61 protein-coding genes and 1 tRNA gene (1 of these 62 running past the window's edge) are annotated in these 54404 nt (G+C 69.1%); 33 read left to right on the top strand and 29 right to left on the bottom strand.

What is annotated here, in order from left to right; translation table 11 throughout:
- Window positions 1-1187, bottom strand: partial view of an AAA domain-containing protein gene (locus U5918_RS00310; protein ID WP_335998597.1) — the 5' end (the start) only. The gene continues 1576 nt to the left of window position 1, outside the view; the window shows 1187 of its 2763 coding nt (coding positions 1-1187); it begins with the start codon at window positions 1185-1187; its stop codon lies off the left edge, out of view.
- Between the two features lie 197 nt (window positions 1188-1384).
- Here U5918_RS00310 and U5918_RS00305 point away from each other — a divergent pair, with 197 nt between their 5' ends.
- The 6 genes from U5918_RS00305 to U5918_RS00280 all read left to right on the top strand — a co-directional run bounded on the left by U5918_RS00305 (window position 1385) and on the right by U5918_RS00280 (window position 6448).
- Window positions 1385-2251, top strand: a complete 867-nt coding sequence (locus U5918_RS00305; RefSeq protein ID WP_335998595.1) for a DUF4129 domain-containing protein — start codon at window positions 1385-1387, stop codon at window positions 2249-2251.
- Entirely contained in the window at window positions 2248-2835 is a 588-nt protein-coding gene (locus U5918_RS00300) for a DUF7269 family protein (RefSeq protein WP_335998594.1), read from the top strand. Before U5918_RS00305 ends, U5918_RS00300 begins: the two co-directional genes overlap by 4 nt.
- On the top strand, window positions 2832-4121 hold the full coding sequence (locus tag U5918_RS00295; protein WP_335998593.1) for a DUF58 domain-containing protein: 1290 nt from the start codon (window positions 2832-2834) through the stop codon (window positions 4119-4121). Before U5918_RS00300 ends, U5918_RS00295 begins: the two co-directional genes overlap by 4 nt.
- A complete protein-coding gene (locus tag U5918_RS00290) occupies window positions 4118-4879 on the top strand; it encodes a DUF7519 family protein (protein ID WP_335998591.1) in 762 nt (253 codons plus the stop codon). Before U5918_RS00295 ends, U5918_RS00290 begins: the two co-directional genes overlap by 4 nt.
- A 43-nt stretch (window positions 4880-4922) precedes the next feature.
- The gene (locus tag U5918_RS00285) at window positions 4923-5834 is read left to right on the top strand and encodes a DUF8159 domain-containing protein (RefSeq protein WP_335998589.1); all 912 of its coding nucleotides are present in this window, start codon (window positions 4923-4925) and stop codon (window positions 5832-5834) included.
- A 71-nt stretch (window positions 5835-5905) separates the two neighbouring features.
- The gene (locus tag U5918_RS00280; protein WP_335998588.1) at window positions 5906-6448 is read left to right on the top strand and encodes a hypothetical protein; all 543 of its coding nucleotides are present in this window, start codon (window positions 5906-5908) and stop codon (window positions 6446-6448) included.
- Here U5918_RS00280 and U5918_RS00275 read toward each other — a convergent pair whose 3' ends face one another.
- The gene (locus U5918_RS00275; protein WP_335998587.1) at window positions 6449-8119 is read right to left on the bottom strand and encodes a carboxylesterase/lipase family protein; all 1671 of its coding nucleotides are present in this window, start codon (window positions 8117-8119) and stop codon (window positions 6449-6451) included. It abuts the gene before it with no gap.
- A gap of 126 nt (window positions 8120-8245) precedes the next feature.
- On the opposite strand from U5918_RS00275, the gene U5918_RS00270 reads away from it, so the two are divergent.
- Both U5918_RS00270 and U5918_RS00265 read left to right on the top strand, forming a co-directional pair.
- Window positions 8246-8662, top strand: coding sequence for a nuclear transport factor 2 family protein (locus U5918_RS00270; RefSeq protein WP_335998586.1), 417 nt, complete (start codon window positions 8246-8248; stop codon window positions 8660-8662).
- On the top strand, window positions 8662-8970 hold the full coding sequence (locus U5918_RS00265) for a hypothetical protein (protein WP_335998585.1): 309 nt from the start codon (window positions 8662-8664) through the stop codon (window positions 8968-8970). The genes U5918_RS00270 and U5918_RS00265 overlap by 1 nt, the downstream gene beginning before the upstream one ends.
- Before the next feature lie 39 nt (window positions 8971-9009).
- On the opposite strand, the gene U5918_RS00260 is transcribed toward U5918_RS00265, so the two are convergent.
- Both U5918_RS00260 and U5918_RS00255 read right to left on the bottom strand, forming a co-directional pair.
- Window positions 9010-9957 (bottom strand): zinc-dependent metalloprotease, encoded by a 948-nt coding sequence (locus U5918_RS00260; protein WP_335998583.1) that lies wholly within the window; start codon window positions 9955-9957, stop codon window positions 9010-9012.
- A gap of 41 nt (window positions 9958-9998) precedes the next feature.
- On the bottom strand, window positions 9999-10244 hold the full coding sequence (locus tag U5918_RS00255) for a hypothetical protein (RefSeq protein ID WP_335998582.1): 246 nt from the start codon (window positions 10242-10244) through the stop codon (window positions 9999-10001).
- A gap of 137 nt (window positions 10245-10381) precedes the next feature.
- Here U5918_RS00255 and U5918_RS00250 point away from each other — a divergent pair, with 137 nt between their 5' ends.
- From U5918_RS00250 to purF, 4 genes are all read left to right on the top strand, one after another.
- Window positions 10382-11446 (top strand): M20/M25/M40 family metallo-hydrolase, encoded by a 1065-nt coding sequence (locus U5918_RS00250; protein ID WP_335998580.1) that lies wholly within the window; start codon window positions 10382-10384, stop codon window positions 11444-11446.
- A 99-nt stretch (window positions 11447-11545) separates the two neighbouring features.
- Window positions 11546-11731 carry an LSM domain-containing protein gene (locus tag U5918_RS00245; RefSeq protein ID WP_335998578.1) on the top strand — a complete coding sequence of 62 codons (186 nt, stop codon included), beginning with the start codon at window positions 11546-11548 and terminating at the stop codon, window positions 11729-11731.
- On the top strand, window positions 11728-11901 hold the full coding sequence (locus U5918_RS00240) for a 50S ribosomal protein L37e (protein ID WP_335998576.1): 174 nt from the start codon (window positions 11728-11730) through the stop codon (window positions 11899-11901). The genes U5918_RS00245 and U5918_RS00240 overlap by 4 nt, the downstream gene beginning before the upstream one ends.
- Before the next feature lie 22 nt (window positions 11902-11923).
- A complete protein-coding gene (gene purF, locus U5918_RS00235) occupies window positions 11924-13369 on the top strand; it encodes an amidophosphoribosyltransferase (protein ID WP_335998574.1) in 1446 nt (481 codons plus the stop codon).
- Between the two features lie 162 nt (window positions 13370-13531).
- Here purF and U5918_RS00230 read toward each other — a convergent pair whose 3' ends face one another.
- The 4 genes from U5918_RS00230 to U5918_RS00215 all read right to left on the bottom strand — a co-directional run bounded on the left by U5918_RS00230 (window position 13532) and on the right by U5918_RS00215 (window position 16388).
- A complete protein-coding gene (locus tag U5918_RS00230; protein WP_335998572.1) occupies window positions 13532-13819 on the bottom strand; it encodes a DUF7344 domain-containing protein in 288 nt (95 codons plus the stop codon).
- Between the two features lie 224 nt (window positions 13820-14043).
- On the bottom strand, window positions 14044-14559 hold the full coding sequence (locus U5918_RS00225) for an Lrp/AsnC family transcriptional regulator (RefSeq protein WP_335998570.1): 516 nt from the start codon (window positions 14557-14559) through the stop codon (window positions 14044-14046).
- 120 nt (window positions 14560-14679) lie between these two features.
- Window positions 14680-15240 (bottom strand): DUF420 domain-containing protein, encoded by a 561-nt coding sequence (locus U5918_RS00220; protein WP_335998568.1) that lies wholly within the window; start codon window positions 15238-15240, stop codon window positions 14680-14682.
- Between the two features lie 53 nt (window positions 15241-15293).
- A complete protein-coding gene (locus U5918_RS00215; protein ID WP_335998567.1) occupies window positions 15294-16388 on the bottom strand; it encodes a S1C family serine protease in 1095 nt (364 codons plus the stop codon).
- A 472-nt stretch (window positions 16389-16860) separates the two neighbouring features.
- Between U5918_RS00215 and U5918_RS00210 the strand changes: the two genes are divergently transcribed.
- Window positions 16861-17490 carry a response regulator gene (locus U5918_RS00210; RefSeq protein ID WP_335998566.1) on the top strand — a complete coding sequence of 210 codons (630 nt, stop codon included), beginning with the start codon at window positions 16861-16863 and terminating at the stop codon, window positions 17488-17490.
- 428 nt (window positions 17491-17918) lie between these two features.
- Here U5918_RS00210 and U5918_RS00205 read toward each other — a convergent pair.
- Window positions 17919-18003: transfer RNA gene (locus tag U5918_RS00205), tRNA-Leu, on the bottom strand.
- Between the two features lie 163 nt (window positions 18004-18166).
- Between U5918_RS00205 and U5918_RS00200 the strand changes: the two genes are divergently transcribed.
- The 3 genes from U5918_RS00200 to U5918_RS00190 all read left to right on the top strand — a co-directional run bounded on the left by U5918_RS00200 (window position 18167) and on the right by U5918_RS00190 (window position 20466).
- Window positions 18167-18694 carry a multiprotein-bridging factor 1 family protein gene (locus U5918_RS00200; RefSeq protein ID WP_335998564.1) on the top strand — a complete coding sequence of 176 codons (528 nt, stop codon included), beginning with the start codon at window positions 18167-18169 and terminating at the stop codon, window positions 18692-18694.
- 63 nt (window positions 18695-18757) lie between these two features.
- Window positions 18758-19882: an acyl-CoA dehydrogenase family protein gene (locus tag U5918_RS00195; protein ID WP_335998562.1), complete on the top strand. Its 1125-nt coding sequence runs from the start codon at window positions 18758-18760 to the stop codon at window positions 19880-19882.
- Window positions 19883-19923: 41 nt separating this feature from the next.
- The gene (locus U5918_RS00190; RefSeq protein WP_335998560.1) at window positions 19924-20466 is read left to right on the top strand and encodes an HAD family hydrolase; all 543 of its coding nucleotides are present in this window, start codon (window positions 19924-19926) and stop codon (window positions 20464-20466) included.
- A gap of 35 nt (window positions 20467-20501) precedes the next feature.
- Here the strand turns inward: U5918_RS00190 and U5918_RS00185 are convergent, their stop codons facing one another.
- The gene (locus U5918_RS00185) at window positions 20502-20681 is read right to left on the bottom strand and encodes a DUF5822 domain-containing protein (protein ID WP_336003264.1); all 180 of its coding nucleotides are present in this window, start codon (window positions 20679-20681) and stop codon (window positions 20502-20504) included.
- Between the two features lie 165 nt (window positions 20682-20846).
- On the opposite strand from U5918_RS00185, the gene panB reads away from it, so the two are divergent.
- Window positions 20847-21653, top strand: coding sequence for a 3-methyl-2-oxobutanoate hydroxymethyltransferase (panB, locus tag U5918_RS00180; RefSeq protein ID WP_335998558.1), 807 nt, complete (start codon window positions 20847-20849; stop codon window positions 21651-21653).
- Between the two features lie 9 nt (window positions 21654-21662).
- Here panB and U5918_RS00175 read toward each other — a convergent pair whose 3' ends face one another.
- Entirely contained in the window at window positions 21663-23429 is a 1767-nt protein-coding gene (locus U5918_RS00175; protein ID WP_335998556.1) for a sensor histidine kinase, read from the bottom strand.
- A gap of 92 nt (window positions 23430-23521) precedes the next feature.
- Window positions 23522-24301: an alpha/beta fold hydrolase gene (locus tag U5918_RS00170; RefSeq protein ID WP_335998555.1), complete on the bottom strand. Its 780-nt coding sequence runs from the start codon at window positions 24299-24301 to the stop codon at window positions 23522-23524.
- A gap of 156 nt (window positions 24302-24457) precedes the next feature.
- On the opposite strand from U5918_RS00170, the gene U5918_RS00165 reads away from it, so the two are divergent.
- The 4 genes from U5918_RS00165 (at window position 24458) to U5918_RS00150 (ending at window position 29202) form a co-directional block, all read left to right on the top strand.
- A complete protein-coding gene (locus tag U5918_RS00165; protein WP_335998553.1) occupies window positions 24458-24697 on the top strand; it encodes a DUF7127 family protein in 240 nt (79 codons plus the stop codon).
- Window positions 24694-26967 (top strand): CDC48 family AAA ATPase, encoded by a 2274-nt coding sequence (locus U5918_RS00160; RefSeq protein WP_335998551.1) that lies wholly within the window; start codon window positions 24694-24696, stop codon window positions 26965-26967. The genes U5918_RS00165 and U5918_RS00160 overlap by 4 nt, the downstream gene beginning before the upstream one ends.
- A 304-nt stretch (window positions 26968-27271) precedes the next feature.
- Complete coding sequence (locus tag U5918_RS00155) at window positions 27272-28036, top strand: SRPBCC family protein (RefSeq protein WP_335998549.1); 765 nt, start codon at window positions 27272-27274, stop codon at window positions 28034-28036.
- Complete coding sequence (locus U5918_RS00150; RefSeq protein ID WP_335998547.1) at window positions 28033-29202, top strand: zinc-dependent alcohol dehydrogenase; 1170 nt, start codon at window positions 28033-28035, stop codon at window positions 29200-29202. The genes U5918_RS00155 and U5918_RS00150 overlap by 4 nt, the downstream gene beginning before the upstream one ends.
- 15 nt (window positions 29203-29217) lie before the next feature.
- On the opposite strand, the gene U5918_RS00145 is transcribed toward U5918_RS00150, so the two are convergent.
- The 6 genes from U5918_RS00145 to U5918_RS00120 all read right to left on the bottom strand — a co-directional run bounded on the left by U5918_RS00145 (window position 29218) and on the right by U5918_RS00120 (window position 35930).
- A complete protein-coding gene (locus U5918_RS00145; protein WP_335998546.1) occupies window positions 29218-30846 on the bottom strand; it encodes a DUF1129 domain-containing protein in 1629 nt (542 codons plus the stop codon).
- 1 nt (window position 30847) lies between these two features.
- Window positions 30848-31609, bottom strand: a complete 762-nt coding sequence (locus U5918_RS00140; protein WP_335998545.1) for an ABC transporter ATP-binding protein — start codon at window positions 31607-31609, stop codon at window positions 30848-30850.
- A gap of 89 nt (window positions 31610-31698) precedes the next feature.
- The gene (locus U5918_RS00135; RefSeq protein WP_335998544.1) at window positions 31699-33156 is read right to left on the bottom strand and encodes an alpha/beta fold hydrolase; all 1458 of its coding nucleotides are present in this window, start codon (window positions 33154-33156) and stop codon (window positions 31699-31701) included.
- 138 nt (window positions 33157-33294) lie between these two features.
- Window positions 33295-34272, bottom strand: a complete 978-nt coding sequence (locus tag U5918_RS00130; protein WP_335998543.1) for a DNA replication complex subunit Gins51 — start codon at window positions 34270-34272, stop codon at window positions 33295-33297.
- Between the two features lie 3 nt (window positions 34273-34275).
- Window positions 34276-35454 (bottom strand): DNA primase small subunit PriS, encoded by a 1179-nt coding sequence (gene priS, locus U5918_RS00125; protein ID WP_335998542.1) that lies wholly within the window; start codon window positions 35452-35454, stop codon window positions 34276-34278.
- 80 nt (window positions 35455-35534) lie between these two features.
- Window positions 35535-35930, bottom strand: coding sequence for an ArsR/SmtB family transcription factor (locus U5918_RS00120; RefSeq protein WP_335998540.1), 396 nt, complete (start codon window positions 35928-35930; stop codon window positions 35535-35537).
- A gap of 95 nt (window positions 35931-36025) precedes the next feature.
- Between U5918_RS00120 and U5918_RS00115 the strand changes: the two genes are divergently transcribed.
- Entirely contained in the window at window positions 36026-36667 is a 642-nt protein-coding gene (locus U5918_RS00115; protein ID WP_335998539.1) for a DUF7509 family protein, read from the top strand.
- A 64-nt stretch (window positions 36668-36731) separates the two neighbouring features.
- On the opposite strand, the gene U5918_RS00110 is transcribed toward U5918_RS00115, so the two are convergent.
- Window positions 36732-37220 (bottom strand): GNAT family N-acetyltransferase, encoded by a 489-nt coding sequence (locus tag U5918_RS00110; RefSeq protein WP_335998538.1) that lies wholly within the window; start codon window positions 37218-37220, stop codon window positions 36732-36734.
- A gap of 112 nt (window positions 37221-37332) precedes the next feature.
- Here U5918_RS00110 and U5918_RS00105 point away from each other — a divergent pair, with 112 nt between their 5' ends.
- The 4 genes from U5918_RS00105 (at window position 37333) to U5918_RS00090 (ending at window position 41190) form a co-directional block, all read left to right on the top strand.
- Window positions 37333-38049: a DUF502 domain-containing protein gene (locus U5918_RS00105; protein WP_335998537.1), complete on the top strand. Its 717-nt coding sequence runs from the start codon at window positions 37333-37335 to the stop codon at window positions 38047-38049.
- 3 nt (window positions 38050-38052) lie between these two features.
- Window positions 38053-38487 carry an archease gene (locus tag U5918_RS00100; protein WP_335998536.1) on the top strand — a complete coding sequence of 145 codons (435 nt, stop codon included), beginning with the start codon at window positions 38053-38055 and terminating at the stop codon, window positions 38485-38487.
- A gap of 78 nt (window positions 38488-38565) precedes the next feature.
- Complete coding sequence (locus tag U5918_RS00095; RefSeq protein WP_418771140.1) at window positions 38566-39678, top strand: DoxX family membrane protein; 1113 nt, start codon at window positions 38566-38568, stop codon at window positions 39676-39678.
- Window positions 39679-39726: 48 nt separating this feature from the next.
- Window positions 39727-41190, top strand: a complete 1464-nt coding sequence (locus U5918_RS00090; RefSeq protein WP_335998535.1) for an RtcB family protein — start codon at window positions 39727-39729, stop codon at window positions 41188-41190.
- Between the two features lie 31 nt (window positions 41191-41221).
- Here U5918_RS00090 and U5918_RS00085 read toward each other — a convergent pair whose 3' ends face one another.
- Window positions 41222-41758: a DUF1684 domain-containing protein gene (locus U5918_RS00085; RefSeq protein ID WP_335998533.1), complete on the bottom strand. Its 537-nt coding sequence runs from the start codon at window positions 41756-41758 to the stop codon at window positions 41222-41224.
- Window positions 41759-41831: 73 nt separating this feature from the next.
- Window positions 41832-41984: a DUF1328 family protein gene (locus tag U5918_RS00080; RefSeq protein ID WP_418771356.1), complete on the bottom strand. Its 153-nt coding sequence runs from the start codon at window positions 41982-41984 to the stop codon at window positions 41832-41834.
- A gap of 211 nt (window positions 41985-42195) precedes the next feature.
- Between U5918_RS00080 and U5918_RS00075 the strand changes: the two genes are divergently transcribed.
- Window positions 42196-42657, top strand: coding sequence for a hypothetical protein (locus U5918_RS00075; RefSeq protein WP_335998529.1), 462 nt, complete (start codon window positions 42196-42198; stop codon window positions 42655-42657).
- 17 nt (window positions 42658-42674) lie between these two features.
- On the opposite strand, the gene U5918_RS00070 is transcribed toward U5918_RS00075, so the two are convergent.
- Window positions 42675-43058: a DUF7969 family protein gene (locus U5918_RS00070; RefSeq protein ID WP_335998528.1), complete on the bottom strand. Its 384-nt coding sequence runs from the start codon at window positions 43056-43058 to the stop codon at window positions 42675-42677.
- 180 nt (window positions 43059-43238) lie between these two features.
- Between U5918_RS00070 and U5918_RS00065 the strand changes: the two genes are divergently transcribed.
- Complete coding sequence (locus tag U5918_RS00065; protein WP_335998526.1) at window positions 43239-43655, top strand: DUF7522 family protein; 417 nt, start codon at window positions 43239-43241, stop codon at window positions 43653-43655.
- Window positions 43656-43797: 142 nt separating this feature from the next.
- The gene (locus tag U5918_RS00060) at window positions 43798-44649 is read left to right on the top strand and encodes an eIF2B alpha/beta/delta subunit family protein (protein WP_335998525.1); all 852 of its coding nucleotides are present in this window, start codon (window positions 43798-43800) and stop codon (window positions 44647-44649) included.
- Here the strand turns inward: U5918_RS00060 and U5918_RS00055 are convergent.
- Window positions 44646-45005: a DUF8106 domain-containing protein gene (locus tag U5918_RS00055; RefSeq protein WP_335998524.1), complete on the bottom strand. Its 360-nt coding sequence runs from the start codon at window positions 45003-45005 to the stop codon at window positions 44646-44648. The genes U5918_RS00060 and U5918_RS00055 overlap by 4 nt on opposite strands.
- A gap of 192 nt (window positions 45006-45197) precedes the next feature.
- Between U5918_RS00055 and U5918_RS00050 the strand changes: the two genes are divergently transcribed.
- On the top strand, window positions 45198-46373 hold the full coding sequence (locus U5918_RS00050) for a mechanosensitive ion channel family protein (RefSeq protein ID WP_418771355.1): 1176 nt from the start codon (window positions 45198-45200) through the stop codon (window positions 46371-46373).
- A gap of 3 nt (window positions 46374-46376) precedes the next feature.
- On the opposite strand, the gene U5918_RS00045 is transcribed toward U5918_RS00050, so the two are convergent.
- Window positions 46377-46772, bottom strand: a complete 396-nt coding sequence (locus U5918_RS00045) for a universal stress protein (protein ID WP_335998523.1) — start codon at window positions 46770-46772, stop codon at window positions 46377-46379.
- Window positions 46773-46854: 82 nt separating this feature from the next.
- Window positions 46855-48204: a bifunctional metallophosphatase/5'-nucleotidase gene (locus tag U5918_RS00040; RefSeq protein WP_335998520.1), complete on the bottom strand. Its 1350-nt coding sequence runs from the start codon at window positions 48202-48204 to the stop codon at window positions 46855-46857.
- A 92-nt stretch (window positions 48205-48296) separates the two neighbouring features.
- On the opposite strand from U5918_RS00040, the gene U5918_RS00035 reads away from it, so the two are divergent.
- Both U5918_RS00035 and U5918_RS00030 read left to right on the top strand, forming a co-directional pair.
- Window positions 48297-48536: a DUF5816 domain-containing protein gene (locus tag U5918_RS00035; protein ID WP_335998518.1), complete on the top strand. Its 240-nt coding sequence runs from the start codon at window positions 48297-48299 to the stop codon at window positions 48534-48536.
- A 79-nt stretch (window positions 48537-48615) separates the two neighbouring features.
- On the top strand, window positions 48616-48933 hold the full coding sequence (locus tag U5918_RS00030; RefSeq protein WP_335998517.1) for a DUF7116 family protein: 318 nt from the start codon (window positions 48616-48618) through the stop codon (window positions 48931-48933).
- Here the strand turns inward: U5918_RS00030 and U5918_RS00025 are convergent.
- Window positions 48923-50107, bottom strand: coding sequence for a pyridoxal-phosphate-dependent aminotransferase family protein (locus tag U5918_RS00025; protein WP_335998515.1), 1185 nt, complete (start codon window positions 50105-50107; stop codon window positions 48923-48925). The genes U5918_RS00030 and U5918_RS00025 overlap by 11 nt on opposite strands.
- Before the next feature lie 139 nt (window positions 50108-50246).
- Between U5918_RS00025 and U5918_RS00020 the strand changes: the two genes are divergently transcribed.
- The gene (locus U5918_RS00020; RefSeq protein ID WP_335998513.1) at window positions 50247-51227 is read left to right on the top strand and encodes a metal-dependent hydrolase; all 981 of its coding nucleotides are present in this window, start codon (window positions 50247-50249) and stop codon (window positions 51225-51227) included.
- 10 nt (window positions 51228-51237) lie between these two features.
- Here U5918_RS00020 and U5918_RS00015 read toward each other — a convergent pair whose 3' ends face one another.
- From U5918_RS00015 to U5918_RS00005, 3 genes are read right to left on the bottom strand one after another with little or no spacing between them, the layout of a single operon-like run.
- Complete coding sequence (locus U5918_RS00015; RefSeq protein WP_335998512.1) at window positions 51238-52023, bottom strand: HAD-IIA family hydrolase; 786 nt, start codon at window positions 52021-52023, stop codon at window positions 51238-51240.
- A 54-nt stretch (window positions 52024-52077) separates the two neighbouring features.
- On the bottom strand, window positions 52078-53487 hold the full coding sequence (locus U5918_RS00010) for a hypothetical protein (RefSeq protein WP_335998511.1): 1410 nt from the start codon (window positions 53485-53487) through the stop codon (window positions 52078-52080).
- Window positions 53484-54233: an ABC transporter ATP-binding protein gene (locus U5918_RS00005; RefSeq protein ID WP_335998510.1), complete on the bottom strand. Its 750-nt coding sequence runs from the start codon at window positions 54231-54233 to the stop codon at window positions 53484-53486. Before U5918_RS00005 ends, U5918_RS00010 begins: the two co-directional genes overlap by 4 nt.
- Between the last annotated feature and the right edge of the window lie 171 nt (window positions 54234-54404).

Genomic DNA, 54404 nt, shown 5'->3' with positions numbered 1-54404 from the left:
ACCGCCCGCCGTTCGGCCTCGATCGCGCGGTAGAACCGGTCGAAGTACTCGCGTTCCGCCTCCGGAATCGGACTCCCGACCTGGCCGGCTTTGGACTCCTGGTCGAGCCGACCGGAGACGGCCATGCAGGTGTCTTGCTCGAAGCAGTACTCGCACTTGGCGTTGGCCTCGAACCCGGTCGGCACGCCCACGTCGTGTTCCATCGCCGCGATCTCGTTGCGCGTGCGGACGACGAACTTCAGGAGGCCCGGGCCCAGCGTGAACTCCTTGGCGGGGGAGAGGTCGCCCGTCTCCTCGGTCCGCTCGACGGCGGCGTTCTTGGTGTAGAGGAGGGTCCCCGTGTCGGGGGCGGCGCCGGCGTGGTCGTCTGGCGTTTCGGCGGCACCGTCACCGTCGTCGCGATCCGCCGAGCCACCGTCCGCCGCGGTCCCGTTTGCGACGGCCTGTTCTCCAAGGAGGAGGGCGTAGCAGGCCGCCTGGATCTTGTCCTGGAACCGGGGGTCGCGTTTCGTGTTCTTCCCGGTCTTGAGTTCCACCGGGCCGCCCCGTCGGACCGCGTCCGCACGGCCCTTCAGTCCGTACGTCTCGCTCACGAGCGTCTGTTCGCTGCGCCACTGATCGGTATCTGTCAGCGTTCCCTGCTGGAGCCAGCCCTCGATGGCGCTGGCGTGGTCCCGGACCTCGTCGGCGACGGCGTCGGCGTCTTCACCGAGCAGGCCGAGTTCGAGGCCGGAGGCGGCGACGTGTTCCTCGATGGCCTCGTCGAGGTCGCGACCGCGGAGGAGGTCGCCGAACACCTCGTGGACGATGGTCCCCTTGATCACCGGGTAGGCCAGTTCGACCCCGGCGAGTTTGTTGAGGTAGTACATCCGGGGACACTGCACCCACGAGCGCACGTCGGTCACGTCCACGAGGAACCCGGGGTCGACGACGACCATTGACTCCCGAGCGGTGGCGTACTGAATCTCCCCGCGGTACTCGTCCTCCTGGACGTTCGTCACGAGCAGTTCCATCCCGGGTTCGAGGACGTCGGCGGTCTCGGTCCACTTCCCCCAGAGGGTGACCGTGACGGGGTCGGCGCGGCCCTCGTCCGGTCGCATCCGTACCTCCGCCAGGTCGCTGGTGCCGCGACTGGTCTCGACCGTCCGCTCGGCACCGACCTCGACGACTGGCCCGCGGAGTTGCACGGTGGAATCGAACCGCCCGGACGGACAAAAGCCCTCCCCCTTCGGTCGCGGCGGTCCATATGCCCGGCCTACTCGGTGGTGAGACCGTCACCGGAACGGGTTGCCTTCCGCGGTACACTGCCTATAACAATGGGGGCCGGACGGGACTGGCCGATGACCACGCCCGCGACGCAGGGGCGCGGGCGACTGAATTCACGATGAACCGGACACAATTCACGTCACTGCTGATCGCGCTCGTCTGCTTCGGCGCGGTCGGCGTCTCGGCGTCGACGCTGTCGTCCTCCGTCGCGGCCGACCCCTCCGAGGCGCTCGACCCCGACTACGAACTGATCCCCGTCGCCGGTGACGGCCTCGAACGCCTCGACTCAGCGGTCGCCCAGAACGGCGACCAGCGGGCGGCCGGCGGCGGGGACGGGGACGACGGCTCCGGCGGCGACGACAGCGGGGACGACGACGAGAGAGCCGACCCGGGTGCCGAGGGCGAACAGGAGGCAGACGAGAGCGATCCCGACGGCTCGGAGGAGAGCGAGCAATCGAACGACGGCGCCGGCAGCGACGGCGGCGGTGGCGGCGGCGAACAGGAGGCGGAGGCCCAGAGCGGCGGGCCGTCGATGTCCGGCGGGCTCGGCCTCTTCGACCAGCGGTTCACGATCGCCGACCTGCTGACGCTGCTTGGACTGGCGCTCCTCCTCCTGGCGACCGCGTGGGTCGTCTACCGGTATCGCGACCGGATCCGGGCGTTGCTCGCGCAGCCCGACGAGGAGGCCGTCGAGGACGGGCCGACGGTGCTCACGGACGGCCCGCCGCCGGACGACAACGAGGTGTTCGAGTCCTGGGAGGCGCTCGTCTCGTCGCTGGACGTCGCGGAGCCCCACACCCTGACGACGCGCGAGTGCGCCGACGCGGCCTCCGACGAGGGGTTCGACCGCGAGGAGATCGAGCGCCTCCGGCTCGTCTTCGAGGACGTCCGCTACGGCGGCCGGCCGGTGACGGACGGGCGCCGCCGGCGCGCCAGGACCGCCCGCGAGCGACTCGACATCGGACGGAACGGTGAGTCGCCGTGAACCGGCGACGCGTCGGCCTGGGACTCGGCGGGAGCCTGCTCGCGCTCGGGCTCGCGTTCGTCCTGTTCGACGGCCTCGGGGACGCGGGGTCGACGGGCTGGCTCGCCGAACCCGGGAACGACTACCTGCTCGCGGCCGGCGTGGGAAGCCTGCTCGTGCTGGTCGGACTGGGCTTCGTCGTCGCGCGCTCGGTCGGCGGCTTCGACGGTGCGTCCCCGCCGCGGCGCGAGGAAGTCCCGGACGGGACGCCAGCGGGTGCCGAGATCGACCGCGCGATCGACGGTGACCTCTCCGTCCGCGACCACCTGGCTGGCGACGAGCGCGTCGACGTCCGCGAGCGCCTCCGCGCGGCGACCGTCGACACCGTCGCCAGGACAGAGCGAATCCGGCGCCCCGAGGCCCGCGAGCGCGTCGCGGCCGGCGAGTGGACCCAGGACCGCGTCGCGGCGAACTTCCTGGCCGAGACGGACCGCGCCCCGCTGCTCGCACGCGCGGTGGACGCACTGCCCGGTGGCTCCCGTTTCCAGCGCCGGGCGGATCGGACGGTCGAGGCGCTGCTCGCGCTCGGGGAGGGGAAACGGTGACGCGCGTCCGTCGGACACACCACTGGCGCGGCGTGGTGGCGGTCGCCCTCCTCGGGACCGCGCTGGGACTGCTGACGAAGCGGCCGCTGGTCGTCCTGGCGAGTTCCGTCGGCATCGGATTCGCGGTGTATCCGCGCCTGCTGACCCCACCGACGGTCTCGCTCGCCGTCGAGCGGGACCTCGGGACGCGCGATCCGTCCCCCGGCGAGTCGGTCCCGGTCACCGTGACGGTGACAAACGACGGGGAGTCGTGGCTCACCGACCTCCGGCTGATCGACGGCGTGCCCGCGATGCTGACAGTGATCGACGGGACCGCCCGACACGCGACGGCGCTTGGGCCCGGTGAGTCGACCACGTTCACCTACGCGATCGCGGCCGAGCCGGGCGCGCACCGGTTCCGGTCGCTGACCGCCATCGCGCGCGACCCCAGCGGCGCCCACGAGGTCGAGGCGGAGATCGAGACGACCGACGAGATCGCGTGTCTCGACGCGCCGGCCGAACCGCCGGTCGACCGCACGTCGAACCCGTTCCCGGGCCGGGTGCTGACCGACGAGAGCGGCGCCGGCATCGAGTTCTCGAACACCCGCGAGTACCACCCCGGCGACGACCGCTCGCGGATCGACTGGCGCCAGCTGGCCAAGACGGGCGAGCTCTCGACCCTCGAGTTCCGCCAGGAACGCAGCGTCTCGGTGCTGGTCTGCGTCGACGCGAGGCCGGTCGCCTACCGCGGCCCGACGGGCGAGCCCCACGCCGTCTCCCACGGCGTCGCGGCGGCCCGCGAGCTGCTCGAATCCGTCTGGGACCTCGGGGAACGCGCCGGGCTGACGACGCTGGGCGGCCCAGACTGCTGGGTTCCGCCGGGACGCGGCTCCGACCACGCCGACCGGACCCGGCGGACGCTGCTCACACACCCGTCGCTCTCGCCGCAGCCCCCGGAGGAGAACGCGGTCGGGACGGACGATGTTGACGATGGTGATGAGGAAGCAGCGGGCTTCGACGGCCTCCGGCGACGACTGGGGGCCGACGACCAGCTGTTCCTCGTCACGCCGTTGCCCGACGACGCGATGGTCTCGTTCGCGCTGGAACTGGCCGCGGGCGGGCGAACGGTCACCGTGATCAGCCCGGACGTGACCGGCGAGGACTCGCCGGGCGAGCGACTCGCGGCGCTCGAACGGCGCAACCGGATCGATCGTCTCCACCGCGGCGAGGTCCGGGTCGTCGACTGGGACCCGACCGAACGGCTCCGCAAGAGCGTCGCCACGGCCCAGGGACGGTGGTCGCGATGACGGAGTTCGAGCGGACCGACGGCGGAACCGCGGATCGTACCCGACCGGCGAACCACCGGCACGCCGCGACCGACCGGGCGCGCCAGACCGTCGACCACCGCCCGTCGAGTCTCGGGAGCGTGCTGGCGGTGACGCTCGCGGCCCTCAGCACCGCGCTGGTGGCGACTGACCCTCTGCAGAATCGGTCGCTCGCCGTCGTGCTCCTCGGCGTGTTGGTCCTCGGCGTGGGCTACCGCGGACGAGAGGGTGCGCTCCCGACGGTTCGGCTGGGCCTCGGGCTCGCCGTCGTCTTCGCCGGGATCTGGCTGTCGATCTCGGCGGATCTGGGCCGGATCGCGGACGCCGAACTGCTGCCGGGGCTGTACGGCCTGACCGTCCTGGGGCTCGGCCTGCTCCCGATCCGGGAGGGATGGGAGACCAAACTGGCGACGCTGGGCGTCGCGCTCGTGCTCGTGACGGTCCTGTTCAGCGGGATCACGCGCGACGCGGGGCTGGTCCCGATCCTCGCGGCGACGGTGGCCGCGGTCGCCGCCTGGGACGCCGCGCGCCACGCGATCACGCTCGGCGAGCAGGTCGGCCGGTCGGCCGTGGAGCCGATCGCCGAACTCGCACACCTCGGCGCGACGACCGGCGTCGGCGTCGCGACCGTCGCGCTGGCGGTGACCGTCTGGCGCCTGCAGATCACGGACGTCCCGCTGCTCGCGCTGGTCTGCCTGCTCGGGGCCGGCGCCGCACTGCTGTTCGTCGTCTACGAGTGAGGAGCCGACCCGTTTTTGTCCCTCCCCGCTCTACCGGTCAGCCATGCGAGGGGTCCGTTCGGGGACGAGGGCGTGTGCGCTGGCGCTCCTGCTGGTGCTCGCCGGGTGTAGCGGCGGCGGTGGGTTCGATAGCAGGGACCCGGAGCCGATACCGACCCCCGACACGGACGCGAGGTCGGGGACGCCCACGCCACCAGCCGTGACGCCCGCGCCGCCGGAGAGCGCCGACACCGAAGGCGGACGGGCGTTCCTGGCCGGACTCGAACGATCCGGGTTCCCCGTCAGATCGGTGTCGACGAACAACGGCGGATTCGGGGTGACCTACGTCTCGAACGACACGGGCGACAGACTGCTCAGGGACGCCTACGTCCTGGGGCTGGCCTACGGCGGCACCGTCAACCGGACCTGGACGAACGGGACGACCTGGAACGCCACCCGGCTGGACGGACTGGCAGTGAGCGACTCGGGGCGGGCCCTGGCGCGCTATCGCATGCCGGCGTCCTGGCCGCTGCAGTACTTCCAGGGACGCATCTCGGCCGAGACGCTGACCGATCGGATCCGGGCGAGCCTCGAACGCACCGACTCGTCGGGGCAGTTCCCCCAGCAGGACGGCGAGTTGAACGCCCTCTACGTCGCGGCCGACGATACGGCGGTCGACGTGGCCGGCGCGACGACGCGCAACCGGACCGCGTATCTGACGGTGCGGGCACCCACGAGCGATCGAGAACAGTTCAGGACTGCAGTGCAGGAAGTCGTGACGGCCTACGGCGCGGAGACGACCGACTGGGACACGGCGGCGCTCGAACTGTCGATCCGGGATCGCGAGGGCGAGTTCCACGGCTGGTATCGTGCGGACGCCGACTTCGCAGCGAACGTCTCGGCCGGCCGCGCGAACGTGACCCTCGAGGCGAGGCGCTACCTCCCGAACGAGGGCCGGCTTGTCCGGACGCGGTAGGCGGCCGTGCGGCCCGGCGAGCCGTGGTATCGACACGTTCTTCGGGATTCGAATCCAACCTGCGTGTAGCTATGCGCGTCAGAGACTGGCAGGACATCCTCGAGGACGTCGTCGAGAGCGACGCCGACGCGAGCGGGTGGCGAGCGGTCGGCGGCGACCGGGCCAGCGGCATCGGCGAGGACCTGTACGTGGGTCACCCTGACGCCGCCGTCTACCAGCTCAAGACCTACGCGAAGAACCCCTTCGAGGTCCAGGGCGTCGGGACCCGCGTCGCCCGGCGCATCGACGAGGACCTCGACGACCTCTTCCCGAGCGACGACGCCGGCCGATTCGTCGTCCAGCAACCCGTCGAGGCCGACGAGGCCGAGGACGTGGCGAACGAACTGGAGGAGGTCATCAGGGCCCACGCGGACGCGCCGACGACCCCCGACGCGCTGTTCGACGACGTGATGGAGACGCTCGACAGCCCGGCCTTCGGGCCCGCGGAGTTCGAGTTGACCGACCGACCCGACGGGATGGACGAACTGGCGGAGACCTTCGAGGAGGCCGAGGAGATGCTCGACGCGGAACTGGACGACCTGGTCGACGAGAACGTCAGTCGCGGGTTCGAGTAGTCAGCGACCGATCGAGCGCAGGTAGTCGTAGACGTCCCGGAAGACGGCACAGCCAGCCCGGGTTCCCGTCTCGACCGCGACCGTTTTCTCCCGCAGGCGGACTTTCGTGTGGTCCTCGTCGACGGCCGGCCAGGCGGGGAGATCGCTCCCGCTCGATCCGTTGGGATCGCCGGATTCGGCGAAGTTCGACCAGTAAGCCTGCATCCGGTCGCGGAGTTTCCAGTCGCCGGGCCCCATGATCCCCGTCGGAAGCCCCTGCTGGGTGACGGTCTGGCCGAACACGTAGGAGAGTTCGGCGGTGTGGTAGGCGCCGGGATCCTCCGAGAGCAGGGTGACCGGGATCGTCGGCGTGTCGTCGAACACGTAGCGGTAGGCGGTGCCGCCGTGGTCGCGGACGGCGTCGACGACGGCCGCGTCCGAACAGAGGAAGAACTCGTCGCTCAGCAGGTCGACGTAGGCCGTCTCCAGGGAGTCGTACGCGTCCGCCGGGTAGGCGTCGCGAACGCGATCCGCGAACCGGCCGTACGCCGCGTCGAGCCAGTCGTCGTAGGCCGTGGCGGACTCCGGCACGGTGTCGCCCGCGAACTCGAGGAAGAACTGGTACTCGTCGGCGTTGCCGCCGGCGATCACCGGCACGTCGTGGAAGTCGCCGTTCGCGATCCGGGTCGCCGGGTGTTCGGGCACGACCTCGCCGTCCACGCCGAAGACCAGGCCCGGCTGCGCGACACCCGGGAGGTCCGGGTCGGGATCGCCGCCGACAGCGAGCGCGCCGGACACGCCGTAGGCCTCGGCCAGCGATTCCGGGTCCTGCTCGCGGAGGCAGGCGAGCGCGTCGCCGTCGGCACAGCCGAGTTCCTCGGCCGCTTCGGCGCCCCGAGCTTCCAGTTCCGACAGCGAGTAGAGCGGGTCCGTGATCGGGCCGCTCTGGCTGATCGCGCGGTGGAACAGGCCCTCGGTCTCGGGGTCGGTCAACAGCGTGAGGACGGCGTGGCCGCCGGCCGATTCGCCGAAGATCGTCACGTTGTCCGGGTCGCCGCCGAAGGCTTCGACGTTGCGCTGGACCCACTCCAGGCCCGCGCGGACGTCGAGGTAGCCCGCGTTCGCTGGTGCCGAGGGGTTCTCGGCCGTGATCTCCGGATGGGCGAAAAAGCCCAGCGCGTTCAGCCGGTAGTTGACGGCGACGACGACCACGTCCCCGGTCGCGGCCAGGTTCCCGCCCGGGAACCGGTTGCTCCCGAAGTTGAACGCGCCGCCGTGGATCCAGAACATGACGGGCTTCTCGCCCGGATCGGCGTCCGCTGGCGCCCAGACGTTGCAGTTGAGACAGCCGTCCTCCTCGCCGACGAACTTCCCGACGTCGACGCCGAGGAAACTCGTCGCCAGCACCGGTTGCGGCGCGAGCGGGCCGAAGTCCGTCGCGTCGCGGGTCCCCTCCCACGACGGGGCGGGGGTCTCCGGCGGCCGGAACCGGCGCTCCCCGACCGGCTGGTGAGCGTACGGAACCCCGCGGAAGGCGTGGTAGTCGCCCTCGTCCTCGCCCTCGACCGTGCCGCTCTCGGTCTCCACCTCGGGGCCCGAGAACCACCAGCCCGTGTTCGCACTGCCGATACCGCTCCCCGCACCCAGCGCGGACGCTCCCCCGAGCGCCCGCAAGTACCGTCGTCGGTCCATCTGTGGTGTCCGCCACCCTATTTCGGAACCGCCGGGCTGTTCGTTTCCGTTCGTATGCGAGGGAATATATCAGGGGGCGGAAGCCGAATCCGACAACTGAAGTCGACCCGCGTCCACCATCTCGCCATGGACGCCGCCGACACGATCCGGGCGTACTACGACGCACTCCGGGCCGGCGAGCCGCTCGCCCCCTTCTTCGCGGCCGAGCGAGCCGGTGACCCACAAGCCGTCAAGTTCGGCATCTCCGAGCGGCTCGTGGGAGTCGAGTCGATCCGCGAGGGACTGCGCGACCAGACCGAGCGGACGGTCGACTGGGCGGTCGACAGCCGTGCGCTCAGGGTGACCGAACGGGAGCGCCACGCCTGGTTCGCAGACGACGTGACGATGGGCTGGACCGACACCGAGCGCGGGATCCGGTACGAGTTCGAGACCAGGTGGAGCGGGACGCTCGAACGCCGCGAGACCGCCGACACGTCGCCCGGAACGCCGGAGTCGGACTGGCGGTTCGTCGGAATGCACGTCAGCACGGCAGGGGAGATCTGATGGTCGGACCGGTCTCGAACGAGGACCGTGCGGCCTTCCTGCGACGGGCGAAGGTCGGGTTCGTCCTCCTCGTCGGCGGCTCAGCGGGCCTGATCACGTTCCAGGGGAGTCCGGGGCTGCCGGTGGTCGCCGGCGCCGTCGTCGCCGGCCTCGTCGTCGGCGCAGCGCTCACCTACTTCGCCTTCCCCGACACCCGCCGATTCCGCGATCAGACCGGCGCTCCCAAGTCGGGCTCGCAGGGACACCTCGAACGGCGCTTCGAGAGCGAGAACCGGACCGAAGACGGTCGAAAGCGGCGCAACCGCTGACGGAGCGGTGAAAGAAGGGAGAGAACCGTTTTGCGGCAGTTACCGAACCCGCGCGAGCCAGGACTGCGGATCGTCGAGTTCCGCGTCGGTCGGCAGGTTCGAGGGGCGCTCCCAGACTGCTGAGGCGCCGGCGACGCCGCGTTCGTCGGCGACGGCCTCGAAGAAGCGCTTGCCGCGCTCGTACTGCCGGCGCTTCATGCCGAGGCCGAGGAGGCGGCGCACGAGCATCGAGATCGGGCCACGACCCTGCCGGCGTTCGTCGAGTTTCTCCCTGAGGTCGGCGTACTCGCCGTCGAAGGCCCGGTCCATGACGAGTTCCGCGTAGCCCTCGACGGCCGTCATGGTGGTGTCGAGGTTCCGGAGCGCATCGCGGTCGAGGCTCCCCTCCGAGAGCGCGTCGACGGCGCCCTCGAGGTCAGCTTCGAGTTCGTCGGCGAGCCACGGGGCGGCCCCGAACTCGGCGGCGTGGGCGACCTCGTGGAATGCGATCCAGCGCCGGAAGCGCGGTTCGGACACGTCGAGCGTGTGCGCGACCGCCTCGATGTTCGGGTGGACGAAGTAGAGGGCGTGGGCGTCGCTCTCGCCCAGCAGGAGGGGGTCGTACTGGCCGAGGACGTTGTTCGCCAGGAAGCCGAGGGCGACGGACATGGTTCCGGTGTTGACGACGCGGGCGACGCCGGGGAGCACGCCGACCTGGTCGCCCAGCGGCGCCATCACTCGCTGGAACGTGTCGATGTTGGCGTCGACCCAGTGGTGGCGGTTCTGGATTTCGACCGTGTCGGGGACGTCGAAATCGATCTCGGCGACCTCGCGGATCCGGGTGCGCGCTTCGCGCACGTCGGCCGCGTAGCCGTCCTGCTGTTTCTCGGAGAGGGCGATAGAGCCGGGGTCGGTCGACGCTTTGGCCGCCTCGGCGACTGCCGTCCAGTCGACGGGACCGGTACCCGACGCGCCGGTCACCGCCTGGACGCTACGAAAGAGACCCATACGGTGTTCAAGGGGGGTCCGGTAGAAAGGCCTTCTCCCCGTCAGTTGGTCAGTTCGACCGCCTCGTCGATCTCGATCTCCTCGCCGACCTCGCTCCGGGAGATCAGCCACGCCACCGCGACGATGCCACCGAGCGCGAGGAAAGCGAACAGCTTCCCCTTCGCGCCGCCGCCCGATGTGTCGGTCGCGGCCGCGCCCTCCTCCGCTTCGCCACCGCCGAGGAACGGCGCGGCGTTGGAGAACGATGCCTCGTCGAGGTGCAACTCGAACAGTGTGATGTCCACCATACCGGTCCATCCACGTCCCCCGGCATACGGTTTGGGGTCGCGACGGTTTTCGGCGGGCCTCGGTGGGCAGACGGCGGGGGGCGTCGATGGTGGTCGGCGGTCGTCGGCTTCATATCCGGCCCGCGAGAGTGACGGGTATGGACGAACGAGGACGCGAGTTCCTGTTCGAGTTGCTGGAGACCGCGGCACCGACCGGGTTCGAGACCGCCGGGCAGCGCGTCTGGATCGACCACTGCTCGGAACTGGCCGACGAGGTCCGCACCGACGCCTACGGCAACGCCGTGGCGATCCACGAGGGCGACCCCGACGCGCCGACCATCGCCGTCACTGGTCACGGCGACGAGATCGGGTTCGTCGTCCGCCGCATCGACGACGACGGGTTCCTCCACCTCTCGCGCATCGGGGGGACGGACAAGACCGTCTCGCGCGGCCAGCACGTCACCGTCCGGACCGACGACGGCCCGGTCCGGGGCGTGATCGGCCAGACCGCCATCCACCTCCGGGACGGCGACGACGACGAGGTGGCCGACATTACCGAGCAGTACGTCGACGTGGGTGCGGCAGACGAGGACGAGGCCCGCGAACTGGTCGACGTGGGCGATCCCCTCACCGTGGCGTCGGGGGTCGAGGAACTCCAGGGCTCGCGGCTGTCGGGCCGCGCGATGGACAACCGCGTCGGGACCTGGACCGCCGCCGAGGTCCTCCGACACGCGGTCGAGAACGACGTGGACGCGACGGTGAAGGCCGTCAGCACGGTGCAGGAAGAGGTCGGCGGCAACGGGGCGCAGATGATCGGCTTCGACCTCGATCCGGACGCGGCGGTCGTGGTGGACGTGACCCACGCGACGGACACGCCGGGACTGGCACCCAAGCGCGACGTGGACGTGGCGCTGGGCGAGGGGCCGTCGATCCGTCGGGGGTTGCCCGACCACCCGGTGCTGGTCGACGCGCTCCGGACCGTCGCGGCGGACGAGGACCGGCCCGTCCAGCTGGAGGCGGCGAGCAACACCACCAAGACCGACGCCAACTCGCTGTTCGTCCAGCGTGGCGGCATCCCCTCGGTCAACGTGGGCATCCCGACGCGGTACATGCACACGCCGGTCGAAGTGATCGATACCGGGGACCTGACGGGGGCGGTCGAAGTCATCGCCGGGGCGGTCGATCGGGCGGATGCGTTCGCACCGTTCGCCGTCGAGCCGTAGCCGATCGAGGGGCGAAATCGCCGGACAGTCCCGGACTGCGGCGGCTGTGACCGGTGGGATAGCGGTACGTTTATACGTCCGTCGACACCCCGTTTCCCTATGAGTGGACGACCGCTGGACGTCCTCGAAGCGGCGCTCGGATCGAGCGTGACGGTGCAACTCAAAGGGGGCGAGGTGTACGAGGGAGAACTGACCGGCTACGATCAGCACATGAACCTGGTCGTCGAGGACGGTGACAACACAACGATTATACGCGGCGATAACGTCGTGTCGATCAACCCATGACTGGCGCAGGAACCCCGAGTCAGGGGAAGAAGAACACGACGACACACACGAAGTGCCGTCGGTGTGGCGAGAAGTCGTATCACACGAAAAAGAAAGTCTGTTCGTCCTGTGGTTTCGGCAAGTCCGCCAAGCGTCGTGATTACGCCTGGCAGGACAAGGCCGGCGAGTGACGGACGAATCCCACCCACCACCATGCACGAGAAGTGCGGCGTCGTCGGTGTATCGTTACAGGACCGAGACGCCGCCCGCCCGCTCTATTACTCACTGTACGCCCTCCAGCACCGCGGCCAGGAGTCGGCCGGTATCGTCACCCACGACGGCTTTCAGCAGCACTCCCACGTCGAGATGGGACTCGTCGGTGACGCCTTCTCGCAGGACGACCTCCAGCAGCTCAACGGCACGCAGGGTATCGGGCACGTCCGATACCCCACCGCCGGCAGCGTCACCGCCAGCTGCGCCCAGCCCTTCTCCGTCTCCTTCAAGAGCGGTTCGCTCGGGCTGAGCCACAACGGCAACCTCGTGAACGCCGACGAGGTGGGCGACCGCCTGGCCGAACTCGGCCACGCCTTCACCTCCGACGGCGACACGGAGGTCATCGCCCACGATCTGGCGCGGAACCTCCTCGAAGAGGACCTCGTGCGCGCCGTCAAGCGAACGATGAGCCGGATCCACGGCTCCTATTCGCTGACGATCATGCACGACGACACCGTGCTGGGCGTGCGCGACCCCGAGGGCAATCGCCCGCTCTGTATCGGCGAACTCGAGGACGGCTACGTCCTCGCCTCGGAGTCGGCGGCCATCGACACCCTCGACGGCGAGTTGATCCGGGACGTCCGACCGGGCGAACTCGTCGTCCTCCACGACGACGGGACGGGCTACGACACCTATCAACTCGTACAATCTGAGAACACGGCCCACTGCTTCTTCGAGCACGTCTACTTCGCGCGGCCGGACTCGGTGATCGACGACGAACTCGTCTACGAGGTGCGCCGCGAACTCGGTCGCGCCCTGTGGGAGGAGAGCGGCATCGAGAGCGACGTGGTGATGCCGGTCCCCGACTCCGGGCGCGCGTTCGCCTCCGGATACGCGGAAGCCGCCAACGAGGATCCCGACAGCGAGGGCGTCGAGTTCGCGGAGGGGCTGATGAAGAACCGGTACGTCGGCCGGACGTTCATCATGCCGACGCAGGACGAGCGCGAGCGCGCCGTTCGGATGAAACTCAACCCGATCAAGTCGACGGTCGAGGGCAAGACGGTCACGCTGATCGACGACTCGATCGTCCGCGGGACGACCTCGACGCAACTGGTCGAGTTGATGCGCGACGCCGGGGCCGAGGAGGTCCACGTCCGCATCGGCGCGCCGCCGATCGTCGCCCCGTGTTACATGGGGATCGACATGGCCTCGCGCGACGAGTTGATCGCGGCGGACCAGTCGGTCGCGGACATCCGCGACGAGATCGAGGCCGACTCGCTGTCGTACCTCTCGATCGACTCCATCGCGAGCGCCCTCTCGCGGTCGAAGGCGGACCTCTGTCTCGGCTGTGTCACCGGCGAGTATCCCTACGACATCGACGGCGAGGCGACCGATCGGGAGGTCGATCGGCCAGCAGTCGGGACGACTGCGCACGCGGACGATTAGGGGGCATAGCGAGGTTCGACCGAAGGGAGAACCTCGGTTACCGCGAACGGTGAGCGAAGCGAGTCGTGAGTAGCGCGGTTCGAGTGCAACGAGCCGTGAGCGACGAGCACTCGTTCTGTCGGAAAATCCTCGGAATCGGGGGACGGGAACCGGACCGAACGGTCAGGCGGCGCGATCGGCGACGAGTTCGAGCAGGGGCCGAACCTGCTCGAAGTTCGGGCCTCTGCTGATCTCGTCGCTGTCTTCGTGCCACTCGATGATCCCGTAGTGGGCGAGTTTCGGGAGGTGGACGTGGTACAGCCCCGCCCGTCGCTGGAGGGATTTACGGTCAGTGCCCCCGTCGCTGACGGCTGCCGTAGCGGTGCTCTCCCGTCGTGGTTCGTCCAGTAGGGGGAGCAGTAATTGTCGGCGGCGATCGTGAGCCAGGGCGTCGAAGGTGTCGTCGTTCATGGTTCGTGAGAGGTCCGCTACCCACCACCGGTTGTCGTGGTAATCGTAACCTGCGTGTGAAAGTCCGGTACAGACGCGGATAACGGTGTCGTGGGGCCGAACGAACAGATTGTGGATTTCACAGCATACCGGCACCGAGATTGCGTTTGGCTCGGGTCACCGCTGTGGATTCTCTACGCGATGGCGGGTGAAATTGTGAAATCGAGAGAAGATACCGGAATCGATCAGGTCGACTCCTCGCTGGCGTGTTCGTCGTCGCGTGCGTCCATATCCTCGTTCCCCTGCAGGAAGAAGTGGTTGAACGGCTGGACGTGTCGGCGGCGCATCATCTCTGAGCTCTCGATCTGGACGCCGAGGTCGTGGACGGTGTCGGTGATCCGCGTGATCTCCTTGGTACTGGTGCCGACGACGTCGACGTGGAGGTTGCGGCGGCCGGTGAGCATCTCGCGGACGTCGATGACGCCCTGTATCGACCGGATCTGATCCGAGTAGTGAGCCACCTCGGTCGGTGGGGCGGTGATAACGAAGGTCAGTTGCAGGGGGAGGTTGGCCGCCTCGTAGTCGATCTCGGGGTGGTAGCCCCGGACGATGCCGTCGGCCTCGAGGCGGTCGATGCGGTTGCGGACGGTGCTGGGGGAGACGCCGACGGAGTCCGCGATGTCCTGGGCGGTAGCGTTGCGGGCGTCCTCCTGGAGGAGGTACAGGATGCTCCGGTCCACGTCGTCCAGGTCACGGCCCATAGCCGTGAGATGGGTCCCGAGGCGAAAGTCAGCATTGTCGGGTTGGTCAGCGGGTAGTTGCGACTCCCTTGCGGGCGTGGGTTGCTGGCAGCAGGTGGTCCCGCGTCTGGCGGCAGGCAGTCAGAACAGCACGTACAGCAGGAGGTAGACGACGGTCCCGAGGGTGAAGGAGACGAGCCACAGGGTCGCGGCGACGCGGCCGACCCGCGGGTGGTTCGTCTCCGAGAGCTCGCTGACTGGACGGGTCAGCGCGAGCAGGAGGACGTAGAACAGGAGGGGGATGCAGACGATGGCGAGCAGCATGTGGATCCCCAGGATCGGGAGGTACGCGAACCGCTCGACGGCCGCGGGGCCAGCGAAGCCGGCGGGGCCTTCCAGGGTGACCCGGTAGAGATAGAGGGCCAGGAAGGTGCCGAAGAGGGCGAGCCCGGCGAGCATGGCGCGGCGGTGGCGGGCGACGTTCCCGTGTCGGATCGCTCGCCAGCCGGCGAGGATCACGACGACGGCGAGGACGCTCACGGCGGCGTTGAGGTGGGGGATGGCGGCGACGAACCAGTCGGGCGCGCGAGGCAGTGCGGTGCTGGGGATCACGCCCAGGACCGCACCGAAGACGAGCGCGAGCGCCACGGCGGTCAACAGGCCGGTCAACTCGGGGACGCGATCGCGCGCGCTGAGCTCCATAGTCGGCCGGACGGCCCGAATCCGCATGTGCGTTTCCGTTCGGCCGGCGACCGTCAGGTCGTGGGCCGTTCGCCGAGGGTGAGGTCGACGGTGGTCCGGCTCCCGTCGCGGATCACCTCGAGGGGGATCGTGTCGCCGGGACTCGTGACGAGGGCCAGGTAGGTGGAGAGCGCCTCCTGGCTCTGGATCCGCTGCTCGCCCATCCGGACGATGACGTCGCCCCCGACCGGGACCTGGACGCCGTCGATGCGGGTCGACTGACCCCCCGATCCCTCCAGGACGTCGCCAGCGGGGCCGTCCGGACGGACCGCGTCGATGTAGACGCCGTCGGCGTCAGGCAAGTCGTTGGCCTCGGCGATCAGTGGGGTGACGCTCGTGAGGCTCACGCCCATGAAGGAGTGATCGTACCGGCCACGCTCGATCAGCGCGGGGATGACGCGACGCATCAGCGCCGCGGAGATGGCGAAGCCGATGTTGTCGCCCCCGCCGGAGTTGATGACGCCCGCGACTCGACCGTCGAGGGTCACGAGCGGGCCGCCGCTGTTGCCCGGGTTGACGGGCGCGTCGGTCTGGATCGCGTCCGGGATGCGGAAGTTGTTCGGCGCGGGCAGGGACCGATCGACGCCGCTGACCACGCCCGACGTCAGCGAGCCGGTGTACCCGAGCGGATTACCGATCGCGATAACGCGCTGGCCGACGGCGACCTGGCCGTCGATGAGCGACAGCGGTGTCGCGGACGCGGGGACGTCCGGCACGTCGAGCACCGCGAGATCGCTGTAGGCGTCGGTGCCGACCACCGCTGCGGTGCGCCACTGGCCGTCGGTGAACCGGACGCGGACCCGGTCGGCGTTCGCGACGACGTGCTGGTTGGTGACGACGTAGCCGTCGTCGTACACGAATCCCGATCCCTCGCCGTTTCGACCGGCGGCGCCGTAGACGCGGAGCAGGACAACGGAGTCGATGGTCTCGCGGTAGACGTCCGTGTAGACCGACTCCGACTCCGGCGTGGAGTTCAGTAGCGACCGGGCGTCCGGGTTCGAGACGTTCCCCGAAGAGTCTGATCGCGGTGTGTTACACCCCGCGACGCCGGCCGCCGCGGCCGTCGCAGTCGCCAACAACCGTCGCCGCGTCAACTGCTCGCTGCCCATACACCGGATTCGGACGGGAGCGAATAAAGACCGGCGATACGCAGTATTCGCCGACGAAAACGCTGTCGCTGACTGGTCTGGTCGCGTGAGGAAAGGGGTGGGTGGGGGAAAGGAAAGTGGGGTGGTGGGTGGGGGGTGGGTGGGTGGGTGGGTACGGTGGTGGTCAGAACGCCACCACTGTGCCAGCATGTGCAGTTGACGGCAGGTAGCTAATAAACGTATCCCTGAAATTATCGATGTTGATATTTCGGGCCGGAGGACTGGCTGCCCCGTCCACGCCCGGCCAGACGGGACTCGCGCAATCGACGTTCGCACAATAATCCGGTAAGAACCACCGCTATACCGGAGCTGGTCGTCTTCGGACCCCGTATTTCCCCCAATCTATTTCTTGACTTGCGGTCATACGGCGAACAAGGATGGTTCGCGAATCCGCTGTGTCGTTGGGGGCCTGCCAGTACGGCGTGATAGAGAGATGAGTCAGGGATCACCGGTCGTCCTCGTCGTGGACGACAACAGGGCTATCGCGAACACCTACACCGCCTTTCTCTCGGACGAGTACGACGTCCGGACCGCGTACGACGGGAAGGAGGCGCTGGACGAACTCGACGAGGGCGTCGACGTCGTCCTGCTCGACCGGCGGATGCCGGAAGTCTCCGGCGACGCCGTCCTCGAGGAGATCGAGTCCCGCCAGCTCGACTGCCGGGTCGTGATGCTCACCGCCGTCGACCCCGACTTCGACATCATCGACATGGGGTTCGACGAGTACCTCGTCAAGCCAATCGAGCGCGAGGAACTGAACGAAGTCGTCAACGAGATGCTCGAACGGGCCACCTACGACGACGACTTCCGGCGCTTTCTGGCCCTGGTCTCGAAGAAGGCGACCCTCGAGAAGGAAAAATCCAGCGCGGAACTGGAGGCCAGCGAGGAGTACGAGAAGATCAAACGCCGACTGCAGGAGCGCCGCGAACAGGTCGGCGTCGACGTGACCGCGCTCGAGGAGAACTTCTCGGAGGTGTCGGGCACCATCAAGGTGACCGAGATGACCGACGACCGCGACGTCCCCGACATCCCCGGCGTCGACGAGGACGAAGCCGGCGAGTGAGCCGGGCGCTGTTCGTTTGCGGTTTTCACCGACGTAACTGTCGCTCACTGGCTTGCTCCGAAAGGAATTATGCGTGGGTGCAGTCCCAAGGGGAGTGCACCTGCACTCTGTCGGCGGCTTCGCCGCCTCCGTTCGCGGGCGTAGCCCGCGCGATGAGTGCGTGGGACCGGATTTGAACTTCCGTCACTTCGCTCCGCTCGTGACGACGTTCGCGGTCGGCACGCCGACCGCTCACCGGCGGACCCCTACGGGACAGCGCCCGCAACGCTGCGCTGACGGCCCGGTCGAGCACTGTGAATATCGTGTAGCAACTGCTCACGGACTTGCACTGAAAGGAATTATGCGTGGGTGCAGTCCCAAGGGGAGTGCACCTGCACTCTGTCGGCGGCTTCGCCGCCTCCGTTCGCGGGCGTAGCCCGCGCGATGAGTGCGTGGGACCGGATTTGAACCGGCGGACCCCTACGGGACAGCGCCCTCAACGCTGCGCCGTTGGCCTGGCTTGGCTACCCACGCACTGCGCGTCTGTCTGCACTCCGTCGATATCCGTGGCCGAATAAAAGGGCTTTCGTTTGCCGTCGGCGAGGGCCGGAAGGACCCCGAGGAGCCGACACCGCTCGGAGCCTCGACAGCCGTCCGAAACGGACCTTTCAAATACGGGGCCGCTTTTACCGGTCGTATGGCCAAATACTCGACCGGCGACGCGGGCGGAAACGCCGGCGGGAGCTGCGAACTCTGCGGTGCGGAGGACGCGGACCTCCGCACGGCGAACGTCGCCGGGGCCCGACTCGAAGTCTGCGGGGACTGCGCCCAGCACGGCGACGACGCGGGCAGCAGTTCCGGCGGCAGTTCCGACAGTAGTTCCGGTGGCAGTTCCGGCAGATCCGAAACCGACCGCAAGCGCCGCGCGGCACAGAACGCCGCCCGCCTCGACGACGCGCGGAAAGGCGATTCCACCCACTGGGAGGAGGAGGGCACCGACTACGAGGACGACCGGCTCCCCTACCTCGTCACCGACTACGGAAAGCGCCTGACCGACGCGCGCCAGGACGCCGGCCTCCAGCTCGAGGAGCTCGCCGACGACCTCGAGATCGACCAGTCCGACCTCCTCGCCGTCGAACAGGGCCGCGCCACCCAGGCCGGCGTCGGTGGCTCGGTCATCACCAAACTCGAGGACCGTCTCGACGTGGAACTCTCCGAATCCTGACCGCCAGGATCACACGATCGGTCGCCCCGTCCGTTTTTGTCCCGCGCCCACCCAGAGAGAGCCATGCACCTCTCGCCCGAACAGGTTGCGATCCGGGACACCGTCCGGGAGTTCGCCGAGGCGGAGATCCGACCCGTCGCCCGCGAGGCCGACGAGACCGGAGAGTTTCCCGAAGCCGTCTGGGACGGCCTGGCCGATCTCGATCTCACTGGGCTCACAGTACCGGAAGCGTACGGCGGCTTCGACGCCGACCGCGTCACCTACGCGCTCGTCAACGAAGCGGTCGCGACGGGCGCGCTGGCGGTCGCGACCGCCCTCTCGGTCCACTGTCTCGCCACCTCCTGCATCCGCGAGTTCGGCGACGAGTCGCTCAAGGAGGAATGGCTCCCGGAGATGGTCGACGGCCGTCCCGTCGGCGCGTTCGCGCTCTCGGAGCCACACGCTGGCTCGAACCCCGCCGAGATGACCACCGAGGCGCGGCGCGAGGGCGACGAGTACGTCATCGAGGGAACCAAGCAGTGGATCACCAACGGTGAGCGCTCTGGCGTCGCCGTCCTCTTTGCGAAGACCGACCGCGACGACCCCGACAGCGTCACGCAGTTCCTGGTCCCCAAGGACACCGAAGGGCTGGAAGTCGGAAAGCGAGAGGACAAACTGGGACTGCGTGCGAGCGACACGACGACGCTCGAATTCGACGGCGCGCGGATCCCGGCCGAGTATCGGTTGACAGAGGAGGGCCGGGGGCTGTCGGCGGCGCTGTCGATCCTCACGGGCGGGCGCATCGGTATCGCCGCCCAGTCGGTCGGCCTCGCGCAGGCGGCACTGGACGAGGCGGTCGACTACGCGGGCGAGCGCGAGCAGTTCGACCGACCCATCGGCGACTTCCAGGCGATCCAGCACAAACTCGCGGAGATGCAGACCACGGTGCGGGCGGGGCGGTTGCTGACCCTCGACGCGGCCAGGCGGGCGGACGCCGGCGAGGACGTGCGATCGGCCGCGGCGATGGCGAAGTACTTCGCGAGCGAGGGGGCGGTCGACGTGACCAACGAGGCCGTGCAGATCCACGGCGGCTACGGCTACACGACCGACTTCGACGTGGAGCGGCTCTACCGCGACGCGAAGGTGACGACCATCTACGAGGGGACGACGGAGATCCAGAAGAACGTGATCGCGCGCGAACTGCTGTAGGCACCGAAGGGGCTATTTTCCAGCCGGACCAATCGGCGCCCGTGACTCTCCAGGCGTACGAGGCGATCGTCTACGACCTCGACGGGACCCTGGTCCACCTCGACGTGGACTGGGAGGAGGTCCGTCGGGCGGTGGCGGCCGTCCTCCGGGCCCGCGGGGTCGACGTCGACGGCGCCGACCTCTGGGCCATGCTGGAACTGTCTGACGAGACGGGCTACCGGCGGCGGGTCGAGGAGACCATCGCCGAGTTCGAGCGCGAGGGCGCGCGCACGTCCCGCCGGCTCCCGCTCTCGCGGACGGTGCCTGCTGACCGGCCGGTGGCCGTCTGCTCACTCAACTCCGAGGCCGCCTGCCGGATCGCACTGGAGACCTACGGGCTCGACGGTTCGGTGGACGTCGTCGTCGGCCGTGACTCCGTGGCGACGGAGAAACCCGATCCCGAACCACTGCTGGCCGCCGTCGACGGCCTCGGTGCGCGGCCGGCCGACGCGCTGTTCGTCGGCGACTCGGAGCGCGACGAGGTGACCGCAAGGCGCGCGGGAACGGAGTACGTCTACGCGCGCGAGTTCCCGTGCGCGGAGTGAAACGGCCCTCGAGAACTGCCGGATCCGGGGGACGATCAGGTCTGGACGCGGCGGGCGTAGAGGTAGACGGCGACGGCGGTGCAGAACCAGACGACGGCGCCGACGCGAATGGCGAAATTGGCGCGTGCGGGCCAAGTGTTCAGTTCCACGACGACCGCGAGCAGCGCGACCAGCGGCGCGCCGACCACGATGGTCGTGACGAAGGTCACCTGCATCACCCAGCCGTAGTCGATCCCGTCGGGGTCGGTCGTCGCGTCGGGCTCGCGGTCCTGCAGAGACGGCGGCACACCGGTTCGTGTGACCGGTCGGAATAAGCAACTGTCGGTCGCGGCTTGCCAGTATCGGACACGTTTACGGCCCCGGGCGACCGAGCCGAGGGTATGCGAGCACAGGAGATCCGGGACGCGGCCGGCGAGGAGCCGCTCACCATGTTGACCGCCTACGACGCGCCGACCGCGGCGGTCCTCGACGAGGTCGGCGTCGACGTGATCCTCGTTGGCGACTCGATCGGGAACCTCCGGCTGGGCTACGACTCGACGCTGCCCGTCACCGTCGACGAGATCGCGAGCGCGACCGCCGCCGTCGCCCGCGCGACCGAGGACGCCATGGTGATCGCCGACATGCCCTTCCTATCCTTCGGCGCCGACGAAGACGAGGCGATCCAGCACTGTGGGCGGATGCTCAAGGAGGCCAATGCCGACGCGGTGAAACTCGAGTCGGGCCAGCACACCGTGGAGCTGACCCGCCGGCTCACGCAGATCGGGATCCCGGTGCAGGCCCACCTCGGCCTCACCCCCCAGAGCGAGAACGAGACGGGGCTCTTCCGGCAGGGAACCGACGAGGACTCGGCCCGGGAGATCGTCGACCTCGCCGAACGCCACGAGGAGGCGGGCGCGTTCTCGCTCGTGCTCGAACACGTCCCCGCGAACCTCGGCGCCGCGGTCACCGAGGCCATCGACATCCCGACCATCGGTATCGGTGCGGGCCCGGACTGTGACGGCCAGGTGCTCACCGTCGACGAGGTGATCGGGCTGAGCGAGGGCGTCGCGCCCTTCTCGAAGGCCTTCGGGAACGTGCGCGAGGAGATGCGCGAGGCCGTCGCGGGGTACAGAGACGCCGTCGAGTCGGGTGAGTTCCCCGCCGAGGAACACAGCCACTACGAGGACGACCTCGACGACGTGTACTGAGCGGCCGGATCAGGACCCGGCCGAAGTCCGGTCGCCCGCGAGCGACGACAGGTCTCCGTCGCCCCGCTCCGTCCTGACCTCGAAGCGCGCCCCGCCCTCGGTGCCTTCCGCGAGGGCGATCTCCCAGCCGTGGGCCTCGACCACGCTCTCGACGATAGAGAGACCCAGCCCGGTGCCGTCCTCGTCGCTCGTGACGCCGCGGTCGAAGACCTCGGAGCGCCGCTCCGGTGCGATACCGGGGCCGGTGTCCTCGACGTAGAACCCGTCGTCGAGCGTGCCGACGCGGACCGTCACGTCTGGCCGTCCGTGTTCGATACTATTTCGATAGAGGTTCTCGAGCAGCTGGAGGAGCCGGCTCTCGTCGGCCGCGACCGTCCCGTCACCGTCCGTGACGAGGGTCGCGTCCGCGGTGTCGACGTTCGACCAGGCCTCGCGGGCGATCGAGTCGAGCGAGAGCGTCGTCGTCTCCTCGACGGTCTGGCTCTGGCGAGCCATCGTCAGCACGTCGTCGATCAGGTCCTCCATCCGGTCGAGTGCCGCTGCGGCCTCGTCGAGGGACTCCTCGTTTCCGGCCTGTGCGAGTTCGACGTGCCCCGACGCCACGTTCAGCGGGTTCCGGAGGTCGTGCGAGACGATGCCGGCGAACTCCTCGAGCTGCTCGTTCTGGCGGCGGAGTCGTTCCTCGCTCTCCTTGCGCTCCGTGACGTCGTGCATCAGGATGACGTCGCCGACGTCGCGGTCCTCGTCGCCGCCGACGCCCGTCACGCGGATCGAGATACATCGGCTGTCGGCCCCCTCGTCGATCCAGACCTCCGCCTCCGTCTCCTCGAGAGCGCCGTCCTCGTCCAGCAACACCTGGAGGGGACCGTCGTCGGCGACGACGTCGGCGAAGCGCTTGCCGACGATCCGACGGTTCTCGCCCAGCACCGACCGTGCGGTGGGATTCACGTCGACGATCCGGCCCTCGTCGTCGAGGACGACGAACCCGGTGGGAATCTCCTCGACGATGAACTGGCGAGCCAGCGGAACGACGTCGGAAAAGCGCGAACTGATTCGCCGCAATAATCCGTCCAGTGAGAACCAGTAGTACAACGACGACGTGTATGCGCCGAGCACGCCGAGCAGCCCGCCGAGGGGGAACAGGAAGAGGCCGAGCATCAGGTTGGGTAACGGACTGTACCCGAGGAGGCTCACCGTGTGACCGACCAGTATCAAGACGCCAGTCGTGAGGAGGACGAAGTTACGGGTCCGGTAGACGTTCCGCGACCGGAGGAACTTGGTGAACAAGAAGTACGAGGCCACCCCGACGAGGAGGTACGAGGCCGCCACGTACGCCGTCGGACCGGGTTGGAGGCCGTAGGAGAGCGTCGTGAGACCGCCGTCGCTGGTGAGGGTAACGTCGGTGAGCGTGGACTCGGGGAAGGGACGGACGAAGATACCGTGAGCGACGTACGCGAGGGGGAGGCCGAAGAGGACCGCCACTGTCGCCGGCCGATGCAGGGAGTCGCGGCCGGTGTAGCGGGTCGCGAAGAAAAACCAGCACTGGCCGGTGATCGCCGGCCCGAACAGCAGGAACCGCAACCAGAACAGCTTGGCCTCCAGTGACGTGTTCACGACGACCATGATCTCGCCCACCGTCCAGATACCCAGGGAGAGCATCGTCAGGACGAACCACGTCGCCCCCGGTTTGGGCCGGAGACGCCACCCGTTGTACGCGAGGGCGACGACGACGATGAACGTCAGGCCGAGAACCGGGAGAAAGATGGGGAACTGCATCCAATACCTAGAGTAGCTGAAACGATTCCGTATACCTAGTGGCTGGAACCGGACTCGAAACCAGCCGAGACTTTAAATTGGTCTGCTCGGTCTCAGAGCCGGTCGAGAAACGCGTCCAGGCCGTCGTTCCAGGCAGCCGGATTCTCGAGCATCGCCATGTGGCTGGTCCCGGGGACCTCGGCGTACTCGGCGTCGGGCAGGTGCTCGACGAGGTACTCCGAGAAGGTCGGCGGGGTCAGCGAGTCGTTGTCGCCGACGATGCAGAGCGCCGGGACGGTGATCTCGTCCAGGCGGTCGCGCACGTCGAAGGTGTCGCAGGTCGAGAGGTCGCGCTTGAGCATCGCCATCCCGACCTCCCGCATCAGTTCGTCGGTCGGCCCGGCGGCCGGGTGGTCGGTGTCCTCGAAGAGGACGTTCGCCGACCGCATGAACGAGAGGATGGGTTCGACGTCGCCACCGAGCATCGCTCCCACGTCCTCGCCGATGCCGAGTTTGGCGCCCGTGCCAGCGAGCACGACCGCCTCTGGGTCGTAGGCGTCCTCGAGGACGAGGGTCTGGACGACCGCGCCGCCGAGCGAGTGGCCGGCGATCACGTCGGCGTCGGTAGCGCGCGCGACCGCTGCCACGTCACGCACGTACGCGTCCATCGTCTCCGGGCCGGCCGGGGTGTCGACGTCCTCGGAGTCGCCGTGGCCGCTCAGGTCCAGCGTCACGGCCGTGTAGCCCTCGCGTCCGGTCTGTTCGCGCCACACGTCGTTGCGCTGGCCGCTCCCGTGGACGAAACAGACGACCGGCCCGTCGTCGTCCCCATCGCCGTCCGCTCCGTCGACCCAGTACGCCGTCTCGCGGCCGTCGTGTGCCACCGTCTGCATACCGGCCCTTCCGGCGACGCAGTGATAAATCCCACCGGGTTCGCCGACCGGCCGGAGGATCGAACCGCAATTCGACCGTCAATCGACGACACCGATGCCGTCGTGCGTTTTGTGGGCGACAGATTTATATACTCTCGCGACTAACTTAGAGTTAGTATGAATGGTCAAGAGCAGTTCAGAGCGGAGGAAGGCCCCGTGGGTCGGCGCGAGTACGAGGACGGCGCGGTCGTGTTCGTGGCCGACGTCGGGGTCGGTCGCGACGCGAGCGTCGACGTGGTCGGTGATACCGCCATCGTCGTCGCGGACGGAGAGCAGTACGAATTCGACATCGAAGACGGAGAGGACGCGCAAGCGTTTATGAAAAACGGCGTCCTCACTGTCGAGGTGGACCTATGAAACTCACCGTCAAGCCCCTGAAGCAAAAGGACGCGGGGCGCGGGCTGGCCGCCATCGACCGCGCTGCCATGTCCGAGATGGGCCTCGAGAACGGCGATTACATCGTCATCGAGGGCAAGAACAGCGGGCGCGCTGTCGCCCGCGTCTGGCCCGGCTACCCCGAGGACGAGGGCAAGGGCGTCGTCCGGATCGACGGCCAGCTCCGCCAGGAGGCAAACGTCGGGATCGACGACTCCGTCGAGGTCGAGGGCGCGGACGTCAAGCCCGCCACCTCGATCACGGTCGCGCTCCCCCAGAACCTCCGGGTCCGAGGTAACGTCGGCCCCCACATCCGTAACAAGCTCTCCGGACAGGCCGTCACGACGGGGCAGACGGTGCCCTTCTCGCTCGGTCTGGGCCCGCTCTCGTCGATGTCGGGCCAGAAGATCCCGCTGAAGATCGCCGAGACCGATCCCTCCGGCACTGTCGTCGTCACGGACTCGACGGACATCCAGGTGAGCGAGAAGCCGGCCGAACAGATCGTCGGCGAGGGCACCGGCGGCGCGGCCAGCCAGGAGACGCCCAACGTCACCTACGAGGACATCGGCGGGCTCGACGACGAGCTCGAACAGGTCCGCGAGATGATCGAGCTGCCGATGCGCCACCCCGAGCTGTTCCAGCAGCTCGGCATCGAGCCGCCGAAAGGCGTCCTCCTGCACGGCCCGCCCGGCACGGGGAAGACCCTGATGGCCAAGGCCGTCGCCAACGAGATCGACGCCTACTTCACCAACATCTCGGGCCCCGAGATCATGTCGAAGTACTACGGGGAGAGCGAGGAACAGCTCCGCGAGGTGTTCGAGGAGGCCGAAGAGAACGCCCCGGCCATCGTCTTCATCGACGAGATCGACTCGATCGCGCCCAAGCGCGGCGAGACTTCCGGTGACGTCGAGCGGCGCGTCGTGGCGCAACTGCTCAGCCTGATGGACGGGCTAGACGAGCGCCGCGAGGTCGTCGTCATCGGCGCGACCAACCGCGTCGACAGCATCGACCCCGCGCTCCGGCGTGGCGGTCGCTTCGACCGCGAGATCGAGATCGGCGTCCCGGACAAGGACGGCCGCAAGGAGATCCTGCAGGTCCACACCCGCGGGATGCCCCTGACCGACGACATCGACCTCGACAAGTACGCCGAGAACACGCACGGGTTCGTCGGCGCGGACCTCGAATCGCTGACCAAGGAGTCGGCGATGAACGCGCTGCGACGCATCCGCCCGGAACTCGACCTCGAGAGCGAGGAGATCGACGCCGAGGTCCTCGAACGGTTGCAGGTCACCGAGACGGACTTCAAGGACGCGCTGAAGGGGATCGAACCCTCGGCGCTCCGTGAAGTGTTCGTCGAAGTTCCGGACATCACCTGGAACGACGTCGGCGGCCTCGAGGACACCAAGGAACGGCTCCGCGAGACGATCCAGTGGCCCCTCGAGTACCCCGAGGTGTTCGAGACGCTGGACATGCAGGCCGCCAAGGGCGTCCTCATGTACGGCCCGCCGGGCACGGGGAAGACCCTGCTCGCCAAAGCCGTCGCCAACGAGGCCCAGTCCAACTTCATCTCGGTGAAGGGGCCGGAACTGCTCAACAAGTTCGTCGGGGAGTCCGAGAAGGGCGTCCGCGAGATCTTCGAGAAGGCCCGGGCGAACGCGCCCACGGTGATCTTCTTCGACGAGATCGACTCGATCGCGGGCGAACGCGGGCGGAACGCCAGCGACTCGGGCGTCGGCGAGCGCGTCGTCTCCCAGTTGCTGACGGAACTCGACGGCATCGAGGCCCTGGAGGACGTCGTGGTGATCGCCACCTCGAACCGACCGGACCTGATCGACTCCGCGCTGCTCCGTCCCGGACGGCTGGACCGGCACGTCCACGTGCCCGTCCCCGACGAGGACGGCCGCCGGAAGATCCTCGAGGTCCACACCCGGAACAAGCCGCTGGCCGACGACGTCGACCTCGACAAGCTGGCGCGCCAGACCGAGGGCTACGTCGGCGCCGACATCGAGGCGCTGGCCCGCGAGGCCTCCATGGCCGCCAGCCGTGAGTTCATCGGCAGCGTCGACCCCGAAGAAGTCGGCGAGAGCGTGGGCAACGTCCGCGTGACGATGGACCACTTCGAGTACGCGCTCGACCAGGTGGGCCCCAGCGTCGACGACGATACCCGCGAGCGCTACGACGAGATCGAAGAGCGCTTCGACACCACCGAGCCGGCGGTCGACGAAGAGACCGTCAGCCGGACCTTCCAGTAGTACCTTTTTTGCGGGGTGGGTCGCTGACCCACCCCGCAAAAAATCTACGCTAAAAAAGCGGAACTCGCGCTACGCGCGAGTTCCGAGAACCGCGCTCCCTTCGGTCGCGCGGATGCTGGTTTTTTCTCTAATCACACACTCCAGCAAGCCACGACTGGACAGCTCGGCCCCCGATTTATCCCTCCTGCAGGCGCAGGCAACGGCACTAATCCGGCGAGTTGCTTTCACGTGAGTGGTACCGGGTACCATCGGTCAGGCTCTCGACGTCCGAAGCCGTCGACCGTGACCCCGGGAGGTGCTCTCGATGGCAACACGATCACAGGACACGACGCGCGCTCGAGTGGGAGAGGGCCAGGGGCGGGAAGAGAGCGGGGACGGCGGCGTCCTCGGCCCGCAGGCGAAACGAGCGGCGCTGGCGGGCGTCGGCCTCGCGCTCCTCGTCCGGGGCGTCCGGCGCCGATCGCTCCGCGGAATCGGGACGGCGCTCGCGGGCGGCTGGCTGCTGACCCGGGCGATACGAAGCGGAAACGGGAAGCGCGAGGCGAGAGGCGGGGCAGGAAGGCGGGGCTCGTCCGCTGGCTCGGCGGCGGTCAGTCGCACGATCTCGGTGGGGAAATCGGCCGACGAGCTCTACGAGGCGTGGCGCGACCCGGAGACCTTCGCGCGGGTCATGAGCCACGTCGCGGACGTCACGCCGTCGGCGAACGACCGCCACCACTGGACCGTCCACACGCCGTACGGACGGGCCGTCTCATGGGAAACCCGGATCGTCGAGGACGACCCCGGTCAGATCGTCCGCTGGGCGACGCCGGGCGACGCGGTGGTGTCCCACGAGGGTGCCGTCCGCTTCCGCGAGGCCGCCGGCGGGCGCGGGACCGAGATGACGCTCACGGTTAGCTTCGACCCGCCGGGCGGTGCCCTCGGCGACGCGGTCCTGAAGCGGCTCGGCATGGCGCCGGAGATGCTCGTCGGCCAGGCGCTCGCGCGGTTCAAGAGTCTCGTCGAGAGCGGCGAGATCCCGACGCTGGAGGGGAATCCCTCGGCACGTGGGGAGGGTGATCTGCTGTGAGGGCGCTGACCTGGCACGGCGAGCAGGACGTCCGCGTCGAGGACGTCCCGCGCCCCCAGATCGTCAACCCGACAGACGCGATCATCGAGGTGACCGCAACGGCGATCTGCGGTTCGGACCTGCACCTCTACCACGGCCGGGTGCCCTCGATGCAGGAGGGGGACGTCCTCGGCCACGAACCGATGGGCGAGGTGATCGAGGTCGGCGACGAGGTGGAGACGCTGGAGGTCGGGGATCGAGTGGTCGTCCCCTTCACCATCAGCTGTGGCTCCTGCTGGTTCTGCGAGAACGACCTCTACTCGCTCTGTGACAACTCGAACCCCAACGCCGAGATCGCCCGCGAGGTCATGGGCCACTCGCCGGCCGGCCTGTTCGGCTACTCCCACATGCTCGGGGGCTACGCCGGCGGGCAGGCGGAGTACCTCCGGGTGCCCTACGCCGACGTCGGCCCGATCAAGATCGAGTCCGACCTCTCGGACGAGGAAGTCCTCTTCCTCTCGGATATCTTCCCGACGGGCTACATGGCCGCCGAGAACGCTGACATCGAGCCGGCGGACACGGTGGCCGTGTGGGGCTGTGGCCCCGTCGGCCAGTTCGCCATCCAGAGCGCCCAGATGATGGGCGCCGACAGGGTGATCGCCATCGACCGGGTCCCCGAACGGCTCGAGATGGCCCGGGAACACGGCGACGCGGTGCCGATCGACTACTCGGAGGAAGACGTCTACCACCGGCTGATGGAGCTGACGGCCAACCGGGGACCGGACAGCTGTATCGACGCCGTCGGGACCGACGCGCACGGCACCGGCCTCGTCGACGCCACCGATCGGATGAAACGCTCGGTGAAACTCGAAGACGACCGGCCCTACGTCCTCCGCGAGGCGATCCGGTGCTGCCGGAAGGGCGGGACCCTCTCCGTGCCCGGCGTCTACGTCGGCCGGATGGACAACTTCCCCTTCGGCCCGCTGATGAACAAAGCCTTGACAGTGAAGACCGGTCAGACGCACGTCCAGCGCTACCTCGGGCCGCTGCTCGAACGCATCGAGGAGGGGGAGATCGACCCCTCGTTCGTCGTGACCCACGAGGCGTCGCTGGAGGACGGGCCGGACCTCTATCGCAAGTTCAACGACAAGGAGGACGACTGCATCAAGGTGGTCCTCCGGCCCTGACGGCCGGCCCCGGCCTCACTCGTAGGTGAACCGGTCCAGTCGACGAACGGCGTACCGGTAACACCCGAATCCGACCAGGGCCAGCAGGGCCGCCCACGTCAGGAAGCCCGCGGCCTGGGCGAGTCTGACCGACCCGGCGGGCAGTCGCGCGCCGTCGAAAACCGGCGGCGCGAACAGGACGAGAACGCCGAGGCCGGCGGCGAGTGCGCTGAGCACGGAGTGTCCCAGCAGCGCGGCCGTGGTCGGCGTCGGCGCCTCGACGCCGCCGAAGGCCCGGACCGACTCGAACCGCGGGGCGAAGACGCCCAGCGCCAGCGCCAGCGCGGAACTGAAGCCGGCGAGCACGACCGTCGCGGCGACGACCAGCGAGACCGTGCCGGCGTCCAGCGTGCTGTACCACCCGCCGAACACGACGACGAGCAGGGCGGGCGGCAGCCAGAGGAACAGCCCGGCGAGGATCCGCGCACGGAGCACCGACCGACGGGGGGCGGACGTGGTGAGCGTTGCGGGCAGCATCGACCCCTCGTCACCGAGGGGGTTCAGACAGAAGGTGCCGCCGGCGAGGACGGCCCCGAGCACGCCGACGAACACGGGGAGAACCGGCGACCGGGGATTCGAGACGGCCACCTGCGCGATGGGGAATCCCATGAACAGGAAATAGGTCAGGTGGACGAACCGCCCCGGCGCGCGGACGCCCCGGACCCACTGCCACCAGACGAGTCGCGTGATACGTCGCCGGGCCAGCACGTCCGGGATCGAACGCAGAGAGCGGCGCGACCGGAGGTCGGCGTCGGCAGTCGGTGCGGGATCGGCGTACCAGACCCGCGGCGCGAGCGTCCACGTCGCCCCGAGCAGGAGGGGGAGCGACCCGAGCACCAGCGCGGCGGCGAACAGGGCGTCAAGACCGACCCCGACGCCGACCGGCGAGGCGGCGAGCAGGAGGTCCGCGTAGGGCCCGATCGGCAGCGCACCCAGGGGCGCGAGGGATCGGAGGAGCACGACCGGGTCCGAGGGGGCCACGACGTTCACGCCGACGACGAACGCGCCGGCGACGAGGAGACTGGCCCAGGCGCCGGAGGGGTTCGCCCGGCCCGCACGGCGATACGCCAGCCGGACGAGGTAGCCCGCGACGAACCCGCCGACCAGCCCGACGGCCAGCAGCGGGAGGATCCCGACGGCGACCGCGGGGACCAGCAGCGGCGTCCCAGCACCGAGGGCGAAGGCCGTCACGCCGGCCAGTATCGGCACCCCGAACACGGCGACGATGCGGACGTACTCCGCGAGGACGAGCCCGGTGACGACCGCGCGGGGTCGGACCACCGTCAACAGCAGGTCGGCGTGATCGGCGTCGCCGGCGCGTTCGAGCGCTCGCAGGCCGAACACGACCACCAGCGAGCCGATCCAGGCGACGACCTGCGGGCGAGCGAGTTCGACGACGGGCAGGTCCGTCCCGGTCCGGACCCGCTGGCCGAGCGCGTACCCGCCCGAGAGCACGGAGAGGAGTACGGGCGCGAACAGGACGAGCAGGAAGCCGATGCCGGCCAGCTGTCGCCGGCTGGCGAGGATCGCCCGGACGCTCCGTCGCACCTCGACGGTCGCGATCCGGCGGGCGTGTCGCAGGTCGGTTTCGAGCGCGCCCGCCATCTCAGCCCCCCAGGTCGGCGTCCGCGGGGTCGCCCAGTTCCGCCGTCAGGTCGAGGAAGGCGTCCTCCAGCCCCCGGTCGGCCCCGGTCTCGGCGCGGCGCTGCAACTCGGCGGGCGTCCCCTCGGCCACGAGCCGGCCCCCATCGAGGACGCCGATCTCGTCGGCCAGTTCCTCGACGACCGGGAGGACGTGCGTCGACAGGAAGATCGTCCGGCCCTGGGCGGCGAGTTCCGCGAGCAGGTCCCTGACCGTGCGGGCGGCCCGCGGATCGAGCCCGCTGGTCGGTTCGTCGAGGAAGAGCACGTCGGGGTCGCCGAGCACCGTGCCGGCCAGCGCCGTCTTCTGGCGCATCCCCTTCGAGTACGTGCGGATCGGGTCGTCGGCGTCGTCGCTCAGGCCGAACCGGTCGAGCAAGGCGTCGATCCGGTCGCGCTCGTCGGCGCCGAGGTCGCGGAGGTCGGCGAGGTACGACAGCTGTTCGCGGGCGGTCAACTCGTCGTAGACAGGCGGCTCCTCTGGGAGATAGCCCAGGTGTGAGACGACGGCGTCGCGGTCCGAGACGTGCTCGCCCGCGATCCAGGCGTCGCCGTCGCTGGGCGCGGTCAGCGTCGTCAGGATCCGCATCGTGGTGGTCTTGCCCGCGCCGTTCGGACCGAGGAAGCCGTACACCGTTCCCGCCGAGATCGAGAGGTCGAGGTCCGCGAGCGCCGTCACGTCGCCGTAGGTCTTGCGCAACCCCTCTGTCTCGATTGCGGCGGGCATCGCCCGTGACTGATTGCCTCCAGCGGTATCAATGGTCCGGCAGCGTCCGGTCCCTCGCGGGATCCGACGGGCCGACCGACCGTGCTCGGCTACCGCGTCTGCGTGTGATCCGGGAAGTACAGCGACACCCGGTGCCCGGACGAGGCCCAGTTCGGCACGGTGAACTCGCGCTGGAGCCCGTCGCCGTCCCGCGGCGTGCTGGTGACGTCGACGGTCCCGTCCGGCGGCGACGACGCGGGCACGTACTGGTCGATCCCGGACAGGAAGGGCAGGTAGCCGTAGATCCCGATCTGGTCGTCGAGGTTCGACTCGCCGTCCGAGCCGTCGTCGAAGACGAAGGGCGCGATGATCCGGTCGTCCCGCGGCGCGGTGTGCTGATTGATCACGTTCGTGCCGTCGACGGCCAGTTCGTCGTTGGCTGCGCCCTGGTCACCCCACCACTCCTTGTCGCGGAGCGTGATGAGCGCGGTGTGGTCGTCGCTCTTCTCGATGAGCCGGTCGATCCCGGTCCCCGGTTCCGACGTAAGTAGCCGGACGAACTGATTGCTCCGGAGCTCCGGCTGGCGGTAGTGGTGGTGGACCTGATCGCTCGATTCCAGGGAGACGACGAACTCGTGGACGGCCGAGCCGTCCACGTCGATCGGCCCCCAGTAGCCGTCGTCGTCGATGGATGGCGTGGCCACCGGCGTCTCCGACAGCCGTTCGCCCGTCTCCGGATCGACCTCGTAGACGTCGATGCTCGCCTCGGCGGCGAGGTCGTCCGGCATCTGGTTCGACGGGAACACCTGCCCGCGGCCGGACAGGGTGACTTCCTCGGCCGGTTCGACCTCGATGTCGGTCGTCGCCGGTTCTTCGTTCGTCAGGAACTCGTAGACCTCGGCGAAGGTCTCTGCGCTGGTCGCCACCTCGACGTGGGTCTGCCCGTCGAAGTGGACGTTCTCGGCACCGCCGATCGAGGCGTCCGGGTTCGAGAGCCCCCAGACCGCGAGCGTCGGAACCGACCCCGGCGGCGAATCCGGCTCGAAGCCGTCGAGGTTCACGTACTGGGCGACCTTGTCGGCCCGCTCTTTCGTCGAGAGGTACGCGCTCGACACCTCCGTCCCCAGCGAGTGCCCCAGCAGATCTACCTTCTCGGCGCCCGTCTCGGCGAGCACCTCGTCGATACGCTCGTCCAGGCGCTCGTGAACGGCGCTTGGCTTCGTGTCGCCCCCGCCGAGCAGATAGCTCAGCAGGCCGCCGCTGAAGGATCCCGCGCCGTAGGAGAAACTGTGGTACTCGAAGGCGGCCAGGTACTCGTCCGGGTACCCGTTGCTCGCAAAGCGCATCGCCTGGGACTCGAACTGCGTCGCCGAGCCGGCGGCCCCGTGGACGAAGACGACCGGCCGCTTCCCCGAGTAGTCGGCCGCGGAGTCGTCGCGCTCCTCGTCTTCGTCGTCACCCCAGGGCCACTCGAACCCACCGGTGACCGACGGGAGCCCCATCGCGAACCCCATCCCCGAGGACTTCTCCAGTACCCCCCTCCGTGATATGCCATCGTCGTTCGGCATCGGACTTCGTTACAGACTGCCAGTCCAAAAATAAATTCCTTCGGATGCGAACACTGTCTTACGGAGTGAGGATCGGGCGACGCGAGGCTCGACGGGATTACGCCTCGAGAAGGTTCAGACGGCGGGGTCGTGTGGGCGTCACCGGTCGAGCGGTTCGGCGGCGTCGCGTTCCACCAGCGGATCGGCGTTCGCGGCCGGGAGCGTCACCACGTCCTCGCTCGCCAGGTCGTAGGCCCGCTGGTCGACGCCGAGTATCTCCCCGACGTCCTGCGTGATCCTGACCGTCCGCCGGTCGACGCCCGAACCCCCGTCGTCGGCCGTTTCCCCGCCGCCGTCAGATCGGGGGGTCGGACTCTCGCCGGCTGTGTCGTCCTCGTCAGCAGCCCTCCCGGCGGTCGGGTCCGTCGTCGATTCGTCCGCCCGGTCGCCTGCCGTCGCCTCCTGTGGGGGAACCGGACGGTCGCCGCCCCCGGCCTTCTCGTCCGTCTCGCCGGGCTGGGCGTCCGCCGTGGCGCCCTGCTCCGTCGACTCGGACTCCGTGGGCTCTTCGCCGCTCCCCATCAGATCCGCGGCGTCGACGCCGCTGCCCTCGGCTCCGGCCTTTTCGCCGGTCGGTGCTCGATCCGGTTCGGGCGCGGGTTCGGCGGGGGTTTCGGACTCGACGGGCGACGGGTCTGCGGTCGCGCCCGAAGCGCCGGCCCGGTCGATCGGCTCGAGGTCGCCGGGGTCCTCGCCGTCGAGGATGGCGAAGACGCGGTCGCGGTTGCGTTCGATGGACTCGACCATCCCCTCGAACAGTTCGCGTTCCTCCGCGGTGAGGCCCTCGTCCTCGGTCGGCATGTCCGCCGCGGCGAAGGAGGCCATCTTCACGAGCTTGCCGACCCGGCGCTCGTAGATCGCCTCGACCGTCTGTTCGGCGGTGTTGATGTCGTCGGTGATCCGGCTGACCTCCGGGTCGTCGAAGGGGTCGTCGGACTGCGTTGCGGCCTGGTCGCGCTGGGCGCGGAGCTCCCCGATCAGCTCGCCCGCGTCCGCGTAGAAGGAATCGCGCAACTGCTGGAGACTGTCGCTCTGTCGCTCGCGGTCCCGTACGGACTGGAGTTCGTCGAGGTTCATGTGCTATTCCTGGCCCTTCTCGGCGCGACCCCTGGCCATGAGGAACACGCCGAGATGTTCCGGTACGGACTGCTCTCCCTCCGAGAGTGTAAAACTATCGCCCAGAAGCTCGACCGGGCCGCCCTCGGTGACTTCGACGGTGATGTCGTGGCCCACGAACGTCTCGGGCACCGCGTCGACCAGCGGATCGAAGGCCGCCAACTCGTCGCGAGCCAGGCGCACGACCGCCAGCCCGCTCCCGCCGTGGAGCGTCCCCGGCAGTCTGATCAGCCGGTTCGTGTCCGTCGTCACGGGCTCGTCGATCGGCGCGTCGTCCGTCTCGAGAACCTCTGTCGCGACCCGCTCGGCGACCGTCTTGACGACCGGATGGGCCGAGAGGTTCCCGCGCTCGATCTCGACGAACCGCTCGCGGGCGATGTTCCACGCCGCCCGCGCGCGCTTCTCGCCGATGCCCTCGTACTCGCTGAGCCGCTCGATCGCGGCCTCCTCGTCGAGGTCCCGGACCTCCTCGAGCTCCCGGCGGAGCCGCTCGTGGACGCGTCGCCCCCACCCACCGTCGGTCGGCAGGTACTGGTTGTGCGCGGGACTCTTCCGCCCCGCCTCGCCGCCGACCGCTTCCTCGTCGAGGAGAGCGTCGAACTCCAGGCCGATCCCGCGGACGTAGTCGACGATCTCGCGTCGCGCGTCGCTCTCGAGCTCCAGGACGCCCGCGTCGCGGACGTGGACGTGGTACCCCCGACCGCCCGAGAACGCGATCGTCAGGTCGTCGAAGCCGAAGTCGTCTTCGAGGAAATCCAGCAGCCGCATGAGTGCGTCCTTGCACTTCGCCAGCATCTCGGCGTAGGAGTCCTCCCCGAGCGTGACCGACGGGAGGTGATCGGCGTCCAGGTCGAAGACCAGGTCCGATGAGCGCCAGTTCTTCTCGCTCATCGAACTCGCGCTCGGGTCGTCGTAGCGGCCGGCCGAGAAGTAGACGTGGCGCGGGCGCTCGCGTTCGAGGAAGGACTCCAGTTCGCCGAGGTCGAGCAGCGACTTGTGGCGGACCATGGTCGTCCCCGGACTCGACGTCCAGGGGATGTAGCCCCACTCGCGCTCGTTGGCGTCCGGCGGGGGCGTGATCTCCGCCCGGCGGTAGTAGTCGCCGAACCGACCGCGGAGATACGCCCGCGTTCGCTCCTCCATGCTATCGCCTCCATAGTCAGCAATGCGAGAAAAGCGTTTGCTTCCAGTCGACGGTCACGTGGGCGCGTAGAGCAGGAGCGTCAGGAACTGTATCGCTCGGCCACGTCCCACTCCTCGCGGATCAGTTCGCGCACGCCGTGTTCCAGGATCGACTCGCCCATCGCGGTCGCCTCGTAGTAGGAGTAGAGGCCGTCGCTGTCGGGTTCGTTCCGCTTCCGGTTGGCCACGAGGCCGACGTCGACCAGTTCGTCGAGGTGGTAGTGCAGCGTGTTCGAGGCGACGTCCAGTGCCGACGTCAGTTCGGTCGCGCTCCGTGCGCCCTCGTCGACGAGCAGCGAGAGGATCCGGAACCGGTGTTCGTTGCCGATGGCCCGCTGCATCGCCAGGTAGTCGTCCAGGTCGAGCAGCGAGTGCTCCGGCAACGCCACCGTCGCCTTTCGCTCGTCCTCACGGCGGCCCGCGTCGCTCTCGCTCATGTCCGAGTGTTACGGTGCACCGTGCAAAAGCGTTTCCTGACTCAGTGATGGCTGAAAACGTAACTATTTAAATGGAGAGGCGGGAACCGGCGGGTATGCGAGAGCGGATCGTCGAGGCGGTGGGTGGGGTCCCACGGGATCGACTCCTGGTGTATCTGATGGGGCCGTACCAGGCGTTCGATCTCCGTGGCGCGCTCGAAGCGGCGGACGCGCCGGACGAGGTCGTCGACCTCGATGCACTCCCCGACGGCCTCGACTTCGGTGCGCTGGTGGGGGCCGAGCACGACCTCGATCGGGACGCCGCGGCGCTCGACCTGCTCCTCCACGTCCGGGACCGATTGCGAACCGATCCGGGGGTGAACGCCTTCCTCGCCATCGACGTGGACGTGCCCCTCGAAGAGCTGGACGCGGCGACCCAGAGCATCGAGTTCGCGCTGGCGAGCAACGCCGTGATCTACGTGGTGCCCCGCGCGGGCGACAACCTCGGCGTGGGAATCGAGACGGGTGCCGTCCTGGAAGCGCTGTTTCAGCAGGACCCCGGCGGCGACCACCGCGAGCGCGTGGCCTTCGTCCACGAGTCCGGGGTCCGGAGCGCGATGATCGCCTCGGTCGCCGACCGGTGGGACGTTCGAGTCTACGAGTACACCGACCGCGCGGACCTGGTGAGACAGATTCGGCTGTTCGTCCGCGACGTGATCCACCGGGAACTCTCCGAGGACCTCTCCCGGCTGAACTGATCGGCTGCGGCGACCGACGAGCGGATCGACGGAACTGGACCGGGCGACCGGAGCGGCCGTTGCCTCACCCCAGAAGTCGCTGCAACCGCTCTGTGATACCGCCCTCGTCGCCGAGTTTCAGGTAGTAGGCGTCGCCGCCGTCCTCGTAGTAGTTGTCGATGCGGCGCTTGATCTCGAAGCCGAGGTGGCGGTAGAAGCCGATGGCGGGTTCGTTGGTCGAGCGGGCGTGGCAGGTGACCGAGGAGTGGTCCTCGGCGACACGGGCGACGAGCCGTTCGCCGAAGCCCTCGCCGCGGAAGCCCTCGGCGACGGCGAGAAACAGGATGTAGCCGTCCCGGCGGACGGCGGCGAAGCCGACCAGGCGCTCGGTGTCGACGGGGCCGCTCTCGAGGAAGAGGTACACCGTCGACCGGCGATAGGCGTCCCTGAAGAAGCCCCGGCGCTGCCGGAGGATCCCCTCCTTTCGCCGGATCGCCTCCTTCAGGGCCCAGGCGTCGTCGACGTAAGCGTCGTCGCCCGCGTCGACGACCTGGCGTTCGATCGTGGCACTCACTACCCCGCAATTACGGGCAGACGACTATAATTCCACCGGCAGCGACCGAACAGCGGGGGCTCCGCCGGCGCGTGCCACAACCGTTTTTCGCCGCAAGGTCGTCGGTACCCGTATGCAACCACCGTCGGACGTCCACGGGATCGAGGGGGTCTCGCCGACCGAGCGCATCCGGAGCGCGTTCCTGACCGGGTTCGCAGTGACGATTCCGCTGATCGTGACCGCGCTGGTGCTCGGGTTCGCGGTGAACTTCCTCACCAGCACCGTCAGCCCCTTCGTCGGCCTGGTCGACGCCACGTTCGGGACCCAGCAACTCCCCGAGTACGTGATCGAGGGCGGCCTCATCGGCACGGCGCTCGTCCTGATCCTCCTCGTCGGACTGGTCGCCGAGCAGAGCCCCGCCGGCGGGTCGATCGAGACGACCGTCAACCAGGTGATCGCCAGGATTCCGGGCGTCGGCTCGCTCTACTCGAGTTTCGACGAGATGAGCGAGTTGCTCCTCGACAGCGACACCGAGAGCTTCCAGGAGGTCAAACTCGTCGAGTTCCCCGACCGGAACTCCTACGCCGTCGCCTTCGTCACCGCCGACACGCCGGGGGCCATCGAGGACGCGACGGGGACCGACGAGATGACGACGCTGTTCCTCCCGATGGCGCCGAACCCGGTGATGGGCGGGCACGTCGTCCACGTCCCGACGGACCACGTCTACGACGTCGACCTGACGGTGGAGGAGGGGATTCAGTCCATCGTGACCAGCGGGGTCGCGCTGGAAGAGCAGCCAGTCGACGGCGCGACGCTCTCGGAGGGCGGAACGGCGACGGAGGGCGTCTGACCGATGGGGTACCGACTCGTGGACCACACGGCGGACGTGGCGGTAGAAGCGACCGGCGAAACCCTGGGGGACGCGTTCGCGGCCGTCGCGGACGGCCTCGCCGCGGCGATGTGCGACGAGGTGCCGGCCGGGGGAGAACGCTTCGAGCTCACCGTGCGTGCCGAGGGCCGAGAAGCCCTGCTCTTCGACTACCTCGACGACGTGATCTACGAGCGCGACGTGCGCGGCGTCCTCCCGGTCGATCACGAGGCGTCGGTCACCGTCGACGAGGCGGCCGCCGACGCGAACGACGCGGAGGCGTGGTCCTGCCGGGCGTCGGCCCGTGGGGTCCCACTCTCGACCGTCGACGCCCGCGATATCAAGGCCGTCACCTACTCCGAGATGGCCATCGAGGAGAGCGAAGACGGGTGGCGAGCCTACGTCGTCTTCGACGTGTAACCGGGCCCGGCGAGCGGTCAGTCACCCCCGCCCGCACCGGATAGCGGGGTTTACCCGAATCGATCCCCAACCGCGATTGTGAACGCCGAAACACGTTCGTCGCGTCGGTCGGCCGCTGTCGCACTCTGCGCTACGCTCGTCGGCGTGGTGCTCGCGAGCGCGCCCGCCGCGGCACACGTCAGATACGTCGCGGAGGACGACGGCCCGGCGACCGATCCGGTCGAGTTCGCGATGCAGGTCCTCGCCGACCCTGTCAACGCCGCCCTGTTCGGCGGGACCGCCCTGCTCGGGACCGCCGGCCTCCTCGCGTATCTCTGGGTCCGACCGACGGTTCCCGACCTCGCGGTCCTCCGGGAGACGCTGTCCGGATACGAGGACCTCGTCCCGTGGATGCTCCGGCTCAGCATGGGCCTGCCGCTCGTCGGCGCGGGCTTCGCGGGCTACTACTTCAGCCCGGCCGTCGAAACCGAACCGCGACTTCTCCTGCTCGGCCTGGGCTTTCTGCTCCTGTTCGGCCTGGCGACGCGGGCGGTGGCGGCGGTCGCCCTCCTCGCGTATCTGGTCGGGCTCGCCCGCTCGCCCGACCTCCTGCTGGCGATCGAGTACGTCCCGGGACTCCTGGCGATCGTGCTGCTGGGCGGTGGCCGGCCCAGCGCCGACCACCTGCTCGAAGCGATGGCGAGCGCCCCGGGAACCTACTACGGCCGGATCGACCCCGTCAACCGGATCGCCGGGCGGTTCCGCGACCTGCTCGATCCCTGGACCCGATACGCGCCGACGGTGATCCGGGTCGGACTCGGCGTCGCCTTCGTCTACCTCGGCCTCGTCGAGAAACTGCTCCAGCCGGGGCGCACGCTCGGCGTCGTCGCCAAGTACGACCTGACGGCCGTCGTCCCCGTCGATCCGGGCGCGTGGGTGCTCGGCGCTGGCCTCGCGGAGATCGTCCTCGGCGTCCTCCTGATCGTCGGCCTGCTGACCCGCGGCGTCGCCGCGGCCGCGTTCGTCGTCTTCACGCTGACGCTGTTCGGCATCCCAGACGACCCCATCCTGGCCCACATCACCATGTTCGGGCTGGCATCGGCCGTGTTCACGCTGGGCAGCGGCCCGCTCGCGCTCGATCGACTCCTGGCCGACGGGGACTCGCCCGCGGATCGCTCCACTCCTGATGCACGCGGGGTCGCCGAGGACTGAGCAGGGCCAGTCGAAATATATTCCGCCGTCGGTATCGGAGAGACAGGTATGACCACCTACGACGCCGACGGCGTCACCCTCGAGAAAGTCCGGGACTACGTCTGGGAGATCCCACAGGAGGGCGGGATGAACGCGCCCGCCCGCGTGCTGGCCAGCGAGGCCCTCCTCGAGGAGATCCAGCAGGACAAGACCCTCGAACAGCTGAAAAACAGCGCGCACCTCCCCGGCGTCCGGAAGTACTCGCTCTGCATGCCCGACGGCCACCAGGGCTACGGCTTCCCCGTGGGCGGCGTGGCTGGAATCGACGCCGAGGACGGCTGTATCTCCCCGGGAGCGGTCGGGTACGACATCAACTGCGGCGTCCGCATGATGCGGACGAACCTGACCTACGACGACGTGCAGGGCCGCGAGGAGGAACTCGTCACGAACCTCTTCGAGAACATCCCGTCGGGGCTGGGCGGCGGCGGCGTCGAGCAGGTCGGGGCCGACGGCATCGAGGCCATCCTCGAACGCGGGATGGACTGGGCGCTGGAGGAGGGCTGGGCCGTCGAGGACGACCTGGCTCACTGCGAGGACGAGGGCTTCCGGCCGGAAGCGGACGCCGACAAGGTCTCGAAGAAGGCCAAGGACCGCGGCGCGAACCAGGTCGGCTCCCTGGGTTCGGGCAACCACTTCCTCGAAGTCCAGCGGGTCACGGACGTCTTCCGCGACGATGTCGGCGCGGCGTTCGGTCTCGAGGAGGACCAGATCGTCGTCCTGATCCACTGCGGGTCGCGCGGCCTGGGCCACCAGGTCTGTACGGATTACCTGCGAGAGATCGAGAAGGCCCACCAGGGCCTCCTGAACCAGTTGCCCGACAAGGAACTCGCGGCCGCGCCCGCGGGGTCGCAACTGGCCGAGGACTACTACGGGGCGATGTGCGGGGCGATCAACTTCGCGTGGGTCAACCGCCAGCTGATCATGCACCGCACCCGGCAGGTGTTCGAGCGGGTGTTCGATCGGGACTGGGAGGACATGGAGATGGAGCTGCTGTACGACGTGGCCCACAACATCGCGAAGAAGGAGGTTCACACGGTCGAAGACGGGGAAGAGCGCGAGCTGTTCGTCCACCGGAAGGGCGCGACGCGGGCGTTCCCGGCCGGGCGGCAGGAGGTCCCGGCCGCCTACCGCGACGTGGGCCAGCCGATCATCATCCCCGGGAGCATGGGCGCGGGGAGCTACGTCCTCCGGGGCGGCGAGCACTCCCTCGAGGAGACCTTCGGCTCGACGGCTCACGGGGCCGGGCGGCTCATGAGCCGCACGCAGGCCAAAAACGAGTACTGGGGCGAGGACGTGCGCGACGACCTCCGGGAGCAAAACGAGATCTACGTGAAGGCAAACTCCGGGGCGACCATCGCGGAGGAGGCCCCCGGCGTCTACAAGGACGTCGACGAGGTCGTCCGGGTCTCCGACGCGCTGGGCATCGGGGACAAGGTTGCGCGCACCTACCCGGTCTGCAACATCAAGGGCTAGCGGTCACTCGGTCGAAGAACGACGAGTCGGCTCAGGGCGCGCGCTCGCCGGCCTCGACGGTCGTCTCCAGCCAGTTCTCCTCGGGCGGGAGCGGGCAGGAGAACGTCTCACTGAAGGCGCAGAAGGGGGAGTATGCCAGGTTGAAATCCAGCGTGATCTCGTCCCCGTCGGTCAGTTCGCGGTCGGGTTCCAGTTCCATGTAGCGGCCCTTCTCGTAGCTCTGCTGGCCGGTGGTCTTGTCCCGGAAGGGGACGAAGATGGCGCCTTCTCCCTGTTCCTGTCGGTAGCCGTGGAGTTCGGACGGCTCGCCGTCGAGGTCGAACTCGAAAGTGACGACGCGGAGGTACCGGATCGCCCGCCCGTCGGTCGTCTCCAGCTCGACGGGGTCGGGTTCGTCGTGGACGGTGACGGTCGCCTCGACGCGGTAGTCGGCGTCGGGCGGGAAGTAGTCCAGCCCGTCGAAGTCGTCGCGCTCGTCGGGCGGGATGGGGGACTGGCGATGCTCGTCGAAAAAGCGGTCCTTCTCGTCACGGTTCGCCCGGAGCCGCTCGGCCCAGTCGTCGGTCATACCGGCGACAGGGGCCGAGCGGGTTTCAGTCCGGCGGCTCGGGGCGGCACCGGATCCCGACCGCCGGGGCCGGTCACCCGGGCCAGACCAGCGAGAGGACGGCCAGTATGATGAACGCGATTATCAGCCACTTGGCGATGTCCATCGACAGCCCGGCGACGCCGCCGGCACCGAGGACACCCGCGACGATCGCGAGGATGGCGAACGCGATCGCCAGTTCGAGCAGCGCCATTCTCAGCGCCCTCCGGGCGAGTGGAGAGTGCCCCCGGCGGACCCCTCTACCCCGTTCGACGCGAGTATGCGTGCTGTTAGCATTTCCGCCTGCAGATACGTCCGCGGCGGCCGAGTGCCTGTGGCCTGCACACGCAAGGGGCCTTTCCATCGACCGCCGAGACCAACCGGGAAGTTGATAACGGCCCCGTCGGCCACGTCGGTAGATGCTGACGACGAGCCCGGTCGGCCTCCTGACGATCGCACTGGCGCTGCTCGCGGCCGTCGCTGCCGGAACTATCGCCCACGAACTGGCCCACGCGGCCGTCCTTCGCGCCGCGGGCGTCGCCTGCGAGATCCGGTGGCTCCCGGCGGCCGGATCCGGCGACTCGGACCGGCGCGGGCCGTGGGCGACCGTGAATCCGCGCGTCGACGCTGCGTCACCGTCCCCGGTCGTCCTCCGGATCGCCGCCCTCGCGCCGCTGGTACTCGCCCTGCCGCTCGCGATGGCGCTCCCGGGCCTCGGCCCGAACCCGTTCGCGAACGGGTCCCTGGCGATGCAGGCCGCCGCGATCGGATGGCTCGGCTGTGCGCTCCCGAGTCCACAGGATTTCTCGGTCGTCTGGTACGCCGACCGGGCCCTCGCACGGGCGACGGCCAGCGGCGGCGACTCGGTCGACTCCGCCTGACCCTCCGGCAGGACGCTTCAGGGCCGGAAGTCGAACCGCGGCGGATCGATGTCTGGCGTTCGATGGGAGACGCGCTGGCCGTCCTCGGAGCGGCGGAAGCTCAGGTAGAACGTCCGGCCACAGCCGTCCTTCTCCGGATCGGGATCGTTCGCGCCGCCGCCGGCGCCACGGGCCGACGAGTCTTCACGCGTCCCGTTCCCGGGATCGCCCTCCCCGGCGTCGCCCAGACAGACGAACTCGATGCCGTCGGCGGCCTCCCGCTCGGTCGGGTCGTCGGTCGTGCTGGCGTACTCCCAGCCCTCGAGGGGCTCTCTGGTCACGCAGTCGTCGTCGAGGTACCCCTCTCGCTCGACGCCGGTCACCGCCCCGCAGTAGGGGCAGTGGTAGGTGACTTCGACCATACCCGTCGTTCGGGGCCGGAGCGACATAGCGATTCGCGTCCGATTCCCCGTGTGTGAGAGCCCGCTCCGACCTCTACCGATTCGGTCGAAACACGGCACCGTTCCGTGTGTCCGCGTGTTCGAGGACGATAGATCGAGTCGGAAAGGGACATATACTGGCCGATCCTACCCGGACTCTACATGCCCAAGTCGGCCGCCAACGAACTGGTCGAATTTCTCGACGATCGGGCGGGCGAGTACCTGCGCGGCGCAGTCCACTACTCCGAGAGCGACTACGAGGTCCTCTATCTGCGCGACGACGTGAACGAACGCTACACCGACGAGACGCTCGCGGAGCTGTTCGAGTACTACCGCGAGCAAAACAGGGCCCGGGAGCGCGAGAAACCGTTCGACCTGGGCAACGACCACTGCACCGTCGACTTCTACGACGAGGCGATCCTCTTCCACTTCACCCAGGGCGACGACGTGGGGACCGTGATCACGCTGGACCCCGGGGCTGGCCGCGACGTGAACCAGTTCATCGTGGAGTGCCTCGAACAGTTACACCGCAACTCACCACAGCGTATCGACGCAGCGCCGGACTGGATCGACGGGTGAGTGAACGGGCCCGGACGCGCTGCTCGCGACGATGGTGCTGGCCGGGGAGCGACGGGCAGACGCCTGCGGCGGGGCTCTCTGGCGGCCCTGTCGTCGTCCGCGATGGCAAAGGTACTTGCCCCGAGGCGCCGACTGGTCTGGTATGATAGACGAGACGGTCGAGGAGATCGAGCAGATGCAAACCCACTCCTCGTCGGTCGTGGCCGTGAAGGCCGCCAGCGCCCTCCGGGAGTTGACCGAGGGGGAGTACCCGACGGTCGAGGAGTTCGTCGTGACGCTCGAGCGAAACGCCAACGCGCTCAAGCGCGCCAACCCGTCCCACGCCTCCCTCCACAACGCCCAGCGGGAAATCGTCTCGGCGGTGAAAGACGCCGACGCCGATTCCGTCGCGGCGGCGCAGGAGGCCCTCGAACGGGCCATCGACAGCGTCATCGAGCGGATCGAGAACGCCAAGAGCGAGGCGGCCGAAAACGCCGCCGAGGTGTTCGAGGACGGGATGACGATCCTCACCCACGACTACTCCTCGACCGTGCTGGAGGCCGTGGAGATCGCGGCCCAGGAGGGGACCCACCTCGAAGTGTACGTCACCGAGGCCAGACCGCGCTACCTGGGACGCAAGACCGCGCGCGTGCTCGCCGGGGTCGACCGGATCGAGCCGCACCTGGTCGTCGACGGCGCGGCCGGCCACTTCCTCTCGGAGTGCGACCGCGTCGTCACCGGCATGTCCTGTATCGTCGAGGACACGCTCTACAACCGGATCGGCACCTACCCCATCGCGGCGGCGGCCGACGACGCCGACGTTCCCGTGACCATCGTCGGGTCGGGCGCGAAGATCGTCGACGGCGGCTTCGCGTTCGAGAACGAGATCCGGTCGCCGAGCGAGGTCATGCGCGAGCCGGCGGAGGGGTTCACCGTCGAGAATCCGGCCTACGACGCGACGCCGACGCGATTGCTCGACACGGTCGTCACCGACCGGGGCGTCCGGGAGTACTAGGCCGTCGTCCGACGCGACCACTGGACCCAGTGGTAAACCGAGTTCCGCCAGAGACGCGCGGCGGTCTCGAACGATTGCCCGACGAATCCGGCGTCGGCTGCCGCCGGGCTCCCGGGACGCGCTCCTGACCGGTCCGTATCATTGTCGGCCGGCAGCGCGCGATCCGTGATGGTTGTGGTGCACTCCGGGCAGCGGAGCTGGCGGGTGCGCGACCGGTAGTCGTCGGTCGCGATCCAGTCGCCGCGGACGTGGCTCTCGTGGCCGCACTCGGGGCAGAACAGCACGGCCTTCCTGCGCTGGGCGGTCCGGTCGTCGTTTGCCGGCGACTGCGGCTGACGGAGATCAGGAGGGCTCATTACCCGAACGTACGTGCTCAGCGCTGAAAGACCCATTGGCATACTGGACAATCGTGACATACGGCCGCCCCGTTGCCGTCCGTTTCCCGCCGTCGTTTCGAGCCGTAACCACAACCCTGTGCTTAAGGGAGCGGGCCAGGATTTTGAGATATGAACGGGCCATCAGACGCCGGATCGGCGATCGGTGACGCGATGGCCCAGGTCGCGACGCCGCCGCCGGGCGGGCCGGCCCCGGCACCGGAGCCCACCCAGACGCCGGGGGACCTGACGCAGACCGCGACGAACCAATCGGTCGAGAACATGATCCCCACCGAGTGGCTCCCGTTCGCGGTCCCGGGGTGGGCGCTGGATGTCTTCGCGACGTTCCTGATCTTGCTTCTGGCCTGGACCGTCTCGAGACTCGTCGTGTCGATGTTCGGCCGCCGCATCTCGCGGCGGTTCCGCCGGCCCAGCATCACGCAGATGATCCTCAGCGCCATCCGGGCGGGGATCTTCGGGCTGGCGATCCTGGCCATCCTGCCGATCTACGGGGTGAGCCTCGGCAACATCGGCCTGTCCGTGGCCGTCTTCTCGGCGGTGATCGGTGTCATCCTGGCCCCCATCGTCGGCAGCATCATCAGCGGGATGTTCCTGCTGGCCGACCAGCCCTACGAGATCGGCGACATGGTCGAACTCGTCGACACGGGAGAGCGCGGGTTCGTCGACGACATCACCCTCCGCTACACCAAGATCATCACGCTCGACAACACCTTCCTGGTGGTCCCGAACGGCGAGATCCGGTCGCGAGACGTGGTCAACTACTCCGCCGAGGACGCCCGGACGCGCCAGTCGCTCGACATCGTCGTCACCTACGAGGGCGACCTCCCGGAGGCCAGGGACCTGGCGGAGCGAGCGGCGAAGCAGGTCGACCGCGTCATCGAGGGCGGCCCGGACATCCGCGTCGGGAGCGCCCGGTACCCGGCGGCGCCGACCTGTTACATCGAGAACTTCGGCGATCACGGGGTCCTGCTCAGGCTGCGCTACTGGGTCGAAGAGCCCTACAAGCTCCTGGCCACCCGTTCGCGCGTCCAGACGAACGTCTGGTCGCGGCTGGCCGACGCCGACGTCGAGATCGCCTACCCCCACCAGCACCACGTCTTCGACGAGACCAGCGGGCAGGTCGACGTGTCGGTCGGCCCGCCCAAGCGCCGGCCAGGGCGGGACGAGAGCCAGCGCAGCACGATCGGGACGGCAGACGCCGGCGGCGAGAACGCACCGGTCGGCGAGAACGCACCGGTCGGCGAGAACGCACCGGTCGGCGAGAACGCACCGGTCGGCGAGAACGCTCCCGGCGACGAGCCGCCCGACGGGCCGGACGACGCGGCCTGACGCTCAGACCGTGACGACCTTCGCGTCGAGTTCCTCCTGGAGGAACCGCTCGATGTCCGGATCGTCGATCAGCCGACGGACCATCTTGCGCCAGCGGCTGGCCTGCTTGCGCCCGATGACGACGACGTCGGCACGCTGGTCGGCCACCTCGTTCAGGATGGTCTCCTCGACGAGCAGGCCCGTCCGGACCACGTAGCGCACCTGCGGCAGATCGTCGATCGCCGCCTCGACGGCGCGTTTTAGCTCGCCGCGGGAGATGCCCTTCGAGTTGTGGTAGAGGTTGACGTGGAGGACGGTCAGCGACGCGTCTTCCTCCCGAGCGATCTCGACGGCTTCGCGGAGCGTGGCTTTGGAGTGCTTGGTGAGCGGATATCGCACCGGCACGACGACCTGCGTCATCGCGTGACTCGACGCTACCCCGGAGTGTCAAGCTTTCCCTCTCACTTGCAGGTTCGGGGCGGCCGTCCGGTGGTTGCGTCGATCAGTCGTCGGCTCGGCGGATCCGTCCCTCGACCGCCGGGTCGATCCCGCGCGCTCTCGCGTAGGCGGCCAGCACCTGGTACTGGGTCGACAGGCGCTCGCCGCGGTGGCGGTCGTCGAGGACCGGGAACTCGTGGTCGGTGTGAAACAGGTAGTCGGTGGTCGCGACGGAGTAGGTCGATTCGGGGTCGACCGCTTCGCCGTCGACGCGCACGCGTTCGACGCCGCTGCCGTTCCTGACGACGGTGAGGCCGCTGACGTGTGCGTGCCAGCGGTCGGCCAGGCCCTGGACGTGCTCGCCGTCGGCCTCCCGGCAGAGCTGGCGGAGTTCGTCGCCGGTGACCGCGGCCACCGTCACTGGCTCGTCGAAGGGGACGACGCTGATCAGGTCCGCGACCGTGATCGCTCCCTCGAGGGGTGGCCCCTCGCGGATCCCGCCGCTATTTTGCAGGCCGACGTCCGCGTCGGCGGCCCAGCGGTAGGCGTCCGCCACGAAGTTCCCGATCCGGCACTCGCCCGCGTGTTTCAGTTCCCGGTCCCGGGAGATGGGGTCCTCGACGCGGCCGACCACCTCGTCGAGGCCTGCCTCTCTCCGGCGGCGCGCCATCCCGTCGGCGACCGACTCGTCGAGGGGTGCGTCCGCGACCTCGTGGCGCTCGACGGTCCCGGTTTCGAGGTCCACTTCGAGCACGCGATGCCCGTTCGCGCCGGGCCGGGTGAGGACCGTCCCGTCGATCCGGTCGACCCGGTGTTCGTGGACGTGGCCGCCGAGGATGGCGTCCACGTCGGTCTCGCGGGCCAGTTCGTCGTCGCCGGAGCCCAGGTGCGAGAGGACGACGACCGCGTCGACGCCCTCGTCCCGCAGGCGGTCGGCCTCGCGGCGGACCGCCGCGACCGGATCGGTGAACGTCAGATCGGCCGCGCCGGGACACATGGAGCCTGTCTTCGGGTCGGTGACGCCGGTCAGCCCCACGCGGGCGCCGTCGGCTTCGATAATCGTTCGGGGGACGACGCCAGCGTCGGCGGCGAAGCGGCCGTCCCCGTCCCGGACGTTCGCACTCACCCAGGTCTGCGGGGACTCGCGGACGATATCCGTGGTCGCGTCGAGCCCGTAGTCGAAGTCGTGGTTGCCGAACGTGTCGGCGTCGGGCGAGACGGCGTCGAAGAAGTCCAGTGCCTGGTGCCCCTCGGCGACCATCGAAAGGACGCCCGGAGCGGTGTTGTCCCCCGTCCCGACGACCGCCGTATCGGGGCCGGACAGCGAGTCGACGAGTCCGGCGAGGCGGCCGATCCGGTCGGGGTCGTCGTAGGCGTTCTCTAGATCCGAGTAGTGGAGCAACCGGGCCGGCATTCGGATAGGCGTACTGCCTCACCGGCCATATCCCCTTCGCCCGGCCACCGCGAGGAGCCAGGGATATAGGGTCGGAGCCTCCAGTACGTTCCATGGAAGCCCGGACGACCGAGGACGGAGAGCAACTCTACGTCGCCACCGAGGAAGCAGAGCGCGGGTCGAAAGGCCCCTTCTTCGTGGTCTACACCACGCAGGAGCGTGCGGACCGCTGGGGCTACTTCTGCGCGAACTGCGAGACCTTCGACAACGCCATGGACTCGATGGGGCGCATCCAGTGCAACGTCTGCAGCAACATCCGCAAGGCCGACGAGTGGGACGCCGCCCACGAGTGAGCGCACTCGCAGCGCCGTTCCTGTACGGAAACTGTCAGGTGAATACACTTAAGCAAGACTGTGGCGTATGAGGAGGTGGATGGCGACTGTTACCACGCCACTAGCCGAGAAGGCAGAGGCGATTTTCACCGACCTCGGATACGTCGTCGAACGCGATGGGAGCGAGTTACGGGCAGAACGCAAGTGGCGCGTCGTGAACGTCACACCGGTCGACGAACCGGCGACGCCACACGAATCGGGCGAGTTCCAGTGTCTTGTTACCTGGCGAAAGAAAGCGTCGGCCGTCCGGGACCGGCTAGAGCGGCGGGACCCGGACTACGAGTGGGCGGTCATCGGAGTCGAAGAGGACGGCGAGTACGAGGTCTGCCACGCGCCCGGCGCAGAAGTCAGCGCCTGAGCGCACGGCGGGTCGCGTTCAACCCCGCGTCCGCGTTTACGTCCGCGCCTACGTCCTCCAGCGTACTGCCGAGTGCGCCGACGAGCGCCAGCACGTTCTCCGCGCGGGCGCTGTGGCCCATGCAACCGATACGGAGGACGTCTCCCGAGAGCGCGCCGAGTCCGCCCGCGATCTCGATCCCGTGCTCGTCGAGCAGCGGTTCGATCACGTCGTCGTCGCTCACGCCCGCGGGGAGGCGCACGGCGTTCAGGCTCGGCAGCCACCAGTCCTCGTCGGGGTTGAGTTCGAGCCCCATCGACTCGACCCCGGCTTTCAGCGCGCCAGCGACGCGAGTGTGGCGCTCCCAGCGGTTCTCGATGCCCTCTTCGGCCACCAGTCGCAGGGCCTCCCGCAGCGCGTAGACGTTCGTGATCGGCGCCGTGTGGTGGTAGGCCCGCTCGTCGCCCCAGTACTCCTGGAGCAAGGAGAGATCGAGATACCAGGATCGGACCGGCGTCTCCCGGCCCAGCACCTTGTCCATCGCCCGGTCGTTGAGCGTGAGCGGGCTGGCGCCCGGCGGACAGGAGAGGCACTTCTGGTCGGCCGAGTAGGCGACGTCGATGCCCCACTCGTCGACGCGCAACTCGACGCCGCCCAGCGAGGTGACCGTGTCGGCGATCACGAGGGCGTCGTGTTCGTGGGCGATACTCGTCAGTTCCGACACCTGCGGTTGCAGCGCCCCGGTGCTGGTCTCCGCGTGGACGAACCCGAGGATGTCGGGCTGGTACTGGTCGAAGGCGGCCGCGACGTCCGCCGGATCGAGCGGTTCGCCCCACGGGGCTTCGACGAAGACGGCTTCCCCGCCCGCGCGCTCGACCATGGCGGCCATGCGCTCCCCGAAGTAGCCGTTCCCGGGGACGAGGACGGTGTCGCCCGGTTCGGTGAGGTTCGCGACGGCGGCCTCCATCGACGCCGACCCGGTCCCGCTGACCGGGATCGTCCACTGGTTGTCCGTCCGGAAGACGTACCGCAGGAGGTCCTGCACGTCGTCCATGATCTCGACGAACGCGGGATCGAGATGTCCCACGAGCGTCGTACTCATCGCCCGCAACACGCGGGGGTGGACGTCGCTCGGCCCGGGACCCATCAGTAACCTGTCGGGCGGCGCTAGTTCCCCGACCTCCGGTCGCTCCATACGTGTCCGTTGCGAGAGACACCACCAAAAGTAGTGTGAGAGAAAGGTTGTCATGGGTGAGTCCCTAAAAACGGTTAGCCACCGCCGAGTGAGGGGGTCTCACGGGGAGCTTTTATACGCTCGTCACGAAATCCGGGTGATGTTTCTCGGGCACGGACTGTTCGCGTTCGCCCTCGTGGCCCTCGGCGGTCGTGCCGTCGGGTGGTCCGCCGAGCGCGCACTCTGGCTCGGCGCCCTCGCCGGCGCCTTCGCCACCGCGCCCGATATCGACATGCTGTACGCCCCGGTCGGACTCCTCGGGGGCGCGAGCGGCGTCTTCGACGCCGTCCGGTCGTTCTGGGGGGCCAGCACCGTCGTCCACCGGTCGGTGACCCACTCGCTCCCTCTCGGAGTCGCCGCCGCCGTCGCCTACGCCCTCCTGGCGGTCCGCTACCGGTCCGCCGCGTCCCGACTGACGGGTGTGGGCACCTCCGCGCTCGGCCTCGGCCTGCTCTGCGGCCTCGTCGCGACCGCCTGGGCCGTCTCAGGCGCCCTCGACGCGGTCGTGGTCGGCCTGTTCGTCCTGGCCGGCCTGGCCGTCACCCACGTCGCCGCCGCTCGCGGCGTGAGTCCCCGGATGGTCGGGACGACGGCGTTGATCGGCCTCCTCACGCACCCGTTCGGCGATCTGCTGACCGGCGAGCCGCCGGCGATGCTCTACCCCTTCGACGTCACGCTGTTCGCCGAGCGCGTGACCCTCCACCCGGATCCGACGCTGCACCTGCTCGGGGCCTTCGCCGTGGAACTGGCGACGATCTGGCTCGCCGCGTACGCGGTCTTCTCCCTCACAGACAGGCGGTTCCGCGAGCACCTCAGCCCCCGGGCCGGGGTCGGCGCGGGCTACGCCGTCGCGGCGCTGGCCATCCCGGCGCCCACGCTCTCGGGTTCGTACCAGTTCGTGTTCTCGGTGCTGTCGCTGTCGATGGTCGGGTGGGTCGGGACGCGTCGGTACGCCGGCGGCCGACTCCCCTTCGGACGGGTCCGCCCGTCGCTATCGAACTGGCCCACGGCCCTGGTGACCGGCCTGACCGCCGTGACGCTGGCCGCCGCCGCGTACGCGGTCGCGTATCTCGTCGTGTGAGTTCCGGACCTCAGTCGAGCAGGTCGGGGACGTCCGCGATGCTCTCGACCACGTAGTCGGGCGTCACCTCGCTCGCGGCCACGTCCTCGCGGTCGGTGACGCCGGTCAGGACGAGCACGGTCGTCATCCCCGCGCGCTCGCCCATCGCCACGTCGGTGTCGAGGCGGTCGCCGACGAGGAGACAGTCCTCGGCCGGCACGCCCAGCGCCGCGGTGACGGCGTCGACGGTCTCCGGCGAGGGCTTGCCCAGCACGCGGTCGGGGTCGCGGTCGGCGGTGGCGGCCACCGCGCCGATGATCGCGCCCGATCCGGGGACCGACTTTCCCCCGGCGGTCGGGACGGTCCGATCGGGATCGGTCCCGAGGAAGACCGTCGACGGGTCCTCGAGCCCGCGGAGGCCGGCGATCATCGAGCCGTAGTCGAACCCGCGGTCCCAGGAGGCGACGAGCACGTCCGCGTCGGTCGCGTCCGCGACCAGCGAGAGGCCGGCGGCCTCCAACTGCTCGCGCAGGCCGTCGTCGCCGACGAGGAAGACGTCGTCCGCCGCGTGGTGTTCGGCGAGGTACTCGGCGGTGACGGTCCCGGCGGAGACGATCTCGGCTTCGGTCACTTCGACGCCCATCTCGGCGAGGCGCTCGACGTAGGCCGACCGCGACTTCGTCGGGTTGTTCGAACAACAGCACACGGAGACGTCGCGGTCGCGGAGCGCCGCCACGGTTTCGGCCGCCCCGGGCAGGCGTTCGCCGCCCCGGTAGATCGTCCCGTCGAGGTCGAGGACCGCGCCGCGGTATGTCATCGGGAGCGACCACGGACGGCCCGGGCATAACGCCCCCGGTCTCTCGCCCCGATATCAGGCGCGTAGTCGTTTCTCCCATCGCGGACCGGCCAGCCGCTGGAGGACGACGCCGGCGAGCGCCGCGAGCGCGGCGACGCCGATCGCGGCCGCGGTCGCCGCCTGCCCGACGACCGGCGCGACCAGCGCGAGCACGAGCAGGGGGACCGCGACGACCGACAGGGCCGCGCCGAAAGCGACGAACCGGGGCGTGTCGAAGAGTAACTCCGTCGGCGAGAGCCCGGCCACGAACGCGGTGACGCCGAAGACGTACACGGAGAGCAAGGGGAGGACGGCCGCTCCGGCCGCGAGCGCCACCGGCTCGTACCAGACGAGCGCGACCCCGAGGTAGACCAGGCCGGCGGGAATCGAGAGCAGGAGGTAGGCCCGCCGCTTCCCGGCGAGCACGGCGTCGAGCGACACGGGATAGCGCAGGTACTCGCCCGGCCCGTCGAACTGCGTGACCCAACTGTAGGTCGTGAAGGAGCCGAGGCCGAGCAGCGTGCCGAAGGCGACCCCCGGCGAGGGCGCCAATCCCGTGGCGGCCGTGATCTCGCCGAGCAGCAGCGCTGTCACCGCGAACAGCACGCCCATCGAGAACAGCACCTTCCAGACCGAGCCGCTCGATCTGCCGACCTCCAGCAGCGACCGGGTCGCCAGTCCGTCACGATCCCGGAGCAGCGACCGCAGCGACGTGAACCGGTCCGTCGCGGTGCGGTAGGCCCCGGTATCGGCCGGTCGGAACAGGAGGGGGGCGAGGACGCCGAAGCCGACCACCGGCGCGAAGCCGCGCAGGGCCGAAACGATCGAGGGGTCCCGATACAGCGCGTAGGGGGTGTAGGCGACGGGATCGACGCCCGGCCAGAGGACGGCGGCGACCACGAGCGCGACGGGAGCGATCACCAGGAGGCGGCTCCGCGTCGCCGCTCCCGCGAGGGTCAGGCTCAACGTTACGCCGAGCGCGAACGCGCCGATCAGGGTCAGCCAGAGCAGCGCGATCCGACCCGGACCGATCCCGGCTGCCAGCGCGGTCGGCACCGCGGCGAGGGCGAGCGGCGCGATGAAGAAGCAGGTGTAGTAGACCAGGTCCTTCCAGAGGAAGACGGCCAGGAGTCGGTTCCAGGAGACGGGAAGCGTCCGCGCGGAGAAGACCAGCAGGGTCACGTCGCCCAGCGCGTCGCGGAGGGCGTCACGACCGACCAGCCCGATGGTCCCGACCTGGAGGCCGAAGAAGAAGAGCAGGCCGTGCAGGCCCGCGACGACGGCCGAAAACGGCGTGCCGGTGTAGGAGAGCAGTGCGAACCCGCCCGCGGCGAGCAGGCCGACGGCGACGGGGAAGGCGGCGAACCGGCGGCCGCCGAAGAGGTGTTCGTGGAGGCGCCACTCCTCGCGGAGCATCCGCCGGAAAAGTTCAGAAGTGAGCGTCATCGGTGCTGGACCGGTTCGGCGGCGCCGTCGGTCGCGCCCGCGGCGGTCACTTCCTCGCGGAACACGTCGAGCAGGCGCTCGCCCTCGGCGAGCGACCGGGGGTCGCGCTCGGCGACGAGGCGGCCGTCGCTCACGATGGCGACGCTCGTACAGAGTTCCTCGGCCACCTCGATGAAGTGCGTCGAGAGGAAGACGGTGTTGCCCCGGTCGACGTACTCCCGGAAGTGGCCCTTGATCTGTTCCTGCATCAGCGGATCGAGGTTCACGAGGGGTTCGTCGATGAACACCAGATCGGGTTCGTGGACGAACGCGGCGGCGAGCATCACGCGCTGGCGTTCGCCCTCCGAGAGGTCCGTCGCGAGGGTATCGAGCAGGTCGGCGAACTCGAACCGGGCTGCCCACTCCTCGATGCGGTCGGAGACGTCCGAGAGGTCGCGGACGCTGCCGACGAACTGCAGGTACTCCCGCGGCGTGAGGAAACTCGGCGGGTCCTCGCGTTCGGGGAGGATGCCGACCGACCGGCGGACGGCGAGGGGGTCGGCGACGGGGTCGTGGCCCAGCACCGCGGCGCTGCCCGAGGTTGGTTCGAGCTGGCCGGTGAGGATCTCGATGGTGGTGGTCTTGCCCGAGCCGTTCGGGCCGAGGAGGGCGAACAGTTCGCCCTCGGGGACCGTCAGCGACAGGTCGACCAGCGCGTCGACGTCGCCGTAGCGCTTCGTGAGCCCGTCGGTCTCGATAGCGGTCATCCCGCGTCCGGTGTCGGGCCAGCGACAAAAGGGTTGGCGGGATTGCGAGGCGTGAGCGGAGCGAACGCCTCGATGTGGGCGACCGGTGACCGGTGGGAGCCGTGAGCCGCGAGGCGTGAGCGGAGCGAACGCCTCGATGTGGGCGACCGGTGACCGGTGGGAGCCGTGAGC

This window comes from Halorientalis sp. LT38, from assembly GCF_037031225.1.
Taxonomy (GTDB): Archaea; Halobacteriota; Halobacteria; order Halobacteriales; family Haloarculaceae; genus Halorientalis; species Halorientalis halophila.
The sequence above is the reverse complement of the archived record's forward strand: the minus strand, read 5'-3'. Positions and strand labels throughout refer to the sequence as shown.

Coding starts and splice junctions, on each gene's coding strand:
- U5918_RS00305 (WP_335998595.1), top strand. CDS start 1,385: ATGAACCGGACACAATTCACGTCACTGCTGATCGCGCTCGTCTGCTTC.
- U5918_RS00290 (WP_335998591.1), top strand. CDS start 4,118: ATGACGGAGTTCGAGCGGACCGACGGCGGAACCGCGGATCGTACCCGA.
- U5918_RS00285 (WP_335998589.1), top strand. CDS start 4,923: ATGCGAGGGGTCCGTTCGGGGACGAGGGCGTGTGCGCTGGCGCTCCTG.
- U5918_RS00280 (WP_335998588.1), top strand. CDS start 5,906: ATGCGCGTCAGAGACTGGCAGGACATCCTCGAGGACGTCGTCGAGAGC.
- U5918_RS00275 (WP_335998587.1), bottom strand. CDS start 8,119: ATGGACCGACGACGGTACTTGCGGGCGCTCGGGGGAGCGTCCGCGCTG.
- U5918_RS00270 (WP_335998586.1), top strand. CDS start 8,246: ATGGACGCCGCCGACACGATCCGGGCGTACTACGACGCACTCCGGGCC.
- U5918_RS00265 (WP_335998585.1), top strand. CDS start 8,662: ATGGTCGGACCGGTCTCGAACGAGGACCGTGCGGCCTTCCTGCGACGG.
- U5918_RS00260 (WP_335998583.1), bottom strand. CDS start 9,957: ATGGGTCTCTTTCGTAGCGTCCAGGCGGTGACCGGCGCGTCGGGTACC.
- U5918_RS00255 (WP_335998582.1), bottom strand. CDS start 10,244: ATGGTGGACATCACACTGTTCGAGTTGCACCTCGACGAGGCATCGTTC.
- U5918_RS00250 (WP_335998580.1), top strand. CDS start 10,382: ATGGACGAACGAGGACGCGAGTTCCTGTTCGAGTTGCTGGAGACCGCG.
- U5918_RS00245 (WP_335998578.1), top strand. CDS start 11,546: ATGAGTGGACGACCGCTGGACGTCCTCGAAGCGGCGCTCGGATCGAGC.
- U5918_RS00240 (WP_335998576.1), top strand. CDS start 11,728: ATGACTGGCGCAGGAACCCCGAGTCAGGGGAAGAAGAACACGACGACA.
- purF (WP_335998574.1), top strand. CDS start 11,924: ATGCACGAGAAGTGCGGCGTCGTCGGTGTATCGTTACAGGACCGAGAC.
- U5918_RS00230 (WP_335998572.1), bottom strand. CDS start 13,819: ATGAACGACGACACCTTCGACGCCCTGGCTCACGATCGCCGCCGACAA.
- U5918_RS00225 (WP_335998570.1), bottom strand. CDS start 14,559: ATGGGCCGTGACCTGGACGACGTGGACCGGAGCATCCTGTACCTCCTC.
- U5918_RS00220 (WP_335998568.1), bottom strand. CDS start 15,240: ATGGAGCTCAGCGCGCGCGATCGCGTCCCCGAGTTGACCGGCCTGTTG.
- U5918_RS00215 (WP_335998567.1), bottom strand. CDS start 16,388: ATGGGCAGCGAGCAGTTGACGCGGCGACGGTTGTTGGCGACTGCGACG.
- U5918_RS00210 (WP_335998566.1), top strand. CDS start 16,861: ATGAGTCAGGGATCACCGGTCGTCCTCGTCGTGGACGACAACAGGGCT.
- U5918_RS00200 (WP_335998564.1), top strand. CDS start 18,167: ATGGCCAAATACTCGACCGGCGACGCGGGCGGAAACGCCGGCGGGAGC.
- U5918_RS00195 (WP_335998562.1), top strand. CDS start 18,758: ATGCACCTCTCGCCCGAACAGGTTGCGATCCGGGACACCGTCCGGGAG.
- U5918_RS00185 (WP_336003264.1), bottom strand. CDS start 20,681: ATGCAGGTGACCTTCGTCACGACCATCGTGGTCGGCGCGCCGCTGGTC.
- panB (WP_335998558.1), top strand. CDS start 20,847: ATGCGAGCACAGGAGATCCGGGACGCGGCCGGCGAGGAGCCGCTCACC.
- U5918_RS00175 (WP_335998556.1), bottom strand. CDS start 23,429: ATGCAGTTCCCCATCTTTCTCCCGGTTCTCGGCCTGACGTTCATCGTC.
- U5918_RS00170 (WP_335998555.1), bottom strand. CDS start 24,301: ATGCAGACGGTGGCACACGACGGCCGCGAGACGGCGTACTGGGTCGAC.
- U5918_RS00165 (WP_335998553.1), top strand. CDS start 24,458: ATGAATGGTCAAGAGCAGTTCAGAGCGGAGGAAGGCCCCGTGGGTCGG.
- U5918_RS00160 (WP_335998551.1), top strand. CDS start 24,694: ATGAAACTCACCGTCAAGCCCCTGAAGCAAAAGGACGCGGGGCGCGGG.
- U5918_RS00155 (WP_335998549.1), top strand. CDS start 27,272: ATGGCAACACGATCACAGGACACGACGCGCGCTCGAGTGGGAGAGGGC.
- U5918_RS00145 (WP_335998546.1), bottom strand. CDS start 30,846: ATGGCGGGCGCGCTCGAAACCGACCTGCGACACGCCCGCCGGATCGCG.
- U5918_RS00140 (WP_335998545.1), bottom strand. CDS start 31,609: ATGCCCGCCGCAATCGAGACAGAGGGGTTGCGCAAGACCTACGGCGAC.
- U5918_RS00135 (WP_335998544.1), bottom strand. CDS start 33,156: ATGCCGAACGACGATGGCATATCACGGAGGGGGGTACTGGAGAAGTCC.
- U5918_RS00130 (WP_335998543.1), bottom strand. CDS start 34,272: ATGAACCTCGACGAACTCCAGTCCGTACGGGACCGCGAGCGACAGAGC.
- priS (WP_335998542.1), bottom strand. CDS start 35,454: ATGGAGGAGCGAACGCGGGCGTATCTCCGCGGTCGGTTCGGCGACTAC.
- U5918_RS00120 (WP_335998540.1), bottom strand. CDS start 35,930: ATGAGCGAGAGCGACGCGGGCCGCCGTGAGGACGAGCGAAAGGCGACG.
- U5918_RS00115 (WP_335998539.1), top strand. CDS start 36,026: ATGCGAGAGCGGATCGTCGAGGCGGTGGGTGGGGTCCCACGGGATCGA.
- U5918_RS00105 (WP_335998537.1), top strand. CDS start 37,333: ATGCAACCACCGTCGGACGTCCACGGGATCGAGGGGGTCTCGCCGACC.
- U5918_RS00100 (WP_335998536.1), top strand. CDS start 38,053: ATGGGGTACCGACTCGTGGACCACACGGCGGACGTGGCGGTAGAAGCG.
- U5918_RS00090 (WP_335998535.1), top strand. CDS start 39,727: ATGACCACCTACGACGCCGACGGCGTCACCCTCGAGAAAGTCCGGGAC.
- U5918_RS00085 (WP_335998533.1), bottom strand. CDS start 41,758: ATGACCGACGACTGGGCCGAGCGGCTCCGGGCGAACCGTGACGAGAAG.
- U5918_RS00075 (WP_335998529.1), top strand. CDS start 42,196: ATGCTGACGACGAGCCCGGTCGGCCTCCTGACGATCGCACTGGCGCTG.
- U5918_RS00070 (WP_335998528.1), bottom strand. CDS start 43,058: ATGGTCGAAGTCACCTACCACTGCCCCTACTGCGGGGCGGTGACCGGC.
- U5918_RS00065 (WP_335998526.1), top strand. CDS start 43,239: ATGCCCAAGTCGGCCGCCAACGAACTGGTCGAATTTCTCGACGATCGG.
- U5918_RS00060 (WP_335998525.1), top strand. CDS start 43,798: ATGATAGACGAGACGGTCGAGGAGATCGAGCAGATGCAAACCCACTCC.
- U5918_RS00055 (WP_335998524.1), bottom strand. CDS start 45,005: ATGAGCCCTCCTGATCTCCGTCAGCCGCAGTCGCCGGCAAACGACGAC.
- U5918_RS00050 (WP_418771355.1), top strand. CDS start 45,198: ATGGCCCAGGTCGCGACGCCGCCGCCGGGCGGGCCGGCCCCGGCACCG.
- U5918_RS00045 (WP_335998523.1), bottom strand. CDS start 46,772: ATGACGCAGGTCGTCGTGCCGGTGCGATATCCGCTCACCAAGCACTCC.
- U5918_RS00040 (WP_335998520.1), bottom strand. CDS start 48,204: ATGCCGGCCCGGTTGCTCCACTACTCGGATCTAGAGAACGCCTACGAC.
- U5918_RS00035 (WP_335998518.1), top strand. CDS start 48,297: ATGGAAGCCCGGACGACCGAGGACGGAGAGCAACTCTACGTCGCCACC.
- U5918_RS00030 (WP_335998517.1), top strand. CDS start 48,616: ATGGCGACTGTTACCACGCCACTAGCCGAGAAGGCAGAGGCGATTTTC.
- U5918_RS00025 (WP_335998515.1), bottom strand. CDS start 50,107: ATGGAGCGACCGGAGGTCGGGGAACTAGCGCCGCCCGACAGGTTACTG.
- U5918_RS00020 (WP_335998513.1), top strand. CDS start 50,247: ATGTTTCTCGGGCACGGACTGTTCGCGTTCGCCCTCGTGGCCCTCGGC.
- U5918_RS00015 (WP_335998512.1), bottom strand. CDS start 52,023: ATGACATACCGCGGCGCGGTCCTCGACCTCGACGGGACGATCTACCGG.
- U5918_RS00010 (WP_335998511.1), bottom strand. CDS start 53,487: ATGACGCTCACTTCTGAACTTTTCCGGCGGATGCTCCGCGAGGAGTGG.
- U5918_RS00005 (WP_335998510.1), bottom strand. CDS start 54,233: ATGACCGCTATCGAGACCGACGGGCTCACGAAGCGCTACGGCGACGTC.